We start from the raw sequence: 57671 nt of genomic DNA on the forward strand, positions 1-57671 counted from the left end.
CATAGCTCGCGCCACCGATCGGTGCGGTCGAGACCAGTCCGATCACCGACGAAATATTGATATACGACGCGCGTTCCCCCTCCGGCAGTCGTGTCGCGGCATAGGTGGCGAGGTGGAATCCCGCGACCAGGTTGACCTCGAGGAGCGCGGCGAACCCGGCTACCGTTTCGTCTTCGGCATGCGCAGGACCGGGCTTGCCCGCGTTGTTGACCAGCACATCGAGCCGTCCGGACTGCTCATAGCAGCGGTCGACCAGCATTCGGCGGTCCTCGTCGGATGTCACATCACAACGAACCGGAACGACCCGGGGATCATCCGCGGCCAGCACAGCCAATCGGTCGAGCCGGCGAGCCGCGGCGTACACGGTGGCCCCGGCACCGGCGAGAGCCCGCGCGAAGCCCATCCCGAGACCGGACGACGCGCCGGTGACGACAGCGACCCGGCCGGACAACCCGAACAGGTCGTCCAGCGTCGTTCCGGTGGCACCCATATCGTTTCGCATGTCAGTACACCGCGGTCCGGCCACCGTCGACCGGGATGATCGCACCGGTGGTGTAACCGGCGGCGGCGCTCGCGAGATGGGCGACCAGACCGGCGATTTCCGCTGGCCGGCCCAACCGGCCCGCGGGCAGGCGGTCGATGATCTTCCCGACGAACTCCTCGTCCCAGTTCTCGGCCATATCCGTGGCGAATCCGCCTGGCATCACGCAATTGACGCGTACAGTGGGCGCGTACTCCTGAGCGAACGCCATGGTCAAGGCATTGAGTCCGTTCTTGGCCGCGGCGTACATCGCCTCGGGCGGACTCGGCCGGACGGCCCCGATACTCGAGATATTGATGATCGACCCGCCACCGGCGGCGGCCATCCGGGCACCGGCAACCGCCATCAGGCGAAATGGGCCCTTCAGGTTGACCTCGATGGTCTTGTCCCACAACCCTTCCGAGACCGACAGCAGACTGTCGGCCAGCGGTGCGATGCCCGCATTGTTCACGACGATATCGAGACTCCCGAAATCGGCGATGATCCGATCCACGGCCGGTTCGATCGAATCCCACTTGCCGACATGCAATTCGAACGGGTGCGCGCTGCCCGGCCCGTCGCCGAGTGCGGCAACGGCCTGCTCGCACGCGCCACGTTTGCGGCTGGAGACAATCACCGTGCAGCCCGCGTCGCGCAGTTCGCGCGCGATGGCCAGTCCGAGGCCGCGGCTGGCACCGGTGACCAAGGCGACCTTTCCGGTCAATTCCGTTGTGCTCATGTGTGCTTCTTCAATTCGAGGCGGGCGATGGTACGCAGATGTACTTCGTTGGGACCGTCGGCGATCTGCAGCGCCCGAGTGATCGCATACAGGCGGGCCAGGACGGTGTCGTCGCTGACACCGGCGGCACCGTAGGTCTGCACCGCGCGGTCTACGACGGTGTGCGCCACTTCCATCGCCGCGACCTTGATGGCGGCGACTTCCGACCGGGCGGCCGCGTTGCCGTAGTTGTCGATGAGCCACGCCGACTTCAGGACGAGCAAGCGAATCTGGTCGATTTCGATGCGGCTGCGGGCAATCCACTCGCGCACGACCCCGCGATCGGCCAGTGGACCGCCGAAGGCGATGCGCTCCAGGGAGCGTTGGCACATCATGTCGAGCGCCCGCTCGGCCATGCCGATGGCGCGCATCGCGTAGTGCATCCGGCCCGGTCCCAACCGGCCCTGGGCGATGGCGAAACCGTCGCCTTCGGCGCCGAGCATGTTCTCGGCCGGGACGCGGACGTCGGTGAACTGGACTTCGCCGTGGCCGAGCCGGTCACGGAAGCCGAACATCGGAAGATCGCGCAGCACTTCGATTCCCGGGGTGTCACGGGGAACCAGAATCATGCTCTGCTGACGATATGTCGCTGCCCGCGGATCCGATTTGCCCATGAAGATGATGAGCTTGCAGTCCGGGTCGAGAATGCCGGAGGTGTACCACTTGCGGCCATTGAGCACGTACTCGTCGCCGTCGCGAACGATGGTGGAGGTGATGTTGGTGGCGTCGGAGCTGGCCACCGCGGGTTCGGTCATCGCGAATGCGGAGCGAATAGTGCAGTCCAACAATGGTTTCAGCCATTGCTGCCGCTGTTTCTCGGTCCCGTACATGGCCAGAATTTCCATATTGCCGGTGTCGGGAGCCGAGCAGTTGACGGCTTCGTTTCCGAGGATGGATCGACCGACTACCTCGGCCAGTGGCGCGTACTCCAGATTGGTGAGTCCGGCGCCGAGGCCGTCGTGGGTCATGAACAGGTTCCACAGACCCAATTCGCGGGCCTTGACCTGCATATCTCGCATGACTTGCGGCTGCTCATGCGGGTTGTCGTTCGCCGCGATCTGGGCGTCGAATACCTGCTCCGCGGGATAGACGTACTCGTCCATGAACGATTCGAGTCTGCCGAGCAGATCCTGCGTGCGGGGAGAATAGGAGAAATCCACGGTGCGGCTCCTGAACTGGTGCGGTCGACATCAACCGGCGAGTAGCGCGGTCCCGGTCTCGATCAGTCGGTTGATGGTGGCGGGCAGCTTTTCCTGGTCGGGGTCGTAGTGCCGGCCTTCCCGGTGCCGGCGCAGGTTGTGGCCCATGATCGCGGCCATCTTGAGGCGACCCAGCGCGTCGAACCACGTCATTTCGGTGAGCGCGGGCCCACCTCCGACGTACAGGTCGACCAGCTCTTGGGCTGAAGGCAGCCCGGGCACCGCCCGGCCGACGCCGGGAAAGTTGCTGCTGTCGGCGAAGACGAGGAACCAGCCCAATTCGACCCGAGGGTCGCCGGCGCTCCAGATCTCCCAATCGATCAACGCGGCCGGTTCGACGCCGTCGGAGATGATGTTGCCGAGGCGGTAGTCACCGTGCACCACTGTCGGTGTCGTCGGTTCGGGTGTGCTCCGGCCGAGTAACTCGAGCAGCCGGTCACCACCGGCGACGAGGTCGGGCGGGACCGCACCCAGGGTGCGTGCCCAGCGGGCGAGCTCGGCGTCCGGCGTGAGCGGGGCTTGCGCGCCGGGCACGGTGCTCGGATCTATCGTGTGCAGGCGCGGCAGAATTTCCGCGGCACGCCGCATCCTGGCCGCAGCCGAGCCAGGTTCGACGGCTGGATCGTCCAGTACCGGTTCCAATGCCTGCCCGGCCACGAATTCCATGGCGAACCAGGCCGGTTCGAGGTCGTCGACCGCGACGACGCCCGGCACGGGAACCGGCGTGTGCGCCAAGGCCTGCATGATCCGGGCCTGCCGCAGCATGTCGTGTCGGCCGATGGCCTGCTGTCCCTCAGGAACGGCCTTGACCACGAAGTCACCGCCGGTCGTTCGCACCCGGTAGGTCAAGCCGGAATGTCCGCCGAGTAGCGGCTCGAAGGTGATGACCGTCGCGTCGAGGTCCGCCTGCAGCCGGGCGCGGACGCGTTGCTCCACGGTGTTCGCCCCACCGCCACCCCCCACGGAATCGCTACGCGATGCTGAACTCATGGGCGTGGCTCCCTCGGTAGTCCGAGTACTCGCTCGGCGATGATGTTGTGTTGAATCTCGTCGGTTCCCCCGGCGATCCGGTAGCCGGGCGCGCCGAGAATGTGCTCGGCCCACGCGAAGGTTCCCCAGCGACCGGAGTCCACGGTGAGCTCTCGCCCGAGTAGCAGGCGCACTACCTCGGAGGTACGAGCCATCGTGTCGGTCGCCAACAGTTTGCCGATCGAGGCCTCCGGTCCCGGGTCCTGGCCCGCCACGACGGCGCCCGCCACCCGCATATTGCCGATTCGCTGTAGATAGCTGCGTATTACGAGGTCGGCGACCTTATCGCGTTCGATCTCGGACAGCTCCCGTCCGAGATGCTGGGCCAGCGCTACCGCCCGATCCGCGTTCGCCAGACCGAGGTTGCCGCCGTCGAGGCGTTCGGCGGCCAATACGGTGAGCGCTACCGGCCAGCCCTGCCCTACGGGTCCGAGCCGGTAGCTGTCGTCGAGTCGTACGCCGTCGAGGAAGACCTCGTTGAACGAACTGCCACCGGTCATCTGCCGGATCGGGCGAACGGTCACCCCGGGACTGGTCATCGGCACCAGGAAGACGGTGAGCCCGGCGTGTTTCGCTGCGGCGGTATCGGTTCGGCACACGGCGACGCCGATATCGGACACCCGCGCGCCCGAGGTCCACACCTTGTGGCCGTCGAGCGTCCAGGTGCCGTCGGCGGATCGGACGGCACGTGTCCGTACCGCTGCCAGATCGGAACCGGCCTCGGTTTCCGAGAACAATTGGCAGGCAATGATATCCGTGCGCAGCATGGCTCGGACGTAGCGCGACCGCTGCTCATCGGTGCCCCATTGCTCGACGGCGGGAGCGACCAGTTGTTGTGTCACCGAGAACATTTCGGTGCGTCGCGGCACATCGAAATCCGCTTCGGCGCGCCGGAAAGCAAGGACGTAGGACATCGGCAGACCGCGGCCACCGTAGCTCTCGGGCCAGTTCAGCGCGCCCCAGCCGGCGTCGAATTTGGCGCGCTCGTACTCGCGGATCCGGTCGGTGTGCGCGCGTTCCTCCTCGGCGTTCCAGCTCTCGAAAACGGCGACCGAATCCGAACCCGAACCCCAGATCGATTCCGCTCGGGGGACTGCCACACTGCGCAACCAGGCGACGGCCTCATCGGTGAAGCCGACGAGGTCGGGAAATGTTTGTGTGGTCACTGATTCACCTCGAAAGTGTCGTCATCTCACACCGAAAGCACGGTGCAGGCGCTGATTCCGGGCGCCCCGTACACATGCGTGAAGCCGACCCTCGGCGTGCCGGGCACCTGGCGATCCCCGGCTTCGCCGCGCAGTTGGGTGACTATCTCGTGCACTTGGCGGAGACCGGATGCGCCGATGGGTTCGCCATTGGCGATGCACCCACCGTCGGTATTGACCGGCAGTCGCCCGCCGATCTCGGTGTGGCCTGCCGCGATCATCGACTCCTGTTCGCCGTGCTCGCAGAAGCCGCATTCGGCCATATGCATGATCTCGGCCCCGCTCTCGGTGTCCTGCAATTGCGCGACGTCGACCTCCGTGGGGGAGATGCCCGCCAGTTCGAAGGCGGCCGCGGCCGCGTCGGCGCTCACGCTGGTCGGTTCGCCCCCGCCTTGGACGGCCGGGCTGAATACTTCGAAAGAGCCGAACCGCCGGGTGCGGTGGCTGATCGCGCGCAACCGGACCGGCCGAGCGCCGAGTCTCCGGACGGCGGCCTCGGTGGCGACGATGACGGCGGCCCCGCCCTCGCCCGGGGAGCAGAACATATATCGCGTCAATGGGTCATTCACCATATCGGCGGCGGCGATCTCATCGGCCGAGATCGCCGCACGTCGCCAGGCATTCGGATTCAGGCTGCCGTTTCGATACGCCTTTTCGGCAACCTTCGCCAAGGTCGGACCGGATATCCCGTATTCGCGCATATATCGGCCGATCTTGGCGCCGAAGAACTGCGTGGTGACCATGAGCCCGGCCGAGCCGTATCCCTCGGATAGTCCCCACTCGGCGGGTGTCGGATCGAAAGCTCCGCGCGGGTGTTTATCGAATCCGACCGCCAATGCGATTTCGGCGGTGCCCGAACGGACCGCATTGACCGCCGAGAACAATGCACTGCCACCGGTGGCGCAGCCATTCTTCACATTGCTGAAAGGTATTCCGGTGAAACCGAGTTCGGCGACAAGTGTGTCGGCGAGTCCCGAACCGTCGCTACCGCCGAAGGCAATCTCGATGTCGGTCCAGGTCACCCCAGCATCGTCGAGCGCGGCGGCGATCGCGCTGACCGCCATCTGACGGCCGGTGATGCCGGGCTGCCTGCCGAACTTCGACAGCCCGGCTCCGATGATCGAAACTGCTTGGGTCACTGCGCTTCTCTTTGCTGTGGAACGACCGCGAACCGGGGCACCGGTGCGGTGCCGACGAGGTGCACCGGTGCCCGCTCCAACTCGGTGAAGTCCTCGCATTCCAGGATTGCTTGAATGCGAATACCTTCCGGAAGTTCGACATAGCCCACCGCGAATGGGGAAAAGCCCTCGGCGGGCGGAATATACGGTGGTGACTTGGGTGGGAACCGTTGCACGGTGTAGGCCCACACCACTCCCCGCGTGCTCAATTCCATTGCGATGGCCGTCGGCTGGACACATCGTGCGCAGATGGTGGTGGCCGGATAAGCGACGGTATTACAGACCGTGCATCGGCTACCTTCGAGCACCGATGTTGTGTGGTCGCCCATGTCGATCTCCTCTTCGAGTCGTACGCTAGCGGCGTTTGGTCAGCGACCGACCCACTTCGGTTCGCGCTTCTCGAGAAATGCGTTCACACCCTCGCGTGCGTCCTCGGACTGCAGGGCATTGCCCACCGCGAGATGTTCCATCACCATGAGCGACTGGATGTCCGCGTCCAGACCGCGGTCGATGGTCATCTTCGTGAGCTTCATGGTGAACGGGCTCTTGTCCACGATCGGTGCGATGAACTCGGCGACCAGGTCGTCGAGCTTATCCGCGGGCGCGGCGGCGTTGATGAGATCGAAGTCCACGGCTTGCTTGCCGGACAGCAGCTTTCCGGTCAGCATCAATTCCTTGGTCTTGCGGATGCCGATCATGCGGGGCAACCGGTAGATCGGACCCGCGCCACCGAAAAGCGCACGCCGAATGTGGAAGTCACCGATCAGCGCGTCCTCGGATGCGACCGCGAAGTCGCAGGAGATCATCAGCTCGAAACCGCCGGCCGTCACATGCCCCTCGAGAACCGCCAGGGACGGCGTGTTCATCGAGTAGAGGCGATCGCACACCTTGGCCGAAAGTACCGCGACATCCATCGCGTTGGTACTGCCGACATAGTTGGCGAGCAGTTCGTCCAGGTCGAAGCCCGAGCAGAACGTATTGCCGCGGCCACGGAGCACCAGAATCTTGAGCTCCGGGTCCCGATCGACCTCGACGATGATTTCGTCGAGTCGGTGCAGGAGTTCGACGGTGACGGCGTTCTTCTTGTGCGGGCGGTTGAGCCACACGCGTGCGACGTCACCGTCCTTCTCCAACACGATGTGGTCGGTGTCCACCATCTCGAACCTCTTTCTTGAACTTGAACTGGATTCAATTCAGTTTTACCTAGCCGATCGCTCCGCGTCAACAGGGGAGCCGGCGCCGTTCGCTGCTTCAGATTCCGATGAGAGTGGCGATTCGCGCTCGGTGCGCACGTGAATCACCCTGTAGCGCTTCGTTTCCCATTGCCCTGCGGAAGTAGGAGTGCGCGGGGTGTTCCCAGGTGAAACCGACGCCACCGTGCAACTGGATCGCTTCTGCCGCCGCGTGCACCGCCGCATCGGTACATACGGCGCCGGCGACCGCCACAGCCAACGAGGCCGACCCCGGGTCCTGCGCGTATAGCGCCGCCGCATAGCGGCAGGCCGATCGAGCACGTTCGAGGACGACCAGCAAATCGGCCAGCCGATGTTTGACGGCCTGGAACGAGCCGATGGGGCGACCGAACTGGCGCCGAGTCCGCGCGTACTCCACGGTCATCTCGAGTAGGCGGTCGACAATGCCGGTGTTCTCGCATGCCAGCGCCAGCGTTGCCAGTTCGTCCAGCCGCGCGGCGGTCGCCGCGGTGGCATCGACGTCGGTAAGCGCGTTCGCCGGACTCTGATCGAAGGTGATATCTGCGCGACGGCGCGTGGGGTCGAGCACTCGACGCTCGGTTCGGGCAAGCGGTATGCCCGGCTGGGTGGCGAATAGGCGGCGACCGTCCGGGCATTGCGCCGAAACGACGGCCACATCGGCGTTGCCGCCACCTACCATGCTCGCCGTACCGTGCAATCGCCACCCGGCCCGCGTCGGCTCCGCATGCACATGGTCTGTGTCGGCAGACAGGGCGCTGACCGTCGCGAGCAGGCTGCCGTCCAGAACTCCGGCGAGTACGTCACCGTCCTGACCGGGATCCGCCGAGAGCAGTGCGTGGACACCGAGGACCGCCGAGGTGTACACCGGTTCGCACGCGAGCGCGCGACCGCATTCCTCGAGCACGATCCCCAGCTCGACCATGCCGTAGCCGAGCCCGCCACGGTCCTCGGGGACGGTCAATGTGGTCACCGACATGTCATCGACGAGCGATTTCCACAGCTGTGGCGAATAGCCGAGGTCGGTGGAAGCGACCGTTCGCACCTGCTCGATACCGCTATGTTCGGCGAGTATGCCACGGACGGCCGCACGCAGGTCAGAATGCTCCGGTCCGGGTGTCAGCGTAGGTGGGTCCGCGTGGGGCCATGGCACTTCTATCGCGAGTGAGGACATCCAACCTGCCTAAATTGAGTTCAGTTTGATGGTTCGAGAGTATCGCGCCGACGTCTGGACAAGAAGGAAGTTATTGAACTAAGTTCATTTCATGAGTTTGGCCATCGAGGGCTACTACGCAACCTTGGACAGTGGGCGATTGGACGACGCGGTGGCGTTACTCGCTGCAGACGTCGAGTTCGCGATGCTGTTGCCCACCGGAGTGAAACTCGGGCATGGCCGTGCGGCCATGCTCGATTACCTGCAGGGCCGACCGAAGGTGAACCGCAAGCATCGGCTGTTGCGGGTGGCTGCCGACAATGGTGTGGAGTTCGCGCACGGCGCCGTCACCGAGAACGACGTGACGACAACGGGTTTCTTCGTCGGCGCGATGCATATCGATGCCGACGGGCTGATCGACCGCTACCAGGTGTCATTCAGTACCGAATTCGCGCTGATACCAACAGATTTCGACTGTCGCGGGAGTGGCCGGATGACTACTACAGAACCACCCGTGCTGGCCAAATGGTTCGAATACATGGATTCGGACGACCCCGACCGCGTACTGGGCATGATCTCGGGCGACTTCGCGATGTCGGTGCAGTTCTCCAAAGGGGCGGGGCAGTCCGCCGAATTCGTGGGGGACCGCGACGGATTGGTCGGCTACTTGGCGCAGCGCGAGAAGAGCACGCTGGTCCATCACATCGACACCGGTGCGGTGGTGGGTGATTACGAGTTGGTACTCGGTCGGACAACCCGCGGCGGGGCGTTCGAGGCTTCCTTCAACGCCACCGCACAGCTCGACGCGGACGGCAAGGTGCGACGCCTTCTCATCGCTCGTACCCCCGAACTGTCCTTCGCGCGCTGAGTTCAGAAAACCGATCCGGACGACAAGCTGGAACTTTATCGACAGAGGTACATCTCGGCGAAGCAGCCGAGCGTGGCCTTCTCGAAATCTGGGAACCAGCTCAGCATCGGGCCGTTCACGGCGCGCGAATGACGGCCGAGGGCCACGAACTAGTTGTCGGCGCGGGGCCGCCCTGTCTTCCGCCAGGTCAATCGATACCGGCGATGCGGCGCCAGTGTGCGTGTGCGGCGGGTGTCGACTCCGCGCGCAGGTCGCGCAGTCGTTTGGCCGCGCGCTGTCCGCGCCAATCGGGGAGCAGGACCTCGGGGAGCCGTGGATCCGTATATGTCATGCGCCGAAGGGCGTCCGCGAGTTCCACATGGGCGAACAGCAACTCGTCGCCCGATCCGTAGTGGCACGAATCGAAGCGTTCGAGTAGTTCGTCGTAGGCGTTTTCGGCGGCGTTGAGATCCCATGATCGGCGCACGAGTTCTTCTTCGGAAATGCCTGCGAGAGAGGTTGTTCCGATGAACGACACGGTATTGGCGGTCAGGCCGAGGGAGTCGATCGCCTTCGCGGCTTCGGCTGCGCGTCCGGTGTGGGGGGTGACCCACACCCCGGGTGCCGGATTCCCGAATCCGGCCCAGCGCAACGCCGCGTATAGCTTCTTGCGCGTCGAGCGGTGCGATTCGGGGATGGGTACGTTGACGACGAGCCACTGGCCGTCCCATTGTGTGATGTCGACGTCGGTGGACAACACCCGCACATCACCCTCGCTGAACAGGCGATGCGCCTTGTCGGTGAGGGTCCACAGGGTCTCGCGCCCCTCACGTCGCGCCGCGATCAAACCCGCCGCCCCGGTCCGTGCGACCGCCTGCCTGCCAGCGTGCGACCCGAATCCCAGCCCGTTCAGCACATAGAGCAGCGCCGCGGTCCGGACCGGCTGTCCGCAGGGTTCGACCAGTTCACCGAGCACCGTGATGAGCACGGAACGGGCACTGGGGCTCGACGGAGTGTCCTTGGTGGACGTCGGCATCGGATCGGCGTCAGGCATATCCCCATCGTCGCGCACCTTGTCGATGCGGTGCCACCGTGCCCCGCTCGTCTCGGGCGCCGGCACGCTTTCCGCCGGTAACATGACGACCTGCTCACCAGGCCTCACCCCATTCCTGGAATACGGTCTCCGTATCACAGCCGGGGACCCGGGGCGCGACATAGGTTGCGGCAGGCGCGCCGGCGAACCGTGGTGCGGCCGCGGCCTGGTGCTGTCCGAAGGCCTCGACCACGGTACCCCGGGCCACGATCTGCGGGTGCTGCGGAACCTCCGTCAGCGACAGCACCGGTGTCACGCAAGCGTCGAGTGTGGCGAACGTCTGCTCCCACCCGTCGCGATCGCGGGTACGGAAGATTCGCGCGAAACGCTCTCGGACGCTGGGCCATTCACTTGTGTCGTACTGGTCGGGCAGCTCCGACGCGGTGAGACCGAGGCCCTCCAGCAACCGGGCGTAGAAGACGGGTTCGATGGCGCCGACCGCGATGTAGCGGCCGTCCGCGCATTTGTAGGTGTCGTAGAACGGGGCCCCGCTGTCGATGACGTTCGTGCCGCGCTCGGGCGACCAGAGATCGTTCTCGGTCAAGGTCCAGCACATCGACATCAGTGAGCTCACACCGTCGACCATCGCGATATCGACCACCTGCCCGGTGCCGGTCCGGGCGCGTGAGTGCAGGGCGGCGAGTATGCCCAGTACCGCCAGCATCGACCCGCCGCCCAGGTCGGCAACCAGATTGAGTGGCGCGAGCGGCCGTTCACCCTTGCGGCCTATGGCGTGGAGCGCGCCGCTGAGCGCGAGGTAATTGATGTCGTGCCCGGCCTGCGAGGCGAGCGGGCCGTCCTGCCCCCAGCCGGTGATCCGGGCGTAGATCAGCCGTGAGTTGCGCTCGGTGCAGACCTCGGGGCCGATCCCGAGCCGCTCGGCCACGCCGGGCCGGTAGCTCTCGATCACCACATCCGCCTTGTCGATCAGCTTCAACACCCGGGTCAAGTCGGAGGGTTCTTTGAGGTCGGCGCTCACCGAACGCCGGTTTCGCAGTACCGCATCCTTGTCCGCTGGCAGCAATTGCGTTACGCCACCTGGTCTTTCGATGCGGGCCACATCGGCACCGAGATCGGCGAGCAGCATCGCGGCATGCGGCGATGGGCCGATCCCGGCCAGCTCGACCACGCGCAATCCTGCGAGTACACGCTCCATCCGAATCCTCCTGAATTACCTACAACATTTGACATATACAGCTATGTTCTATCGAATAACGTATCATCTAAGCGGTTGCAGCGGCACTGACCGAGCGCACAGCCGTCTACGAAGCCGAGGTGCCGGATATGAGCGAACTGGATCCGACGGTCATGTCGGCGCTGCGAGCGGTTGCCGACGATCCGACGCCGTACGCCCAGGGATGGAAGGCCCAGCATGGGGGGCGTGCGATCGCGTCGTTTCCGATGAACTTCCCCGCCGAGATCATCCATGCCGCCGGCGCGCTGCCGGTGATCATCCAAGACGACCCAACGCCGATCACCGCGGGCCGCAGCCTGCTCGCCGAGTTCTATTGCGGCTACACCCGCAGCGTGGCCGACCAGGCGGCGCTGGGCCGGCTCGATGTCTTCGACGCGTTCGTCGCCGCGGATCACTGTGTGCAGTTACTCGGCGCGGTCGATGTGATCCGCTGGGTTCGCCCGGACAAGCCGGTGCACTTCGCGCAATTCACCAGCGCGATGGACGATGCGTGGACCAAACCCCGGGTGGAAGGGCGAATCGAGGAACTGAAACGGGAGATCGAAACGGTTCTCGGTGTCACCGTGACATCGGACGAACTGGCCGCGAGCATCCGTCTGTTCAACGAGAATCGCAGGCTGCTCCGGGCGCTCTACGACCTGCGCCGGTCCGGCCGTGCCCGGATCACCGCTGCTGACATGCAGGTGCTGGTCAAGTCCAGCATGGTGATGGATATAGCAGAGCACACCGCCCTGCTCGGCCGGGTGCTGGCGCCGTTCGATCCGTCCGCCGAACCTCGCGCCGATCTGGTGCGGCTGCATCTGTCGGGGCACTTCTGCCACGCTCCACGCACCGAGATTCTGGATGTGATCGAGGAATCGGGGGCGCTCGTTGTCGACGACGATCTATACACCGGATTTCGCTATATCTCGACCGATGTGCCCGAGTCGGGTGATCCGATCCAGGCCCTGTCGGAGTGGTACCTCGACCGCAACCGAACCGCGCCCTGTCCCACCCGGGTGACCACAGACGTCGACTGGGACACCTACCTGATCAACTCGCTTGGCAGGAGCCGTTGCGACGGTGTCGTCGTGCTGATGGCGAAATTCTGCGAGCCGCACATGCTCTATTACCCCGAATTGCGCAAAGCGCTGGATGCGCACGCAATTCCGTCACTACTTCTCGAGACCGAACACGAGGGTAATCCGGTCGAAACCCTGCGCACGCGGATCGAGACCTTCATCGAACGCATTCGTCGGCTGCCGGCAGTTGTCCGATCCTGAATCCGATTTACGCACGAAGGAGTTCCCCGTGGCGATCCAGCAATCGAGTACGGAAAAGGCCAATCGGCTGGCCAGCACCCGAGCAGGCGGCCGCATGGTGGCCGAATACTGGGATAACATCTTCACCGCCAAGGAGCGGGGTAAGCATGTCGTCTGGTACAACGGTGCCGCGATGAACCCGCTGTTCCAAGCGGCGGGATTGGAATGGTGTCACGGTGAGGCGTTCGCCGCCCGTTTGGCCGCGCAACACCTGGAAGGGCCCGCACAGGCCGCAGGTGCCGAATACGGGTACATCGGTGAGCTTTGTTCTTATGCGAGAACGCATCTCGGATGCGCCGTGCTGACACACCAGAGCGGCAGCAGGCAGTCGACCGGAGTAGTCGGAGTGGTCGACCAGCAGGAGTTGGCCGCCAAACTGCCAGCGCCTGACTTCTTCGTCAACGGCTATGCCGGCTGCAGTACCGGCCAGCAGTGGGATGCTATGACCTACCGGGTCTTCGACCGCAAACTTCCGCTGTTCAACGTCTCGATGCCGATGCTGTGGGGCAACAAGCCCGACGCAGGTTACATGCGGGGCGAAGAGTGGACCGAGGTGAGTCGGTATGTTGAGGGGCAACTGCGCGAGCTGATCGCGTTTCTCGAACATCAGACCGGGCGGCCATTCGACTGGGATGCGCTCAGCGAGAGCATGTTCTACATCAAGCGCGCCTCCGAACTGCGCCTGGAGGGTATGGCGCTGTGCACTCGGGCGCCCACTCCCGCGACCTACTGGGACTGGGTGGCGAGTATCGCACCGATCAACTTCCTGCCGGGCAACCAGGCGCTCGTCGATTACTTCGCCGGCGTGAAGGCGGAGATCGAGCAACGGGTCGCCGCCGGCGTGAGTGCGGTGCAGAACGAACGGTATCGCGTGTACTTCGACGGCATCATGAATTGGAACAAGCTCGGTTTCCTCACCCGTAAGTTTGCCGAGTACGACGTTGCGGTCGTCGCGGGACGCTATACCCATGAATCCTTTTGGCAAGAACCGCAACTCATCGATACCGACAATCCGTTGCTCGGAATGGCGCAACATTATTTGCTGTGCCCGCTCAATCACGGATTGAAGAATCTGCAGGAGCTGTTGCTGCGCCGCCTCGACGAATACGCGATCGATGGCATCGCGTTCCACTCGACACGGACATGCCGGGCGATGACCAATCCGCAGGCGATGTTGGCCCGGAGCGCAGAACACGAGCGCGGTGTGAAGTCGTTTTTCTTCGAGGGCGATGTCGCCGACGCGTCCTTCTACAACGATGAGCTCTTCGACAGCCGGCTCGAGGCCATGCTGGAGGCCATCGACGTACAGCGGATGAAATCAGTGGTGTAGGCGATGACTGTTGCGCGGAGAAACGCGTCATGAACGCCGGCGGCTGGTTCGTCATGGGGGTCGACCTCGGCTCGACCACGGCCAAAGCGGTCGTCGTCGATTCCGACGGCGCGCTGTGCGGGGCCGACGTCGTGCAGATGGGCGCGGTGAGCCCGGCGGCCGTCGCCCGCGCGATCGAGGGCGCCTTACGGGCCGCCGGTGTCACCGGCAGCGATATCCGCCGGACGATAAGTACCGGTTACGGGCGCAAACTGGTTCCGGGCGCCGACCGCAGCTTCACCGAGATCACCTGCCATGCCCGCGGCGCCGCGGCGTTGCGCCCGGGTGTACGGCTCGTGATCGACATCGGCGGTCAAGACAGCAAGGCCATCATCGTCGACGACGCCGGCCTGGTGGACAGGTTCGCCATGAACGACCGATGCGCGAGCGGGACCGGGCGGTTCTTCGATGTGCTCGCCCGGGCTCTGGAGGTGGATGTCGGTGCGGTGGGCGAGCTGGCCCTGTCCGGTTGCGACGACCTCGAGATCAGCAGTATGTGCGCGACATTCGCTGAGACCGAGGTTATTTCGCTACTGGCGCAGGGACGTGCGAAAGCCGATATCGCGGCGTCGGTACACAAGGCGGTCGCGGCCCGGACACTCGGGTTGGTGGCACAGGTGGGCAAAGCGTCGCCGGCGGTGATGACCGGTGGGGTAGCCAGGAACGCGGCCGCGCTGCACTACGTATCGCGAGCCCTGGGCGGGCCGGTCGAATTACTCGAGCAACCCCAGACCGCCGGCGCGTACGGGGCGGGCCTTCTCGCTCGCGATGAATACCTCGGTGCATCCAGATCGCCCGGCGACCGGGATACCGTGGCCGAAAAGCAATTGATGGCAACAACATCGGCCGCCACGCCGCATTGTGTCGACTGTGACGGCGAACTCGATCACGCACCGCACACGACCACCGGGCCGATCGCGCTCGAATTGCGAAGGAGTATCCGATGAGTGGCAGTACGGCCGAACCTCGCGTGCCGGACCCGGCCCAGTCGACGGTGTACGTCGTGGGCGGCACGAGTGGCGTCGGCCTGGAGGTCGCGCGCCGATTCGTGGCGGCTGGAACGCAGCGCATCGGTCTGGTGGGCCGCAATACCGAACGGGGGGAGCAGACAGCAGAGCAGATCCGATCCCTGGCGCCCGGTGTGTGGTGCATGTTCGTCGCCGCGGATGTGAACGATCCCCCCGAAGCCCGGCGGGCCGCCGAGGAGCTACGCGCCGGCCTGGGGGCGGCCGACATCCTGGTCAACAGCACGACAAGCGCGTTCACGCCGCGGCTGTTTCACGACACGCCCCCGGAAGAGGTACCCGCCATTCTGATGCAGCAGGCGCTCGGGCCGATCAATATGTGTCGTGCGGTGCTGCCGGAAATGCGCTCACAACGCAGTGGCGTGATCGTCAACGTGGCCTCCGATGCCGCGAAATGGCCGACGCCGGGCGAGGCTGTCATCGGCGCGGCGATGGCGGCCATCGTCACCTTCACCAAGACATTGGCGATGGAGGCCAAACGTGACGGTGTGCGGGTGAACGCCGTGACGCCGTCGCTGATCCGCGACACCGGTGCCTACGATCGCGTCATGGCCGAGCCCTTCAGTGCCAAACTCTTCGAAAAGGCCGCGCGTGCGGCATCACTCGGCGTGGCGGAGGCGATCGACGTCGCCGAGCTCATCGTCTTCCTGTGTAGTCCCCAGGCGCGCCGGATCACCGGTCAAGCGGTGAGCCCCAACGGCGGTATCTCGGCGGGATAGCGGCAATGCCACTCGGTTTGGGCTGTCGGGCCGGCGGTTGAGGATGTGGACGGTGATGGTGGTTCGGCAGCCTGGATTACCTGGTCACGGGCGGTATGCAGGGAAACCGTGGATTAGCGGAGCCCCCGCCGTCGCGACTTCCTCGACGGCGGTGCGCAGCCCGTGGGCCCCGGTAGCTATGGTCCGACCTTAAAAAATATTAGACAATTTTGTTGATACAAGATCCGAATCTGTACTACATTCAGTGTGACCGGCGCCATACTTTGAACGCGTCGGGTAGCCCCGCACCGGCGGCGCACGGATCCACAGCATCATTCAAAACCGCACAGCCAAAGGCGGATCGCACGATGACCCTCACACAATCCTTCTGGCCGGCCTCGACAAGCTCAGGTGTCCGCGACATCACGCTCGGCGATCTGCTCCGGCAGGCTGCGGCTGCGGTGCCCGACCGGGTGGCGCTGGTCGAGGGCGATACCGATCCTGCCAACCGGACCGAATGGACCTACCGCGAGCTTCTCGCCGAGGTCGAAGAGGTGGCTTGGGCGTTGCTTACCCACTTCGTACCTGGTGAGCGGATCGCGATATGGGCTCCCAACAGTGCGGAGTGGGTGATCCTGCAGCAGGCGATCGCGATGTCCGGGATGGTGGTGGTCGGCATCAACCCGGCCTACCGAGCGCACGAGTTGGAATACATCCTGCGCCAATCCGGCGCCACGGGACTCTTCTTCCGTGAGAGCTATCGCGGAGTGGAGCTCACGAGCGTCCTCGGCGAAATCGCCGGGGCGCTTCCCGAGCTCCGGAAGGTGGTGCCGACAAGCGGGTGGCGGGAGTTCCTCGCCACTGCGGACCGGACCGCGCAATTACCGGCGGTCTCGCCCACCGACCCGGTGCAGATTCAATACACCTCCGGCACGACCGGTTTCCCCAAAGGTGCTGTGCTGCACCACAAGGGAATTGTCAACGAGGCGACCTTCGTATTCGAGCGCGCCGGACAGGCCGGCCCGGTGGTCTGTGTCAATGCGATGCCGATGTACCACATCGGCGGCGGGGGAGTTACCGAACTCGGCACCTTCGCCGTGCACGGAACCTATGTGGTGATTCCGGGTTTCGACGCCGCGCTCATGCTCGAGATGCTCGAAACCTACCGGGGCACACACTCGTTGATGGTCCCGACCATGCTCATATCCCTGCTCGAGCATCCGGACTTCGAGACCCGCGACCTGTCGAGCGTACACACGGTCATGTCCGGCGCGTCGGCGGTGCCACAGGCGCTGGTCGAGCGCGTTATCGAGCGGCTCGACTGCCGATTCACCATCCTGTTCGGGCAGAGCGAGATGCACGGCGTGATCAGCCAGACCCGGATCACCGATGATCCGGTCGATCAGGCCACTACGGTGGGGCAGCCGCTCCCCGAACTCGAAGTCAAGATCATCGATCCGGTATACGGCACTATCGTCCCGATCGGTGAGCAAGGCGAAATCTGTTGTCGCGGTTACCAGAACATGCTCGGATATTCGGATATGCCGGACGAGACAGCCACGACCATCGATAGTGAGGGCTGGTTGCACATGGGTGACCTGGGAACCATGGACGATCGGGGCTTCCTGCGAATCACCGGCCGCCTGAAGGACATGATCATTCGGGGCGGCCTCAATATCTACCCGCGCGAAATCGAGGAACTGCTCTTCCGGCATCCCGCGGTGGCCGAGGTGATCGTCGTCGGCGTACCCGACGAGAAGTGGGGCGAACAGATTGCAGCGGTGCTGCGCGCCGAGGATCCCGCCAACCCACCCGACGTCGCAGCGCTCAAGGCCTGGTGTCGTGAACGAATCGCCGCCCACAAGACCCCGTCGCTGTGGTATTTCGCGACGGAACTGCCGATGACACCATCGGGAAAGATTCAGAAATTCCGCGTTCAGGACGATATCGCGTCGGGGCGACTCATTCCCGCGCCCGCGCTCGAGGAGTCGCCACGATAGGGGCCGGGCCCCGGTCCAGATAATCTCAACCCATCTATTTGATTATTCCATCGAATAGTTGGCCTGTTGTCTGTCTGTCGTGATGCCGGCTGGCACATAAGAGGGTGAAGAACATCGTGAAGACCGCGTCTGTCCTCGGCACGACATACTGTGCGGCAGTGGACCGCACGCTCGGCCAGCAGTTCGTCCGTTATCTGGCCGAACTGTATCGGTTCGACTGGACGCCGCATCCGCTCGATACGAGCGCGTCGAGCATTCCGACTATCGAGCCCTGGTGTCGAGTCGGCTTCGGTGCGAATAACCACTGGTGTGCGGTGCGCCCGTCGCGCCGGTGGCCACCCCGCTGCACTCGAACAAACTCGCCGAACACAGCAATGCGGTCCGACCGCGTCACCATCCGCGACATACCCCGAACGCATCGCCGCGCACGCGACCCATGGACCGGCCTACAGCGGCAAGCCCGCTCGCTCACCCGGCCACAGCAACGCCTGAAACGACCCCACCGCGCCCGGGCCGGTGATCATTTCGGGCGGGGTTTGCTGATGGCGTCTTTGGCGCGGTCCATCATGGCCGCGAATGGTCCGACGAGGAGATTCGCGCTCGCGGACTCGACACCGGGGTGCGGACGTGTCGGTGCCATGGCTTCGGCGAATTTCACCGCGTTGCGCAGACGCACCAGCTCGTCGGGTTCCAGCTGGGAACGCAACCTGTTGAACTCCTCGTGCTCCTCGTGTTCGGCGTGTGCGAGCACCCCGTCGCGCAGGGCCGCGAGCTTGGTGTTGAACTCGGGAGAATCGATGTCGACCGCTTCGATATCGGCGAGTTGGCGCTTGGCTTTGTTTTCTTCCTCGAGACGCGCCTCGATGATGTCGGCGCCGTCGTGGACTTCCCGCCGGAAGCGCGGGTGGATGACTTCTTCCTCGGCGGTTTCGTGGACCGCTAGCAATCGGCGCAGTTCGTAGAACTTCTGTTGCCGCTGTTCTGCCGTCGGGGCCTGCTCCACCTGGCCGAACAGTTCGCGGATGCGCACATGCTGCTCGATCAGGAACGTGACGACATCCTCGGTGGTATTGATCGACGTTGCTTCCACGATGGTCTCCTTTGGGCGAGTAGCACAGTCAGCGCGAATTGCGCTGGTGCGGCCTTACCCGCGGAAAGGAGCAGCAAACACCTCGCAAACTGGACAGACGAGCTGCGTCCGACTATCGCCGCAGGTCGGGGTCCGCCGGGCCTTTGTGAGGTCAGAAAATCAGCTCTTCTTGACCACGCTGGATTTGAGTTGCATGGGGCCGATGCCGTCGACCTTGCAGTCGATATCGTGGTCGCCGACACCGTTGACGAGCCGGATATTGCGGACCTTGGTGCCGGCCTTGATGCCGGTCGGGCTGCCCTTGACCTTTAGGGTTTTGATAACGGTCACGGTGTCGCTGTCGGCGAGGACATTGCCGACGGCGTCGGTGATGGCGGTCGATTCGCCGGGTGTGGTCGTGGCCTGCCATTCGTGGGCGCATTCGGGGCAGACCAGTAGCGCACCCATTTCGTAGGTGTATTGGCTCGAGCAGGCGGGACAGGGCGGTAGGGGCTCGGTCACCGAGTCGTCCTTTCGGGAATTGCTATGCGGCGGTGAGGAATTCGATGATCACGCGGTTGACTTCCTCGGGCCGCTCCAGGTAGCCGAAGTGTCCGCAGCGTTCGATCTCGACGTAACGCGCGCCGGGGATGGCGGCGGCCACCTCCCGGCCGAAGAGAACGGGTGTCATCTGGTCATCGGCGAATCCGACGACCAAGCTGGGGGCGGTGATGCGCGCGTAGTCAGGCAGGCGGTCGCGGGAGCGGTCCATGCCGATCTGGGCTCGCACTCCGGGAGTTGTTTTGCCGGTGGTGAATTCGAAGATGTCGAGCCATTGCTGGGCCTTGGCTTCATCCTCGAGGGTGTGCGGTGACAGGTTCAGGATCGCCTTCATGGCCGCCGCGTAGGGTGCGGGCAGTTGAATGTCGTTGTCGTACAAGGCTCGTTCGCCGAGATTGAGGGTGCGCGACAGGGGGTGCGGTCGCCCTGCGGCGCCGAGCATGACGGCCTTGGCGACCAGGTCGGGTCGCGCCAGCGCCAATTCCTGCACGACGCGCGCGCCCATGGAGTGGCCGACCACGTGCGCGCGTCCGCCACCGAGATGCTCGATCAACGCGGCGGTGTCGGCGACGAGATCGTCGATGCCGAAGCCGCCGGCGCATTCGTCGGAGGGCGCGATCCCGCGGTTGTCCAGCGTCGCGACCCGGAATCCGGCCTCGACCAGCGCGGGCACCTGATGGAGGCGCCAGACCCGGCCCGGACTGCCGGTCCCCATGACCAGCAGGACCAGCGGGCCTGTTCCGGTGACGTCATAGTTGAGCCGGATCCCGTTGAGGGTGGCGATGGGCATAATCCTTCTTCCGTCTGGTGACACATCGGGTGAGCCACGGTGTTGTGGCGCCGTAGGTTCAGCGGTGGCTGTGGGTGCCGAACGACGTGTCGGTACCGACGAAGGTCAGCGCGTGCGCACGACAGCGCGGGCACGCGGAATCGGCTGTCGCGACCGCAGAGGTTCGGCGCACAGTCCGCGCAGCGCAGGATCGGTCCGCGTAGTCGGCTGACCGGTGTTACCCGCATTCCGTTCACCTCCCTGATTGCTTGCGCAGATTAGCAAGTGTCTGAGGGTTGGGTTGAACAGGTTCAGGCGCGACCGTGGCGGCGTTCGTAGGCTTGGCGCTCGGCTTCGGCGCGTTGTTGTTTGGCGCCGGATTCGGCCAGGGCCGGGTCGAGGCCGTGTTTGATCAGACGGTGGCGCCGATAGACGTACATCAGTGCCAGGGTGAAATAGATCAGCGGCAGATACAGCAGCGCCATCATCGCCAAGCCCATCCATATCGGGCCCGGGATCAGCAGGAACAGGCACAGTACCGGGATCACCGGGATCAGGAAGCGCGTCAGGTAGCGGTGCACCGCACCGGGTCCGGTGAGGTCGTTGCGCACCCAGTCCGACATCGACGCGGGCAGGGTCGCCCCGCAGATGTAGCCGATCCGCTGATGGAAGGTGGGGGTGTCGCGCTCGGTCATCGGCTCAGCATTCTGGTCGTTGTGGGCAATCTCGCGGTCGTACGCATGTCCGCGTCGGCTGCACTGTTTGCTAAAGTTCGCAACCAGGATATCGGTTGCCCGAGCCGATGCCGTACATCGCACGAGTAGTGGGTTCACCAGGTGCCAGGATCGCATCCGTCGCTATATCGGATGGAGGCCAGGCAGGTCGGCGCGCCGGACTGAGGGTAGTGGCCAGGATCACCCGTCATACCCCCGGCGACTGATTGCATGATTTCTAAAATAGACACCTAGCTAGTCTCGTAAGGAGAAGACCTGTGACCGATCGCTTCGCGTCTACGTTGGTTCCGGCGGCACCGACCGATCATCCGGGCGTCACTGCCTGGGTCGGTGAGGTGGCCGAGCTGACCGCGCCGGATCACATTGTCTGGTGTGACGGCTCACCTGCCGAGTGGGATCGGTTGACCGCGGAACTGGTCGAGAAGGGCACCTTCGTTCCGCTGGAAGGGAAACCGAATTCGTTCTGGTCGGCGTCGGATCCGGAGGATGTCGCGCGCGTGGAAGACCGCACCTTCATCTGCTCGCAGGACCCCTCGGACGCGGGCCCGACGAACAACTGGGTGGACCCGGTCGATATGGACACGGTAATGACCGAGCACTACCGCGGCGCGATGGCCGGGCGGACCATGTACGTAATCGCCTTCTGCATGGGTCCTTTGGATGCGACGGAGCCCAAATACGGTGTGCAGATCACCGATTCGGCGTATGTCGCGGTGTCGATGCAGATCATGACACGCTCGGGCGCGCCGGTGTGGAACAAGCTCACCAGCGATACGGAATTCGTGCACTGCCTCCACTCCGTGGGTGCGCCACTGAGTCCCGGCCAGGCTGATGTTCCGTGGCCGTGCGATAAGACCAAGTACATCGCGCATTTCCCGGAGACCCGCACCATCTGGAGTTACGGCTCCGGTTACGGCGGTAACGCGCTGCTCGGTAAGAAGTGCTTCGCGCTGCGCATCGCCTCGGTGCTCGGCCGCGACGAGGGGTGGCTGGCCGAGCACATGCTGATCCTGAAACTCACCTCCCCGCAGGGCAAGACGCATTACATCGCGGCGGCGTTCCCGTCCTCGTGCGGCAAGACCAATCTCGCGATGCTCGAACCGGCGCTGCCGGGCTGGAAAGCCGAGACCATCGGCGACGATATCGCCTGGATGCGCTTCGGCGCGGACGGGCGCCTCTACGCGGTGAACCCGGAGGCTGGTTTCTTCGGTGTCGCACCGGGAACTGGCGCGAACACCAACCCCAACGCGATCGCCACTATCGACCTCGGTAACTCGATCTTCACCAATACCGCGCGCACCGATGACGGTGACGTGTGGTGGGAGGGGCTGACCGAGCAGCCGCCCGCGCATCTCACCGACTGGCGTGGTCAGAGCTGGACACCGGAATCGGGTAGCCCTGCGGCACATCCGAATTCGCGCTATTGCACACCGATCGAGCAGTGTCCGTCGGTGGCCCCGGAGTGGAGCGACCCTGCGGGTGTGCCGATTTCGGCGATCTTCTTCGGCGGCCGCCGCGCCAGCACAGTGCCACTCATCGCGGAGACCTTCGACTGGGCGCACGGGGTGTTCACCGCGTCGGTGCTGTCCTCGGAGACCACCGCCGCGGCGGCGGGCAAGGTCGGTGTCGTGCGGCGCGATCCGATGGCGATGCTGCCGTTCCTGGGCTATCACGTCGGGGACTACTTCGCGCACTGGCTGAAGCTGGGGGCCTCGGCCGATCCGGCAAAGCTGCCGAGGATCTTCCAGGTCAACTGGTTCCGGCGCAGCGCCGACGGCAAATTCCTCTGGCCGGGCTTCGGCGACAACGTCCGCGTGCTGAAGTGGGCGCTGGAACGCCTCGACGGCACCGCTACGGCCGAGTGGACACCGATCGGGCATGTACCGACCCCGGACGCGCTCGATCTCGATGGTCTCGGTGAGGGCTACCGCGCGCTGGTCGGTGACGCGCTCACCGTCGACACCGAAGAATGGGTGGCCGAAGCGCGGTCCATCGACGAGTGGTACGCGACCATCGGTGGTAATCGCCTACCCGAGGTGTTGCGTGAGCAGCAGGCCGCGTTGAAATTGCGCCTGCTCGGTGCCCGCTGATCATGCGAGCGCTGCTGCCGACTTGGTCGGAATGGAAACCGGCGGTCCGTGCCCCGGGTGCGGATCTGATGGCGGGTGTGATCGTCGCGTTGGTGGCGCTGCCGCTGGCGCTGGGTTTCGGGATCAGCTCGGGCTTGGGTGCGGCTGCGGGTCTTGCGACCGCGGTGGTCGCGGGCGCGCTGGCCGCGGTGTTCGGCGGTTCCCGATTCCAGGTATCCGGGCCGACCGGCGCCATGACCGTCGTGCTGGTGCCGATCGTGCACCAGCACGGCGCGACCGGAGTGCTCGCCGTCGGATTGGTGTCGGGTGTGGTATTGGTCGTACTCGCGGTGGCCGGTGTCGGTCGTGCGGTGCGCTATATGCCCGCACCGGTGATCGAGGGGTTCACTGCGGGGATCGCGGTTGTGATTGCGCTGCAACAGTTTCCGTCGGCATTGGGCATCGCGCATGCCGACGGGGACAAGGTGTGGCAGTCCGCGGCCGATGCCGTACGCCGCTTCGTCGACGAACCCAGCTACGCGACGCCGGTGACCGCGCTGCTGGTCGCCGGCGTCATCCTTATCGGTGGACGCTTCTTGCCGAAGCTGCCGTTCGCGCTGTTCGCGGTCGTCATCGCGACGATCATCACCACCGTGGTCGGGTTGGACCTCACACGAATCGGGTCGATCCCCTCGGGGCTGCCCGCACCGTCGCTGAGTTTCGTGCACCTGAACGAATTGGGGTCGTTGATCGGGTCCGCGCTCGCCGTGGCGGCGCTGGCCGCCCTGGAGTCGCTGCTGTCGGCGACCGCCGCCGACTCCATGTGTGTGGGCACCCGTCACAATCCGGATCGGGAGCTGTTCGGGCAAGGTCTGGCCAATATCGCGGCGCCGCTGTTCGGTGGTGTCCCCGCGACCGGCGCCATCGCACGCACTGCGGTCAATGTCCGCTCCGGTGGGCGCACGCGGCTGGCGGCGCTCACCCATGCGGTGCTGCTGGCCGCGATCATCTATCTGGCCGCGCCGCTGGTGGCCGATATTCCGGTGGCGGCGCTGGCGGGCGTGCTGCTCGCGACCACGGTGCGGATGGTGGAGACCGCATCGATGCGCGCGATCGCGCGTGCCTCGCGTGGTGACGCGATCATCATGATGGTCACCTTCGGTGTCACGGTCGCCTTGGATCTGGTGACCGCGGTCGCGGTCGGTGTCGGGTTCGCGGTCGCGCTGGCGTTGCGGTCGGTCGCGCGGGAGGCCCGTCTCGAGCAGGTGCCTCTGGATGAGAGCGACAATCTCGCCGAGGAACATGAGCTTTTGCGCGATCACATCGTCGCCTACCGGATCGACGGACCGCTGTTCTTCGCCGCCGCGCACCGGTTCCTGCTGGAGCTGGCCGAGGTCGCCGACGTCAAGGTCGTCATTCTGCGCATGTCGAAAGTGACCGCCCTCGACACCACCGGTGCGCTGGTGCTCGGGGACGCCATCACCAAACTCGAACACCGCCACATCACCGTGTTGCTGTCCGGATTACGGGCCGATCACCGGCGTCGACTGACCGCCATCGGCGCGATACCCGCCGGGGGCGAAGATAGCATCTTCGCCAATACCCGCGAGGCTATCGATCATGCTCGCCGGTATGTGCCGGTGTCGCACACGACCGCCGTGGTCTGATGGCCGCAGGTATGCACCTCAGAAATCCTGCAATCAGAGGGTAGGTTTCACCGGGCTCATGCCGAAGCGTCCGAATCAGCCGGTGGACTCGACCACGAGGCCGGGTTCGGACAGCTCCTCGAGCAACTCGGCCTGCCCGGCGACAACTCCGGTAAGAATCGCCCGTGCCACCGCCAGCAGCTCCGCGACCCGTGGCGAAGTCAACGCATACGACACCGAAAGCCCCTCACGGCGCGCGGTCACCAGACCTGTACGCCGCAGAATGGCCAGCTGCTGCGACAGATTCGCCGGTTCGATACCGACCTCCGGCAACATCTCCGACACCGCGTAATCGCGTTCACTGAGCAGCTCTAACACCCGAATACGCGCGGGATGACCCAACGTCTTGAAGAAGTCGGCCTTCATCCGATAGAGCGGTTGGCGCGCATCCGCCATGATGTCCTCCACCCTCCGAATAACCACCTACATTGAGATTACTTTCTAATCTTAGCAACTCGCGGAATACGAATCGGTCGAGCATCGGCCAGCGCTCTACTGCCGTCGCGAAGGCCGTGGCCGGGTCCACCACGGGACCGATGAAGGCATGCATCTGCCAGAATTCTCCTGGTTCGTCGTCGCGAGCCTAGGAGTCGTAGCCGAGATCCTCGACGCGCCGCCACAGGCTCGCCCCGGCCGGATCCTGGATCACATCACCCAGCCGCACGTCTCTGACAGCCACCTATTCGCTACGCGTATCGGGAAGTCTGGCACACCCCAATTCGGTCAACGACTGAGCGGCTCCTGACGTCCAGACGCTGGCCACGTAGTCTCGACGCAGGCGCCGAAGCCCTCGCCGGACTCGCGCCAGGCGTAAGTCGTTGTGTGGCAGCAGATTACGGACGAGGGTGCGGAACGAGCCGGCCAAAGTCGCCCATCATGCGGCCTGGGACGACACGCCGAGCCGCGGAAATGTCCGAGCAGGGGTGCCACTATTCTGCGGTCGGATAGCCAATGAAAACCATTAGCAATCTATCGACAATTCACACGATCGGGTAGTCGGAACTACGTCGGCGCATTCAACGAGACCGCCGCGTTGCCATATTCGGACCTCGCTTTTCGATTTGCGCCCGTGGCGAGTGACTCGAACACGCGCGTTTGCGTCTCGGCCGCTGGAGTGATTCGGGCATCACGAATTATGGAATCACGAGTATGCTGGCAACGCACTGGTTTCCGCAGGAGGGAATTTACCGCTACCTACGACGACTGGGGTGTGGGTGATGAGCGTTGCATCGACCACCGTGGAAAAGCTAGGGGCTACGGCGTCGGCGACTGTCCACGTGGTCGAGGCTGCCGGTGGGGCGGCGGTCGGGGCGGTGGCCGGCGCAGCGCGCGGCACGGTCGAGGGCGCTGTGTCCGGCGCTCGCAGCGGGATCGATGTACCGACCGCGACTGTGCTCGGCGCCGTTGCGGCGGGTGTGACAGGGCTGCTCGAATGGCCACTAGCTGTGGCCGCGGGCGGGATGGCTGGTACGGCGTACTTGCTGCGGCGCGCGAGAACCGGATCCGGCAAGCAAGACGCCGCCGAGAGGCCGCAGCCGCAGCGTACAGGTACTCGGCCGAAGAAATCCGCCGCCGCTTCTCAGCGGGCGCGAACCCGCGCGGAGTGATGGTGTCGCTACAGGGTCTGGCCACTGCGCCGATCCGGCTGCCCCTGGCAGCCACCGCAGCCACGCTGGGATTGCTCCGGCGTCCGTTCGCGCTCGCGGCTCGACTGCGGGACCCAGCAGTCGCCGAAATGGCCGCCGAACTCACCGAGGGCGTCGGCCGGGAACTGAGCGCCCTCGTCGATCCGCGACGGATGCGCATGCAGCGGCGGACCACGGTGCATGCCAACCGTATTCACGCCGAAGTTCGCGGCTTGCAGTCGGCACAGAACGCTCGGGTCGCCGAGTTGGTGCGCAAGCACCTCGAGCAGGAACCGGACGTGTGCTGGTTCCACATCAATGCCGCCACTGGACGGGTCATGGTGGCCGCGGACCCGCAACGCCTGTCTGCGGCACAGCTGGAAACGATTCTGGAACGCGTCGAAGATCTCGCCGGAACCGGCGCGGCCCCATGGAACCGCCGGTTCGAGCACCCCTCCGATCGCGAGCCGGTACTGACCTCGGCGCTGCAGCTGGCCGGCGATGTCATCGGCATCGGTGCGGCTCTCACCCGACAGGTGGTCCCGGTGCCTCCGCCAGCGCACGTGCTCCGGGGGGCGGTCGCATTGGTGGACGGACAGCCGCGGTTGCGCGGTGCACTGGAAGCTCAGCTCGGCCGCCACCGCGCCGACACGGTGATCGTGATCGGAAACGCCCTGAGCCAGGCCATGGACTCCCAACTGACCGCCCTATGCGCCGATGCGATGCAGCGGGCGGTGCGGCTGGTCGAGACCGCCGCTCGCTTCGCGCAGTGGCGGCGCTGGGAACAGCTGATCGCTGTCCCGGACCTGCCCGACGTCGACGGATACGACCCGCCCGAACCGCGGCCGATACCGCTGCCGCATGGACCGATCGAGCGCTGCACCAGCCAGGTCAGCAGCGCGGCAGCACTGGCTTCGGCGGCGACGCTGAGCGGCGGCCGCGGCGTCGCCGACGCCGCCGACGCCGTGGCGGCCGGCGTGCCGAAGGCGGCGCGAGCCGGTCGGGAGACCTTCGCCGGTGCCCTGTCGACCCTCATGGCCGCGCGCGGGGTGTTGACCCTCGACCCGCTCATGTGGCGGCGCCTGGACCGTGTCACCGCGGTGGTCATCGACCGGGACGCCGTGCGCGGTCAGCAGGCCGTGGTACTCGACGCCGAATCCCGCGACGACAGCTGGCCGTTCGAACACGTATGGGGCGCCGCCCAGCGGCTGCTCTGGCGCAACGGTGAGAAACTGCCTATCCCGCCACCCCCTCGGCACCAGCGTGACGATCTGTACTTGAGCGTCGGTGCCCACAACGACCGGTATCCACCCGGTACCGACCCCGATCCCCCCGGCCCAGGAGACGATGTCGGTGGCCCGCGCTGGTACCTGCTGCACGAGAACCGACGTGTGGTCGGGCGGGTGCTGATCGGTAGCGAGCCACATCCCGGTGCCGCCGGGCTGCTGGCCACCGCCCGGCGGGCCGGGCTGCGGGTGGTACTCATCGGTGACGAGAGCACCGGCGAATTACGGCGCAGTGCCGACGAATTCGTGCGCGCGGGCGGTTCGGTGTCCCGGCTGGTACGGCGACTGCAGCAGCAAGGACATGTGGTGGCGGTCGTGAGTGGCGACGCACATCGCGCCCTCAGGGCCGCCGATCTGGGAATCGGTATCGCCACCGTGAGCCCCGGCGCCCCGGCTCGGATCCCGTGGCAGGCCGATGTGTTGTGCCCGGATCTGAGTTCGGTACGACAGATCATCGCCGCCAGCGGCCCAGCACGCTACGTCAGTGAGCGCGGCCGGGTCCTGACACTGTCGGCGGCCACACTCAGCGGTCTGCTACTCGCCTCCGGTCCCGCTGAGGCCAGGGCGATGCGCGCCACCAGCCCGGTCGCGGCGGCCACCCTGATGGGGTGGGCCACAGGCCTGAACTCCGGGCGCCGGGCCGCCCGCATGGCAGGACCGGCCGACGTGCGGCTGGTGCCGTGGCATGCGCTGGAACCGGACGAGGTGCTGGCCCGACTGCCTGCACCGCACCGGCCGCCACCGCTGCCTCGCTCGCACGTCACCACCGCCGCCAGCCGCATGTCACAGGTATTGGCCACGCCTGCAAAGACTCTCACCGATCTGGTCGCGGATGTGCGCCGCGAGCTGGCCGATCCGATGACACCGCTGCTGGGTGTCGGCGCGGTCGCCTCCGCGCTACTGGGCTCGCCCACGGACGCGGTGCTTGTCGCCATGGTGCTGGGGCTCAACGCCACAGCCTCGGCCCTGCAGCGCCGCCGCGCCCGGCTGTCGCTGCGCAAACTGCTGCTCGGCGAGCGATTGACCGCTCGACGACTCATCGAAGACGGCGAAATCGAAACTCCCGCAGACGATCTGCTGCCCGGTGACGTGATCGCGCTCGCCACCGGCGAGGTAGTCCCAGCCGATGCGCGGCTGCTGGAGACAGACGGACTGGAGGTGGACGAATCCGGCCTCACCGGCGAGTCGGTAACCGTGGAAAAGCAAACCCCCGCTACACCCGGCGCCGCGCTGGCAGAACGCACCAGCATGGTGTTCGAGGGCAGTATCGTCGTGAGCGGCGAGGCGCGTGCGGTCGTGGTCGCGGTCGAAAACGGAACCGAGGCCGGCCGTGCTCTCGCCGCCGCCGGGCTGCCCCCCAGCGGCGGCGTGCAGGAGCAGCTACACAGCCTGACCGGACGTGTGCTGCCATTCACCCTCGGCGGCGGAACCGCTGTCACCGTCACCAGTTTCCTGCGCGGACTGGCGCTGCGCCCTGCCCTTGCCGACGGCCTCGCCGTCGCCGTCGCCGCCGTCCCCGAGGGACTGCCACTGGTGGCGACGGTCGCCCAACTAGCCGCCACCCGCCGCTTGTCCCGACGCGGCGTGCTGGTCCGCTCCAGCCGCACCATCGAGGCGCTCGGCCGCATCGACACCATGTGCTTCGACAAAACCGGCACCCTCACCGAGGGCCGGTTGCGGCTCGTCGCCCTTGCCGGGCTCGACCAGCAGTGGGACAGTGATCATTTCGCGAGTACGCCACAGTCGCGGGTACTGCTGCGCGCCGCCGCCCGCGCCTGCCCCGACCCTGAAGAAACCCCACTGGTACACGCCACCGACCAAGCCGTCGTCGAGGCAGCACACACCCACCTGGGCCAAAGACCACCCCACACCTGGGATCCCATCGACGAAGTACCGTTCGAGAGCTTCCGCGGCTACTCCGCGACCGTGGGCAACACCGGCCGCCACATCCGGCTCGCCGTCAAAGGCGCGCCGGAAGTGCTCCTGCCACATTGTGACCAGATCCTGCGCATCGATGACGAAGATCGCCATCAGGTTTCGCCGTTCACGCGCGAGTGCCGCACCGCCGCGGAGACAGCGGTGCGGCGGCTGGCCGCGCAGGGGCTGCGGGTCCTGGTGGTCGCACGGCGCGATTTCGCCACCGCCCCCGACGACGTCACCGAAGAGATCGAGCAACTCACCCTTCTCGGCTTCCTCGGCATTGCCGACAGCCCCCGCCCACAGGCCCTGGAACTGCTCGCCGAACTGGCCCGCAACGACATCAGCGTGCGGATGATCACCGGCGATCACCCGATCACCGCGCGCGCGGTCGCCCAACAACTCAACATCCGTGCCGACACGGTGGCCACCGGCGCCGACCTGGACGCACTCGACGAGGACAGCCAAGCCGAACTGATCGAGCAAGCAACGGTTTTCGCGCGGGTATCGCCCGAACACAAAGTGCGCATCGTCTCCGCACTCCAGCGGCGCGGACACACCGTGGCGATGGCAGGCGACGGTAGCAACGACGCGGCCGCCATCCGCACCGCCGACGTCGGTATCGGACTGGCTGCCCGAGGATCGGTCTCCGCGCGAGAGGCCGCCGACCTGATCCTCACCGAGGGCGTCGACCTCAATGTCCTACAGGAGGCACTGGCCGAGGGCCGCGGCATGTGGCAGCGGGTACGCGACGCGATCGGCGTTCTGGTCGGCGGTAACGCCGGCGAGGTAGCGTTCACCGTCCTCGGCACACTACTGTCCGGTCAAGCCCCGATCGGCACCCGCCAATTCCTAGTGGTCAACCTGCTCACCGACCTCGGCCCCGCAATGGCGATCACGCTGGCAGACATCCAGCCCGCCGACGACACGGACACGACCGGCACAACACTCGGGCCACCACCGGGCATCGGCACCGACTTCCTCCAAGCCGTCGCCGTACGCGGCACCTGCACCACCATCGGCGCCGGTGCGGCCTGGCTACTCGGCCGCGCCAGCGGCCGGCGCCGCCGCGCCGAAACGATGGCCCTGGCCGCCCTGGTCGGCACACAGCTCGGACAGACCCTAGTGATCGGCCGACACAGCGCCTTGGTCTGGACCACCGTGGCAGGCAGCTCCCTACTCCTCGCCACAATCATCATGACCCCCGGAGTGAACCGGTTCTTCGGTTGCGTACCTCTCGGGCCGATAGCCTGGTCGATCGTGATCGGCTGCGCCGCAACCGGAACCACCGCGGCCCTCATCACCGGCCACGCACTATCCCAACCGCGCTCAGGCCAGAACACGTGATACCGGCGGGGCCCGCCTAACCGACGCTTCTGTGGAGAAGAGGACGGCCTGCGCACGGTCGGCTACTCCAAGAAACGCCGCGTCAATCCACGGGTTGCGGCTTAGAACGCCGAAAACCTCCTCGCCACCACGGCTTCGGTGGCCCGGTTGCGATGTCGGTCTGTAACCACCGGTCGGTGGATTTCGATCCCTCGATCACACATCGGTACTGGGGATCCAGCGACTGAGCTTCTCGAAGGCGGGGCAAATGTGGAACATTCTTTCTATGGCTTAAGTGGTCAGGGTCCCCATAGCGCGGTCGATAAGTGTGGCGAGGGGAATAGTGCCATTACAAGCCGTCCAGGCGTCTGTCGCTGCATCCTTGCATGCGAGGGCCGAGGCGACGAGCGCGCGAGCGCGGGGATCCTCAACGGCCGTTGGGTCGATGCCAAGTCGGTGGGAGACCTCCGGCACGAGAAAGTCGTGCCAAGTCTGTTGCTTCTCCCACTGTCGGGCTTTCAAGGATGGGGTCTCGCAGAGCATACGTACATAAGCCAATGCCTTCTCGGGTTCGTCGGCATTGAACTCGGTCAGAACGTCGAAGGCGCGGCGCAGCGACTCCCAGAGGCGCTCGTCGGCGGGGCGCTCGGCAAAGCGCCTCGCGATATCTCGGCCGAGATCTTCGAGATCGCCGAGGACGACATCTTCCTTCGTCCCGAAATACCGAAAGAAGGTGGCACGCGACAAGCCCGCCTCGGAGGCGATCTGATCGACGGTTGTCTGATCGAAGCCCTGCGCGGCGAACAGGCGGAAAGCCACCGAACTCACCTCGGCCTGCATTGCCTGTCGTGTCCGAGCGCGGAGTGTTGAGGGCGCCGCGTGGCGGGTGGGAGCTGTCGATGTGTCATTCATTACAAGAAGTCTACACTTGCAGGCTCATATTGAGACTAAGTCTCATAATGATCTAGAGTTGCGTTTGAATACTTCGTATCAACTACTGGAGCATCCCTTGAGCAAGATCTGGTTCGTCACCGGTTCGTCCCGTGGCTTCGGCCGCCACTTCGTCGATGCGGCCCTGTCCCGCGGTGACAAGGTTGCGGCTACCGCCCGTAACACCGAAACCTTGTCCGATCTGGTCGCCGCGTACGGCGACGCGATCCTGCCGCTCACGTTGGACGTGACCGACAAAGCGGCAGTCACTGCGGCTGTCCGGCAGGCTCATGATCACTTCGGGCGCTTGGACGTAGTCGTCAATAACGCCGGATATGGCCTTTTCGGCGCTGTCGAGGAAATCGGCGAGAAGGAGATCCGCGATCAACTCGAAACGAACTTCTTCGGCGCACTGTGGGTGACCCAGGCGGTCCTGCCGTACTTGCGTGACCAGGGTGAGGGCCACATCGTGCAGATTTCCACCGTCGGCGGGGTAGCCTCATTTCCCACGTTGGGTGGCTACAACGCCTCGAAGTGGGCGCTGGAGGGTCTGAGCGATGCCCTCGCTCAGGAGGTCGCCCCATTCGGGATCAAAGTCACCATCGTCGAGCCCGCCGGCTTTGCCACGGACTGGGCGGGATCGTCCGCAGTCCAGGCCGAACCGCTCTCGGCGTATGACGGTGCACGCGAGGCCGTCGCTGCGGCGTTCGCCGGCGGAACGATCGGCGACCCCACTGCCGCGGGCCCTGCACTGCTGAAAATCGTAGACGCAGAGAACCCTCCGCTGCGGGTCTTCTTCGGCACCGTCCCCCTCCAGATTGTCCCGCAGATCTACAGTGAACGACTCAAGACGTGGGACGAGTGGGCCGAAGTGTCGGTCGAGGCCGAAGGCGCCCCCGCCTGAACCTGTAGATCGCTAGGTAGACGAGCTAGCGACAAGGCTGATGCAGAGAGGTGTTGAACGCACCTTCCTATCGGTGGGCCGAGCCGGTTCTAGGGATCGTCGCAACACCCCTTGATCTGAGGGGATGCGATGGAATTCGAGATCCGGGCGGTCCGGGCGCCGCAAGGACGGAAGTAGCTGGTTCGTGAGCGGCAGCATACTTCGAGCTCACGCGTCAGGGTTACAGCAGTCGGGAAGCATGTCGGATCGTCGGGATCAACCCTCGAACCGGCAAGTACTGGCGTAATGCCTTCATTCGCCGGGTCCGAGTAAGAAGCCGAAACCTCCTGTCCGTCAGGAGGTTTCGGCTTCAGCTCATTCGGGGCGGTAGCTGACCGAAACGAGCGCATCCATATCGCCGACCGGTTGCTCGAACGCGCCGGTATTTCGGTCTGCTGTGAGCACGCTGAGGAAGGGTGGCCCGGCGCGGCCGATGCGGCGGTGTCCGATTGATCGTTCAGTCGGTGTGGGGCAGGTCGATGATCGCGATGGTTCCGGTCGGGAGGTTCTGGTCGATCGAACCGCCATGTCTTCCCGATCGCGGCACCGCTGGGATCGTGTGGGCCGGTCTGGGTGATTCAGCCGACCGGGAGTTTCACTACCGGATCGGGACCCAGGTCGGTGACGTATACGTTGCCCGCCGGGTCGACCGCCACATCCTGGGGATTCTTCAGGCCGGTGAACGGCAGCGGGGTCGGCGTCGACGCGCCCGCCGCCAACCGCACCACCCATTTGTTACCCCAGTCGACGACGTACACGTCTCCCGCCATGTCGACTGCCACGCCCTGGGGATCTTTGAGCCCGGTAAACGGCAGCGTGGTCGGTGCCGACGCGCCCGCCGCCAACCGCACCACCCGCTCGGTACCCAATTCGGTCACGTATACGTTGCCCGCTGGGTCGACCGCCACACCGTGGGGATCTTGGAGCCCGGTAAACGGCAGGGTCGTCGGCGCCGACGCGCCCGCCGCCAACTTCACCACCCGATCATTACCCTGGTCGGCGACATATATGGCTCCGGCGGTGTCGACGGCCACGCCCTGGGGATTCTTCAGGCCGGTGAACGGCAGCGGGGTCGGCATCGACGCGCCCGCGGCCAACCTCATCACCCGATTGTTGCTCGTGTCGGTGACGTATATGGTGCCCGCCGTGTCGACAGCCACACCTTGGGGATTCTTCAGGCCGGTGAACGGCAGCGGGGTCGGGTCCGACGCGCCCGCCGCCAACTTCACCACCCGATCGTTACCCATGTCGGTGACGTATACGGTGCCCGCCGTGTCGACCCCCACACCGGTGGGCAGGCTGACGCCGGTGAACGGCAGCGGAGTCTGTGGCGAGTAGGCCGGGGCGATAGATGTGGGGGAGTTGCCACCGCCGCCTGATTCCCGTTGGACGCCGATGATCACCGCGACGGCGGCCACCACCGCAACTGTGACCGCGGCAGCGAGCAGTCCAGCGGTCTTGGACGACAATCTGATTCGCCGCCCACGGCGGGCCGATACGCCCTCGCTGGTGCTGACCGCGGAATCGCCCACTGCGGCGCGGGCCGCCGCGGCCAGTTCGCGCACGGTCTGGTATCGATCGTCGGGGTTTTTGGCCATTCCCTTGGCGATGACGGCATCGAAGGCAGTCGGTACATCGGGTGTCGTGGTGCTGGGTCGCGGCGGCGGGGTGCGCAGGTGATGGGCGATCACACCCTCTATACCCGATGTGCTCGCAAACGGTGGCCGACCGGTCAGGCACTCATCCAGCACGCACGCCAACGCATATACGTCCATTCGGGCATCGGTCTTGACCTCCGCGCTAATCGCCTCCGGCGCCATATAGGCGAAGGTGCCGAGGGTCTCGCCGGTCTTGGTCAGCGTACGGTCGTCGGCGGCGTGGGCGATCCCGAAGTCGATCAAGTAGGCGAAATCATCGGCGCACAGCAGGATGTTGGACGGTTTGACGTCGCGGTGCGCCAGTCCGGCGTCGTGAGCCGCCTGCAGCGCGCCGGCCACCTGAGCGATGATCGCCACTGCCCGCTGCGGCGACAAGGCCCCTTCTCGCATGAGCACCGTGCGCAGGTCGGTGCCCTCGATCAGGCGCATATTCAGATAGAGCCGACCGTCGATGTCGCCGAAGTCGTGGATGGGGATCACATGCGGCTCGGTCAACTGTGCCACCGTCCGGCACTCCCGGCGGAACCGCTCGCGCAGCTCTTCGTCATCGGCGAAGCGCTCAGGCAACACTTTTAGCGCAACCACCCGGTCGGTCAGCGAATCATGTGCCCGCCATACTTGGCCCATGCCGCCCTGACCAAGCAGCGACAACAGCCGGTAGCGACCGAACGCCACCGCTGGCCCCGACGCCCGGACGGTGTCCCCGCCACCCATTGGTGTGTCATCCATTGTGCCGTCCCGTGACCACTTGTCTGGCTAACGGCCGTACTCAACCCGCACCCGCGAGCAGATAGCCCCCACACTAGTTGATTCAGCCAGGCCAGATGCTCAATAGTCGGGCGCTATCGTCGGTGCATCCGAGGTCGCTCGACAGCTGTGCAGTACCCGGCAGCAGATGGCTACACCCTGGGTCGACAGCGAACCGCCACAGCTCGAACCGACTGGTCTCGCGCCCTACGATCCGCAGTTGCCGCGGATGCTCGACGAGCAAGTTTATCTTCGCTGCGCGCTGTCGACCGCGGAGCAGCCATTCGCTGTCCTCGTCGCTCCACCATGCCGAGTCAGTTATCCAGGTCGACAGAGGCTGCCCAAAAGACACCGACGTTGGTGTGGTATCAGCAACCCACGGAACATATCGTTGAGCAGGAAGACCTGCTCACCTTCATCGACCACCTCCTCCACCGCCAACGGCAGCAAACCCGAAAACGCCGCGGTGGCAGGCACATTCAAATGGGACGCGCGATAATCCGCAGCGCACCCGCGGGCCGCCTGTCGGGTGTCTCATTCGGCAGTGCCCGGCTTGATCGCGGTGATGTAGCGGATCCACGGGTGCAGATCTCCCGAGGCGACTTGCTCGAATCCCGCTGCGGCTACGGCTGGTTCGAGCAGGTGGATGGGGTTGTGTTCCATGGCCGGGCCGGTCAGTATGCCGACGACGTGTCGGGCCACGTGGTTCGCCGGTGGCCGGAATTCACCGATCAGCAGTCGTCCGCCGGGACGCAGTACGCGCCGCATCTCCGCGAGGGCGGTGGGGCGCAGATCCTCGGGGAGGTGGTGCAGCATCAGGCAATTGGCCACCACGTCGAACGAATTACCATGGGCGGTCAGCGATTCGGCGACCCCGACGGTGTAGGTGCAGTTCGGTTCCTTGGTGGTCTTGCGGGCACGGTCGAGAACCGCGGCGGACGGGTCGATGCCGAGAACTGTCCCGGAGCCTATGGCAGCGGCCAAGCGACGGCTCAAATGGCCAGTGCCGCAGCCGATATCGAGGACCCGATCACCGGGTTCGGCGCCGCTCAGCTCGGCGAGGCGGCGGTAGACGCGGTCGCGGCGGCCGCCGAAGAACACCGCGCCGAACACGTCGTAACCGCCGCCGTGATCGATGGTGAGCCCCGTGGTGCCTTGGTCGGGATTGTGATGCAGCAGATGTCCGAGACCCACTGATTCACTCCTTAACTTAAGTTAGTTCGTGGTCGAGGTTGACCAGTGGCTTGCACGACGGAGCTCAGGGCACCTCGTCGTCGCGGTTCCGCTGTTGCGAGGCGGTGCCGGCATCCTTCGGGCGCTGATGCGCAGTGCCGCAGGACTCGGCGTCCGTGGCGACATGCGCATCGGCGACCGCAAGGTCAGCATGCTCGCACGATCCTATGGCGCGGCGGATCCGATCGCGCCCACGGCGGCGCTGGCTGTATCAGTTTGGTGAACTTCCATCGAAGGGTTCCACCTATTAGAATATCACTCTAGTATGACGTTACGGTCAGGAAATACCCTGGCGGGATCGGAGACATGGTATGCGTGCAGCGGTGTATCACGGGGCGCGGGACGTTCGGATCGAGAAGGTCGAGGATCCCCGGATCGAGCACGCCAGTGATGTCATCGTCAAGACGATCACCACATCGATGTGCGGTTCCGATCTGTACACCTACGGGGGCGAGGCGGATCCGCTGGTGGCCCTCGGCCGTACGACGCTCGGTCACGAGATTTGCGCGGAAGTCGTCGAGGTCGGAGACGGAGTCCGGCGCTTCGCTGTCGGCGACCGGGTGACCTTTCCCTATTCGGTCAGTTGTGGTACTTGCTTTTTGTGTCGCGTTGGTCAGACAGCTCATTGCGAGACATCAAAGGGGGCGATATTCAGGGCTGGTGTCGCATTCGGCGATCTCGGCGGCAGTCAGGCGGAATTCGTTCGCGTCCCGCTGGCCGACGACAGTCTCGAGCATGTCCCGGACCACATCGACGACGTCAGCGCACTGTTCCTGTCCTGTAATCTGCCGGCTGCGATCATCGCGGTCGATGCGGCGAGTATCGAGGCGACGGACGCTGTCGCGGTGATCGGATGTGGCCCGACCGGGCTGTTGGCACTCGCCCTGGCACGGCAGCGGACCCGCAGGCCGATTCTGGCGTTCGATACCGTGCCGAGCCGGCTTGCCGCGGCAGCGGATCGTGGTGCGCAGGCGGTCGACGCCAGTGGCTCCGACGCACTGCCCGCGGTAGCCGAGGCGACCGCGGGCCGAGGCGTCGACAAGGTAATCGAGTTCGCCGGCCGTGGCCCCGCATTCAATTTCGCTCTGTCGATCGCTCGCCCCGGAGCCATCATCAGTGGTGGCGGGGTCTACCTGGAGGTGGAGCACCCGGTGTCGCTGTTTGACATGTACCGCAAGAACCTACAGATTCGGTTGAATGGCTCCGCGAATGCCAAGGCAGCCCAATGGAAAGCCATGCAGTTGATCAGTAGCGGCGTCATCAACCCGACCTCGGTGATCTCACACGAAGTGACACTGGATGAATTGCCCAGCGCAGCCGCGGCGTTCGCCGACCGCGAGAACGGTTTCTTGAAGATGGTAATCCGCCCCTGACAGGTAATGGTCCAATACAGATATAAGGGTAACGATATGTTGGTTGACCGGCTGAAGCTTCGGCAAATCGTTTTCGCGGTGACTATTGCCAATTATGGTAGTATTGTTCGCGCAGCGGAAGCCTTGCACGTCACGCAGCCGGTTGTCACGCGTGGGCTGCGCGATCTCGAATGTGTGCTCGGTGTCGAGCTGTTCCATCGCGGACCGCGCGGGATGTCTCCGACAGTTTTTGGAGAAATATTTCTCGAGCACGGGCGATCCATCTTGTCTCACGTGCGGCAGGCTGATCAGCATTTGCACGAACTGGCTGACGCAACTGCGGGACGGGTGACCGTTGGGACGCATTTGGCCGGCTCGAATATTCTTCTTCCGAAGGCAATTCATGCACTGAAGGAGAAACATCCGGGTATCACTGTCATCGTGCGGGAGATGACACCCGATCTGATGCGCTCGGCGCTCCTCTCGGGGGAGGTCGACATCACGATTGGTCGCATCACGACTGGATTGGCCCCGACCGGTCTGCGACAACTCGGGCTGTATCCCGAGCCTATCCGCGCCGTCGCTCGCAAAGGGCATCCCCTGGTCGCAGGCGGAAACCCGACCTTCGACGACCTTTTCGATTACCCGTGGATCATCCCACTTGATCAGACGATGCTGCGCCGAGAGCTCGAGATGCTGTTCGCTTCGCGAGGATTCAAACTTCCGGAGAATCGCATCGAGTGCACGTCGATTCTCACTCTGCACAATCTCCTCGTCTCGTCCGATGCTGTCGCTGCTCTGCCCTTCCTCATCGCCGAGAGCGATTCAGCCTTGGAGATCCTGCCCATCCAGCTACCGAACATCACCAGCACGGTTGGTCTCACCGTTTCCGAGAATCGCCATCCGAGTCGGGGCGTTCGGCTTTTGATGGAACTGCTGCTCTCGACTGCCGAGGAGCTTCGAGGCAGGCTGAATTCGTATTCCAAAATGATGGTATTTTCGACCTAGTCATCGGGTCGAGCGGATATCGCGCGCCGTTGTTCGGCATCACGCTACGGCAATTTAGGCTGTTATTTTCTGCGTCGGAATCGAAACGCGGAATTCTTATTCCACAGAAGAGGGAAGCACAGATGGAACATGGTCGCCTGTACTGGCCGAAACCGGAGGAACTCGACGAATCGCGCCGGGCCTTCTACGAAAGGATCCTCCGCGTGCCGACGGGTCCCGGCCCCGCCACTTTCCGAGTGACGGATGCGGATGGCCGCCTGGAGGGTCCATTCAATGCCATGCTCTTGAATCCTGTAGTGGGTCACGGAATTCAAGAACTCGGGGACGCTGTCCGCAACGGCACGAATCTCACTGCCCGACAACGGGAGATCGCCGTTTTGACGGTCGCGGCGCTGCACCGATCCGAGTACGAATGGTATGCGCACGAGCGCGTCGGGCTGGCTATCGGGCTTACTCAGGACGAGATCGACGCCATCCGCATAGACCAGAGCGTGCCGACATTCTCGGATGACGAGGCAATGGTGTACACGATCACAGCGCGTTTGGTGAAAGAGCAGGACATCGAAGGCGAGCTCTTTGGAAGCGCTGTGGAAATACTCGGGATCGAAACGCTGTCCGACGTGGTTGTACTGACCGGTTACCGAGAAATGCTCAGCCTTGTGCTGCGCGTTTGGCGTGCCCCGTTGCCCGAAGGGATCAGCCCGGCGTTCGCCGGCGACCACGAGTGATCGGCGAACTCTCCCCGGTCCGCTGGCCGGAGACCCGACGGCGGACCCGGGACCTCTACCCGAAGCGTGGGCTTGTGGTGGCATCGGGGAGGGTTACCTGCGGTGACCCGGGTTGAGATCATGTCTCACGTGGATTCAGCCTCGGGCAACTTGTACAACTCGTAACTCCGCGTCTCGGGAAGTGCGAGGGCGCACAGCATGCTGACGACAGCCAGGCCCGCCAGCAAAATACTGAAAACGAACCCGCCGAAAGCGGCGGTAATCGCAACGGCGAGGATCGGCACAATACCGCCGCCGATAATCGTGGCAAAATTGTAACTCAAGCCCGCGGCGGTGTAGCGGTAGCGCGTGTCGAACAGTTCCGACATATAGGCGCTCATCGGGCCCAATCCATATCCATTGATGAACATCGTCACGGCGATCCCGACGCCGAACAAGAACAATGACCCACTGTCCAAGATCGGAAATAACACCGGCGCCCATACGATTCCGAGAGCGGTCGCCACAAGCACCACCCGGCGCCGACCGAATCGATCCGAGATCGCGCCGCCGACGAGAATTCCTAGCACGCTGCACAAGCCACCCAGGGTGCTCATCGACAGAACGACTGTCCGCCCGAGGCCCAAGGTAGACGTTCCGTAATTTGTGAAATATGTCGCACCGGTGTATCCGAAGGCCGCGACGATGATCATCGTTCCACTAGCGAAAAGAATCCGCAGTGGTTGCCGTTTCAATGCCTCGACGAACGGAACCCGGGTCGATGGACTTCGAGCCATCTCCAATTCGAATACTGGCGTCTCAGTCATTCTCAACCGGATCCATAGACCGACACCGATGAGCGCAAAGCTGGCAAGGAACGGTAGGCGCCAACCCCACCCTACGAATGCGTCATCGCTCATTCCGATGCCGGCGACCAGAAAAGTCGCGGGGGCGAGGGCAAGCGCGAGTCCGCCGCCCAGCGAGGCAAACATCGCCCAGAATCCACGCTTTGCCGCGGGGGCGTTCTCCGCGGCGAACAGTGCGGCACCTGCCCACTCTCCTCCTGCCGCCAGCCCCTGCACAATGCGCAGGACCACCAGCAACACCGGTGCCGCTACGCCGATTTCGTTCGCGGTCGGGATCAGGCCGACCAGCACGGTCGACAGGCCCATCATGAGCAGCGAGGCGATCAGCGTTTTCTTGCGACCGAGCCGATCACCGAAGTGCCCGAACACGATTGCACCGATCGGCCGGGCAACGAACGCGACGCCGAGCGTGGCGAACGAGGCGACTGTGGCGGCTGCAGTTCCCAGCGCGGGGAAGAAAACCTTGCCGAATACGAGCGCCGCCGCGAACCCGTAGATGAAGAAGTCATACCACTCGATCATGCTGCCCACACTGCTCGCCGCCGCGACGCGCCACATCGACTCGGGCATCGTCGGTGTGTCTGCGGCCGTCGGTATGGGGCCATCCGTGAAGCCGGACTGTCGCGCCGGCCCGCGCCCTGATGGATCTGCGTCGCCGAGAGCGGGACGGTTCGACGTCATACGATTTTCTCCTGTCGTTTTCGGGCGCGGTTTACACGATTCCGTAGCGACTGGGTGCAATCAACCGATTCGGATCGATCGTCGATTTGATTGCACTACAGATATCTTTGAATACTTCTCGACGCTGCATTTCGTCACCGTGCAGGTGAATGGGCATGCGCGACACCGGCCAGCCTTCCGCCGCATAGGCGTCGGCGAGCGCACTGACGCAAGCTACGGCACGGCTCCGTTCCTCCGGGTTCGCGGAGTCGAACAAGACCATGTGCAGCGCACGCGCGAGGCGGCCCGCGCAAATGTACTCGACGACGAAATCGAAGCCGTGCTCGTTGAGAATCCGGCGCGACAACGCCTGATGCTCCGCGGCGACGCTGCCGATCAGCGGTGTCCCGGGCGTCATCGAGGCGAGTCCGCCGCCACGCCAGTTGCGGATCTCGAGCTCGGAGGCAGTGGGCCTGCCCGTATACGTGTCGAGGTGGATGCGCAGTTTCGGATCATTCGAGATGGTCTCATGATCCAGATAGGTGGCCTTTCCACCGGCCAGGAAGTGTTCGCGCACGCGGGTCAACTGCGCCTCGGCGGCGTCTTCATCGGCCGCGTAAACCGCACCCGTCACAGTCCAAGCGCCCCAGTTGTGTCGCCGACGCAGTTCGGCGCGCGCCGCGTTGTCGAGTGACGACGCCCCTCCGGCGAGGTCCTCGGGGAATCGCATCTCGGTGCCGAGCGAGTACAGGTCGCTGGTGACCTTGATCGCGGTAGGAACGGCATTGCTGAGCTTCAACGGACGAACCAGCTCGATGATCTCGGCCAGATCCTCGTCTTCGGGATAGCTGAACCCGAAGGCGCGAACCACGGGAGGCCGCTGGAGAAGCCAGATGCCCATTTTTGTGACAATGCCGAGGTTCGACTGGACGAATAGTCCGTCGAGTACCGGCCCGAGGCCGTACTTCGAGAGGTGCCACGACTTGGCACCGGAAACGGACCCGTCGCCGGTGCGCAGGATGCGGCCATCGGGAAGGACGACCTCGAAGCCGCAACTGCTACCGAAGTGATCTCCGGCCGGGGTGTAGCCTGCACCCTTGTCGAGGGTATTGCCGAGGGGACCGCCCAACGGTGGACCACTCGTCGTGTCGAGCATGAGCCGATCGCCGCGCTGGACCAGTTCGTCGTGCAGTTGCTGATAGGTCACGCCAGGCTCGACGACGACGTAGTTGAGCACGTCGTCGACGTGGAGTATCCGATTCATCCGCTGCCCGAGGTCGACTATGACCTGACCATGCCGCGCCGCCGCGGCCGACCCCATGCCAATGTTCTGACCGGTGCTTATAGGGCAGAGCTCGATCTTGTGGCGAGCGGCCAGGCGGACCAGGGTCTGGACATCGCCGGTGGATCCGGGGAAGGTGACCAGGACCGGCGGAATGTCGGGGCCCGGAAGTCCGTGAGCGCCGTACCTGGCCAACGTCTCTTCGTCGCGAGTCGTGGCGTCCCGGCCGAGCTCACGCCGTACGTCTGCTTCGAACCGCTCCAGGCTGGTGTCGATTACAATGCTCATCAGGTTCGATTGCCCTTCTCCGCAGTCTGGCCGCCCGATCGAGGTGGCGGCCGGTTACTTTGTGGGTATATCCGTCCCACGTGTGCCGGTCGGCTTGAATTGGCTAGTCGCGCTCGCCCGGTCAGGTACCGAGCGGTCCGGAGCCGTCAGATCCATCCCACTCGTCGACGTACAACTTGTGCCGACCGGGGATCACCTTGGACAGCTCCTCGCGGCTGAACGCGACGCCACCGACGACGGTGTGCCGGACCTTCGCCAAGTCCTTCAGGTTCTGCTCCGGCGATCCATCGATCAGGACGATGTCGGCACGCTTGCCTGTCTCGAGGCTGCCGATTTCCTTCTGACGCCCGACAATGGCCGCACCGCCGCGGGTAGCCGCCTCGAGTGCGTCGAGCGGCGACGCACCACCAAAGGTATGGAGCAGGTGAGCTTCGAGGACCATCGTGCCGAGCGTGTCAGTGCCCAACCCGATCCGTACGCCCGCCTCGACGGCGTTGGAAATCGTCTCGCGGTGTACTTCCCACAGGGCGGCGTATCGCGGCTGCCAAGCTCGGCCCCAGTAGGTGCGGCTGTTCTCGTAGTAGCCGGACAGCGTCGGGACCATCGAGATGTTGCGCTCGACCATGGCTTTTGCTTGATCAGGCTGCAGGTAGATTCCATGTTCGATGGTGTCTACACCGGCTTCGATGCACCACTCGATTGTGCGGGTTCCGATGGCATGTGCGGCGATCGGGAGGCCGCACTCATGTGCCGTCTCCACCGCGATATCGATCGCTTCTCGGCTGTACCAGTTGGTGCTCAGCTCTTTGCCGGGCGGATTGGGGAGGTCCTCGTTGCTGGCGATGATCTTGATCAGGTCGGCGCCTTCATGCGCCTGTCTGCGGATCGCGACCACTAGATCCTGGATTCCGTTCACCCGTTCTGCGACGAAATCAGCATGCCCGTAGGGCATTCCGAGCGCGGCACCGGACACGGTCGCGGTCGGCCCGACGATCATTCCCGAGTCGATGGCGTCGCGGACATGCAGTCGGGAGTGATCGTCGTGACCGAGGTCCCGCACACTCGTTACGCCCTCGCGCAGCATATTGAACGCGGTTCGCGTCGACCTCAGAGCATCCAGTGCCGGTGGACCGAGGATCTCGGGTCCAACTGTGCCGCCGCAACGTCGATAGTGAAAATGCATGTGGGCGTTGACGAGACCGGGGAGGGCCACCAAGCCGTTAGCGTCGATAACGGTGACACCGGGCCGCGCACGATAGTCCTCCGAGGGACCGATTCCGACGATCGTGTCGCCCGAAATTCGGATGAAGCCGTTGCGGATAACGGTGTTCGTATCATCGAGAGTGACGATACGTGCACCCGTGATTACCAGCTCTCGGTCGGGGGTGCTCTCGTGCGGAGTCAGCATGACTAGAGAATCTCGTAGTTTTCGAAATAGCACCAATGCCGATCTGCGCCTACCTATGCCAAATCGTCGTCGTCGCGGGGTTGAGTACCTCTGACTCGCCGCTGAACTGGGACGATGGCCGACCTCGCTCGCCGGTATGCCCATAAAGGCATATGCCTGGGACGAATCCTATTGGACGGATGGAAAAGCGTGGGTCTAGCATCGGCACCAAAGGTCCCGGTTATTCGGAGTTCTCCCAGGAATGCTCGCCGTGTCCTCCGTATTAGCCCTGACCACCTGGGCGCCGATATGTGCCCGCGAGGCCCACAAGTCTCGTAGAGGAGTGGACACCGAAGGAGTTTGTAAATGTCCATGCACCTGACCCTCGACCGCGAGCGTTGCACCAGTTGCGGCTACTGCCTCATCGCCGCACCTGAGGTTTTCGACCTGGACGACGACGCCAAAGCCGTGCTGCTGCAGACAGACCCACCCGAGGACTTGCGCTTCGCGGTTGAACAAGCCATCAATGACTGCCCGGCTGATGTTATCGCCATGTGCAGCTGAGAATTACTGCCGGCAGCTAACCGGGCTTGTCGACTGTTCGACCACGCCGGAGAGCATCGGGGCAACGCTGCGTGCTGTTCGAATCGCAGGTTCCCGAATTTACGCATCAGGCATGCGAAGTAAATCGCAAATCCCGCAAGACCCAGGAGCGTGATATGAGTAGCAACATCGACGTGGATTTCGACCACCACGCGGCGGATATGGGTGAGCACAACATTTGGGAAACCTATGCGGAGCTGCGTTCTCGCTGCCCGGTAGCGCATTCGAAATCGCATGGCGGATTCTGGATCCTTACGCGATACAACGACGTTATTGCAGCGGCGCGCGACCATAAAACATTTTCCTCCGCAAACGGGGTTAGAGTTCCTGAGGTAGGTCACTCGATTCCGATCGATTTCGATCCTCCCATACACACCGCCTATCGCTCGCTCTTCACCGCGGCCTTCACTCCGGAGAAAATCACGGGACTGGGGCCGCTGGTCCGCAAGACGATCAAGCAACTTCTCGGTGACCTTGCCGCAGCGAAGTCGGCCGACTTCGTAGAGACTGTCGCCGCGCCACTGCCGCTGCGGGTACTCTCCGAACTCATCGGTTACTCTGAAACCACTGTTTCCCAGTTCCGTGAACTGACCCAGGCATCCTTCGACGAGGCCGCTAAACGGCCTCTTCACGAAGCCCGAAATCCACTCCGCGACCTTATGGCCGAGGAAATCGCAGAACGCCGATCCAACCCGAAGCCCGACTACATCACAACACTTCTGAGCGCAGAAATCGACGGTCGACCGATAACCGATGACGAACTCATCAGTACTCTGACCACATTTGCTATCGCCGGCCACGAGACGACCGTCAATGCGCTCTGCAATGTCGCTTATCTCCTCGGCTCGTCGCCTGATCTCCAAGAGCAGATTCGAAATGATCCCGCCATCATTCCGCGTTTTGTCGAAGAGTCGCTGCGGCAGCACAGCCCTGCCCATTTATTCGCCCGGACAACCACGCGTGCAGTCCAAGTTCGCGACGTCATCATCCCGGCTGGTGAGCCGGTGTTGCTTGCCTACGGATCCGCCAACCGAGACGAAGAAAAATACCCAGGGGGCGCCGAGGCCGACGTCTCCCGAGGTGCGCGCGGACACCTCGCCTTCGGCGCCGGCATACATCAGTGCGTCGGTGCACCCATTGCCCGCACCGAACTGCGCATACTTCTCGAAGAATTGCGTGAGCTGCCGCGAATAAGGCTAGGCGGTGAGCCGGAGTACACCGGTCTCGAAGGCGGGGCAAATTTGGGCTTCCGCCGGTTGCCTGTGCGACTGGGTGACTGACACTCACCTCAACCTCCTACCCGCGGAATATGGAGTGCCGAATTAGCCGGATCGCTCGGAAGCCCCCGAGACAGCATCTCGTCGCAACCGTCGCTGCAATACGAACTCGAAGTCTACTGAGAGAAAGCGTGATCTAGATGTCCCTTGTGCACCAGGTTCAGTTGGCCGGTCTGTTCCGGAAGAATCTCGAACAGTGTGCGGTCAAGCCCGGAGAGACCGTGGCTCTGCTGACCAACCTTGATACTCCCCGTGATTATGTCGCTGCGGCGTCGCATGCGTTGAAGGAACTCGGGGCTTTCGCCTTCGAGCTCGGATTCAGCTCATTGCCCGACCCCAGCCGCGTGGCCGCCGACGGCATCACGGGCGCGGAAGGGATCATGTCGGCGCTCAGGCAGAGTCAGTTGGTGGTCACGTTCCACCCGCCGAACTTCGCCAGTTGGTCGCGTCAGCTGCGTGACGCCGGCGTGCGGATTCAGACCATCATGGATGGTCCGGTGGAGTTGGAAAAGCTGCTTTCCCCGCCGGGATTGAAGCCGGCTGTGCTGCAGGCCGCGGAGCTGTGGTCAGGTGCTCGTGAGATCACGTTGCTCAACCAGGCGGGCACGGAGCTGACCTGGACGCGTGGTGAGCTCAGGGTGAAGTCGCAGTACGGCTTCGCCGAAGAGCCGGGCCGGATGGATTTGTGGGGTGCGGGTCACATCACGAACTGCCCGGATGAGGGCAGCGCCAACGGGACAGTGGTGATCCAGCCCGGTGACATGTGGATTCTGCCCTTCGCGCGGATCGTGGAATCGGAGATCCGCTTGGAGGTCCGCGACGGTTTCATTCGCAAGGTCGAAGGCAGCGCCGATGCGCGCGAGTTCAGGCACTGGCTCGACCGCAACAAGGTCTCCGAGGACGACATGGACCCCTACGCCATCTCGCATCTCGGTTTCGGCCTGCACCCGAACGCGCACCGCGACTACATCTTCCACGTCAATGCGCAGCTGAACCGGCTCACCGCGGCCGCGCGTGTCTACGCGGGCAACTTCCTGTTCTCCACCGGCCCCAATACCGAACACGGCGGCACGCGGTCGACCAAGGGACACATCGACATTCCCATGTCGGACTGCACCGTGCTGCTCGACGGCAAAGCCATACTCGAGGAGGGCAAGTTCACCGACGAGCGGTTGGTCGTCGAGCCGACGATCTGACCCGGTCGAGGCAGGCACAGCTGCCGTGGCCGGCCGACGAATGCCTGAGCCGGCCACAACGAACCTCGAGAAGACTACAAGTGCAAGCGCCCGAGTGGACCGTGTCGGGGCCACAGCCATCGGTCGCGAGCTCGTGACCGTCCACGGTGGCCAGGCGGCCACGACAGAGAAGAGATGCGACATGTGCAGCGAGAACCTGCAGGAATTCATCGACCGAACAACCGATCTGGTAAGCCACCTGTACAACGACGTCAAGCCCATGCACTCCTCGCGAGCGGTGCGGGCCGACCCGGTACCGCTGGTGTTTTCGAACTGGCGCGATGAGCAGACGGCGGCCGCGGAGACAGCAGTTCTCCTGCATCAGTCACACAACATGCCATCGCTGTTCGTCAAAGGCTCGGGTGCATTCGCCCTACTGAACTCGATCGCGATCAACAGTTTCAAGAACTACTCGGTTGATCGGGCCAAGCAGTTCATCGCCTGCACGCCCAGCGGCCACCTCATCGGCGACAGCATCCTCTACCGACACGGCGAGGAGAGTTTTGAGCTCGTGAGCGGTGCGCCGGTGCACAATTGGGTGGAATATCAGGCGAAACAGGGTGGCTACGACGTCGAACTCTTCCGCGATGAATCCACCAACAACAACCCGCGCGGTACCCGCGTCAGGTACCGGTTCGAGTTGGCCGGGCCAAATGCCGAGGCGATCTTCGATCGTGCAGTCCACGGAAAGACCCCGGAAATCCCGTTCTTCCGCCACCAGCTCGTGCGCATAGGCAAACACGACGTCATGGCACTGCGGCACGGCATGACAGGTTCTTTCGCGGTTGAACTTTCCGGGCCTTTCGCCGAAGAAGAGTCGGTTCGCTCGCTCGTTCTGGAAGCCGGCAAAGACTTCGGTTTGAAACAGATGGGGATGACGGCCTACTACAGTAACCTGACCAGCGGCTGGATGCCGTATCCCGTACCTGGGATACTCACCGACCCGGAGCTGAAGGATTACCGCCGGACATTGCCTGCTAATACCTACGAGACGAACTTCGAGCTGGGTGGTAGCTTCGTCGGATCGAATATCGAGGATTACTATGCGACGCCGTACGATTTCGGCTACGGGAACGTGATCAAGTTCGATCACGACTTTCACGGAAGAGAAGTACTCGCTGGCCTCCCCGAGGGGGCCAAGCGGACCAAGGTGACGCTGGTATGGGATCGGGAGGACATCGCACGGGTTTTGCGGTCTCAGTTCGGATCGGAACCGCGATACAAGGCCTTCGCGTTCCCCATCGTGAACTACGCCTGGAGCCAGCACGACGAAATTCGCTCCCCCCGGGGAGACCTGATCGGCCTGTCGCGCCACGCGGCCTACCAGAATCCGCTGGGTGACATCCTCTCGCTCGCGGTAATAAACCATGGACACGCGGAGATCGGCTCCGAAGTCGTCATCACCTGGGGCGAGCCCAATGGAGGTTCCCGTAAGCCCCAGGTCGAGCGGCATGAGCAGACTGCCATCCGGGCAAGGATCGCACCCGCGCCGTACGACAGAGACGCGCAGCGGATTTCGTCGACCCATCACCCCAGGGCCAGCCGGTCGGTGAGCTGAACGGCGTTGTGTCGGTGGGGGAGCGATGTATGCGGAGGATGAATCACCTCCGGATGTCCATTTCTCGGCGGGAGCAGGGTTGGCCGGGCAGATAGCTGCGTCGCGATTGGTTACGCCGCGTCGTAGAAGGTCGGGGTGCACGATGTCGGGGGAGAACTCTGTTGTGCGCCATCACGGTCCGCTCATCATCACCTGTCGCGAACGGATGACAGTTCTGCTCGGTGATAAAGCCATGGGTGGCGAAGCGAGAATGGAACAACGCTGGGGTGTCGGGGAATTGTGCTCGTACGGAGGTGAACTCGTCGATCATGAGGGCGGCGTCGAGGTCGCGGGCTCGCGAGCACGGCGGACGCCGGTCGGGCCTAATCCGAAAATGACGGTGATCGGGCAGGCGCGGGTAGCTGTCGGTGGAGCCGACTTGGTTGTACCTGGGTAAGTCGTCGAGCTTGCCCCGGCCTCATTCCAGACCCCGGTCGTGTGCTTGGCCGCTACGCTGCCATCAGTTCCCGCACCCGCTCGCGCAGCCACGCGTGGGCGGGGTCGGCGTCGTGGCGCGGATGCCAGGCCATGGCGAACGACAGCGACGGCAAATCCACCGGCAGGTCGAATACTACGAGCCCGACCCGCTCGGCGACGTGGCTCACTCGGGCCGGGATCTGGCCGACGAGATCGCTGCCGAGCAGCAGGAACAGCGCGGCCGGGGAGGTACCGGTGATCGCCGCCACATTGCGGCGCAATCCCTGCTGCTCGAGCGCCGCATCGATGGGGCCGTAGCCGCGGCCGCGGCGTGACACGACCAGGTGCCGCGCCTGCGCGTATCGGCGTACGGTGATGTGCCGGGGCCGCAGCAGCGGATGACCGGGCCGGACCAGGCCGACCATCCGGTCTTTGTAGAGCGGCTCGCGGTGGATCTCCGGCGCGCGGCTGTCGATCAAGCCCACTTCGAGGTCGGCCTCCCCTTCGCGCAGCATGGGGAGGTCGACGTGACTTTCCGGCAGGAATCGCAGGCGCACGCCTGGCGCGTCCGCAGCCGCGCATGCCAGCAGTGCCGGACCGTAGGCGGCGATCACCAGATCGGGCGCGAGCATCGTCATGGTGCGCGCCACGCTGCGGATGTCGACGTTCGTTGACGAGAACAGCGCCCGTGCCCGCTCTACTACGTCACGCACCTCGGCCTCGATGGCCAGCGCATGTGGGGTGGGCACCATGTTCCGGCCGGCACGCACCAGGATCGGATCGCCCAGTGCGCGCCGGATCCGTCCGAGCGCTCGGCTCACAGCGGGTTCGGACAGATGCAAGCGGTCGGCGGCACCGGTCACGCTGCGTTCGGTCAGCAGGGCGTCAAGGGCTTCCAGCAGGTTCAAATCCAGGCCACGCGGGCCAGTCGATTGCGTTTCACGCATGTATTTCTTTCCGATATTGCATTTGAGTAATTTCGTAGTTCACCCTAGCGTCGAATCCGCTGTGACCGTGGCAGTTCCACGTCGAATCCGCAGCCCAGCAAATACCCGGATGGCCCCACCGACTGCCGCGACACATCCGAGTTGGATTCGCCCGCAAAGGATTTCATCAATGACTCCGACCGTGACGCCCGCTGCGACGCACTCGGACGCGGACCACGCCGTCTCGCGTCTCCTACTGTTCACCCTGTGCGCGTGTGTGATGGCCGCCCAGAGCATGGTGGCCGCAATCAATCTCGCCATTCCGAAACTCGCCGTCTCAGCGCTGCAGCCCACCGCGGAGCAGCTGCTATGGACCGTGGACGCCTACGTCATCGTGTTCGCCGGGCTGCTCATTCCGGCCGGAGCGCTCGGTGACCGGTACGGCCGTAGGGGCGCGCTACTGTGCGGACTCGGTCTGTTCTCAATCGGCGCTATCACCAGCGCGCTCGCCCCGCACGCCGCGGTGCTGATCGTGGGACGCGCGCTCTCGGGAGCTGGCGCTGCACTGATCATGCCCGCCACCATGTCGATCCTGGTGCAGTTGTCGGGCACGCCGCAGGCGCGCGCGAAAGCCCTGGCTGCGTGGACGCTGTCGGTGGGTCTCGGTGGCGCACTGGGCAATATCGGCAGCGGCCTGCTGCAGCAGTACCTGCCGTGGCAGGCACTGTTCTGGGCGATCGCACCGATCACCGCGGCGCTGACCGTGCTGGTGTGGCGGGTGACTCCGCGCACACCCCGCCGCGCGGCGAGCCCGGACCCGATCGGTACGGTGCTGCTCACCGCCGGGTCGACCGCGATCCTGTACGGCATCATCGAGGGCCCGGGCCATGGCTGGACCTCACCAACGGTTCTTGCCGGCTTCGCGACCGGCACGTTACTGCTCGCGGCAATGGTGATCCATTCCCTGCGCGTGCCGCATCCGCTGGTCGATCCGGGCCTGTTCCGCTCCCACACATTGCGCATCGCCCTGTTGGGCACGGCAGCAAGCTTTTTCGGATTATTCGCGTTGTTCTTCGTGAACGCCCAATACCTGCAGAACGTCAAGGGCTTCTCGGCGGCGGCCGCCGGGCTCGCGGTACTTCCAGTAACTGTCGGCATGATCCTCGTGCCGCGTCTGGCGGTGCGTATCGACGCCCGCTTCGGTCCGCGTCTGCCCGCAACCGGTGGGCTCGCGTTGCTCGGAATCGGCTTGCTGGCGTCGGCCAGCGCGTCGGCCGCCACACCGTATCCGGTGTACGCACTGTATCTGCTCGTCCTGTCGGCTGGCTTCGGACTGTGCGCCCCGGTGCTGACCAGCGGCGTCGTGGCGGGGCTGCCCCGTGAGCAGTCGGGCCTCGGTGCCGGGTTGAACACCGCCGCACGGGAATTCGGTGCCGCGCTCGGCGTCGCGGTCATCGGCGTCGCGTTGGGCGCCCACGCCGGCCGCGGGTTGGATGCTGTCGCGTTCACCGACGGCATGGGCCAGGGGCTCGGCCTCATCGGCGCGGTCGTGCTGCTGGCCGCCGCTGTCGTCGCCATCGGCTTGCACCCCTCGAGAACACGCGGAAGCGCGGGCCACTACCGGCTTTGTGCAGCAGGTACTCAACCCCCAGCCGCTCCAACACCGTAAGCACCTCACTCAGGGCAGCCAGGCACCCGAGCCACAGAGAACGCAGCTGTGTCTCCCGCGCAGTGTGGTGTGGGCCGAAACCGAACGATGCCGACCCACACCGACCCTTGCGTCAGGCCGAGGGCAGCCCACCGAGGGCCGCGATGAACCGCTCGCTGATCTCCACCTGTCGCGCCGGATCGAACGTATCGCGCATCAGCACGCCCATCACCTGCATGCCCATCAACGAGGTCAGCAGGGCGTCGGTCTCGAGTGCGGTATCGACGTCGGCATCGATCTCGCCGGCGGTCCGGGCGTCGTCGAGGAAGCCGGCGATGCGGGTGCGCCACGCGTCCATCACGTCGGTGTTGAGTTGCGCCATCGGCGGGTCGTACATGGCGCGCTGCCACATGGTGGTGGCGAGTCGCGCTTCGAGGAGTGTCTCGGCGGTCAGGGGCATGATCTCGCGGCAGAAGATCCGCAGGCCCGCGAGGCCGCGGGCGTCGCCGATCAGGTGGGCCACTCGCTCGTTCGTGGCCTGAGAGATGTGTGCGAACGCGAACCGCAGCAGGTCGTCCTTGCCCGCGAAGTAGGTGGCCAGGGCGCCGTTGGCGTAGCCCGCTTCCTCGGCGATCGTCCGCATGCTGACCGCGGACAGCCCACGAGTCGCGATCAACCGCCATACGACGGCGGCGATCTCACGGCGGCGCTCGTCGTGATCGACGATCTTGGGCACAGCGGGCTACCTCCCAGGTTGATCGCGGGACGAGTAAACGCTACCCACTCGTCCCGCGACGACGCACCCGGGCTACCGGTGTCAGCGCTGGTACACCTTGGTCCCCCGGAACCAGGTCTGCTCGACGACGGTGGCGTGAATGGTGTCAGCGGGCACCTCGAACAGATTGCGGTCCAGGACCACGTAGTCGGCGGACTTCGTCGGCGCGATGGTCCCGGCGACGTGATCGAGCCCCATTGCCTGCGCCGGACGGATGGTAAGCGCGGCCAATGCCTCTGCAACGGACAGCCGCTGCGCCGGGTTGAGTGCCGGCTCGCCCTCGGAAGCGCCGGGCGCCTGCCGCGTGATCAGCGCCTCCATGCCCGTCCACGGATCGGGCGTGGGAAGGGCACACGGCCAGTCGGATCCGGCCGAGACGTTGACACCGAGCGCCAGCAGATCCTTCAACGGCCACGACGTGTCGACGAGATGCCCGGGGACCTGCTTGACGATGGACTCCAGGATCACGCCGGGGTACCAAATGTAGGGCGACGCGTCGGCGACGACACCCAGACGCGCGAAACGTTCGAGGTCCTCCGCCCGGACGAACGTGGTATGCGCGATCTGGAATCGAGGGCCGTCGCCGTGGCGCTCCCGGATGATCTCGACGGCGTCGAGTGCGAGTTTCGTCGACGCGTCGCCGGCCGCGTGGATCTTTGCGCCACGACCGGCCGTCACGACCTCTTCGAGCGTCGCCACCAACTCGTCGAGTGTGTAGAGGCACTCGCCGAACTCCTCGCCGCTACAGCACCCCGTGGACAGATACGGGGACAGCATCGCCGAGGTCCGGGTCACCGGAACACCGTCGAGCACTACCTTGACGAAGCTGACGTCGACAAGTTCGGAACGATACTCCTCGGCGACGGTGGCGAGTTCGATTCCGGTGACGCCGGGACCGAGGAACGGCCGCATCGGTGTCGACGTCGAAACCCGCAGTGTCAGTTCGTTCGCCTGCTCCAGGGAACGCAGTGCCTCGAGTTGGGGGTGCATCGTGGCCGCCTCCTGGGCGGTGGTGATACCGAATTGATTGCACAGTGTGGCCGCCGTCGCTACCGCGGTCCGCATGCGGGCGGCCGGATCGGCGACGCTGTTGGCGAACGCCGTCTCCGCGACCTGGGAGGCCAGCTCCCACAGGACACCGGTCAAATTGCCCTCCGCGTCGCGAACATAGGTGCCGCCATCGGGATCCGGCGTCTCGTGGCTGACGCCCATCGCGGCGAGTGCGGCCGAGTTCACCCACCGGTTGTGCATGGAGTCGTCGCGGAGCAGGACCGGCCGGCCGCCGGCCGCGGCGTCGAGGCGGGCGAGCGCGTCCGTGGTCGCGACGTTGTCCCTGACGGTGCTGCCGACGATGCCGCCGACGACCCACTCGTCGGGGCCGAGCGTGCTCGCCCAATCTGTGATGGCGGCATAGATGTCGTCGGCGGTGGCGGTGGGAGCGATCGGGAGCTCGAACGCGGCCTGACCGCCTCCGAGAGCGAGATGGATGTGGACGTCGCAGAGGCCCGGAATGACCATTGCCCCGGCGGCGTCGATGATCTCGGTGTCTGGACCCGCATGGGCCATGACCTCCTCGGTGGCGCCGACCGCGACGAAGACGCCGCCGGACACGGCGAGTGCATCGGCCCATTCGTTGTCCGGGTCGCAGGTGTAGATACGGGCATTGATCAGGATCGAGTCTGCAGAGGGCATTTCGAATCTCCTTGGAATTGAATCAGCTGGGGCGTTGACGATGTGAAGATCTGTGCGTTGCGATCACAGGTCGTGATCCAGAGCATGGTCAGGGCGAACACGCATTCCGCGAACGCCAAGCCGAGCGATGCGCTCATCGCGGGATCCGACGAGGACATCGAGACGTCGACGAGACCGACCGCGTGAGCGTGTGTGCCGTGCACGTGGTTCCCGGTGAGGTGTGCGCCGATCATGACGCTCGACATCGCGGCGGTCAGCGCCCACGCCGGGGGAGCGGCGCTGCGGGAACTCATGCGCACCAGGTGGACACCGCAGGCGACGCACGCCGCGGCCATCGCCACGACGACGGCCTGCCGGGCCACGCCGATGTCGTGGATCATCGTGAGGTGCGCCGCGGCCGACACCGCGGACAAACCCAGCGCGAACAGTGCCGCGAGCCGGTGGCCTGCGTGCGGTGCCCGGTGGTCAGCCGTTGCCGTGACCATGGCAGTGGCTCGCGCTGGTCGGCGGGATATTCATAACCGGGCAGCGGTCGCTGAAGTTGTACGGTTTCAAGGTGAATCCCGCGTAGTCGGTGGGCATGATCGGCCAGTCCTCGGTCCGTGGGAAGTGGGTGATGCCGAAGGTGTGCCACAGCACGATGTCCTGCCCGTCGACGTCCCGGTCGGCGCAGAGATAGGCGGGCAGCCCGCTGACTCCCGAGCTCTGGTTCACGAAATCGCCTGCGGCGTAACGCTCGTGCACGTCGTACCGACTGACCCACACCTGGTTCGTGGTGAACGCCGCGCGGGTGGCGATCGAAGAGGCCGGGTCGGCGAGCAGTGTCGGATTCTGCTGTGCGTGCAGCGCGTAGGACGGATGATGGCCCATCCGTCCGGTCTTCTCGGTGTTGACGATATGCCACGTGCGGCCGGACTCGGCGTTCGCGCGGCGCACTCCCTCGGACTCGCGGGTGATCCTGGTTTTGCGGGTGGTGAAGGCGTTGCCCCACGGATTCCCCTCGCCCATCGGCACACTCACGGCGTCCACCTCCTCGACGGCGTTGGCGATGCCGTCGACCATCATGTCCAGTCGGGCGCTGAACAGGTGCTGGTGGTAGGGGAGTCCGAGGCCCGGCGCGACGAGGCTCTGGTAGTCCGAACCTTCCTCCGGGTACGCCGCGGTGAACGCCATCCCGGTCAGCTTCGCCTCGAGCTCGATGGTGCCGTCGAGGTAGAGGTACCAGTAGAACCCGTAGTCGTAGTTGCCGACCGTGGTGAAGAAGCTGATCACCAGGCGACGTTGACGCCGGACCTCACTGGTGCCGGTGAAGATGTCGGTGTGCTTCCACAGCGTGCCGTAGTCCTCCTCGTGCATGCAGATCGCGTTGGTGATGGTGCGGGGGCTGCCCTGCTCGTCGGCGAGAACCGCGTCGAAGTAGTGGATCTCGCCGAGGCAGTCGCAACCGAGTCGCAGCGAGTTCGCGTAGCGTCCGTACACGTATTCACCGGTGTCGAAGTAGTTCTGCCAGTAGCGGTTCGGTGAGGGATCGCCGTACGGAACCACCATCTCGTTGATGGATGCGCGGTAGAGGACGCTGCGCTCCTGGTACTCGAGATTGCGCAGGACGAGCCCCTCGCGGGCGTCGAAGGAGATGTCCAGCGACCAGTTGGTCCAGTCGATGTGCTCACCCGTTACCGTGAAGCTCGGGCCCTGCGGCTGGGTGATCTCGATCGGCTTCAGTGTGTCCAGGGGTGGTCCGGCGACCTCCGGGGTGTCGAAGTTCGCCGATTCGGTGGGCACCTCGAACGAGCGGTAATCGATGATGTCGACGATCTCCCGGTTGATGGTGTCGACGTAGGCGCACAGTCCGTCGACGGGGTGCGCCCACGGCAGATCCTGCTCGTGGTCTTGGACGAAGGCAAAGGACCGGATAATGCGGCGGCCCTTCTCATTCGGGTTGTCGTAGGTGCCTGCGGAGAGTGGAACCGAGACGGTCTTCGCGGGATCGACGCCACGCCTGCGCAGCGCCTCGACCCACTGCGGGTCGCTCGCGAGGAACTCGGCGACGATCCCGAACTCCTCGTCGAGAATCGGCAGTTGCCCGACCTCCTGATCGACGGGTGCGCTGGACGTCACCGAGCGCTGCGGCAGCGAGACGACGTTGTCGGTGGCGGCGCCGGTCGCCAGGTCCAGCAACATCACCCGGACGCGTCGCTCGGGCGCTGGGGCGTCGCCCTTCGCGTGAGCGAGCACGTCGGTCTTGTCGGGCTCCTCGAGGCCGACGTAGACGAAGCGGGTGGAAGTGGTGACGAGAGCTGCGGCGACGAGGACCTCCCTCGCCAGGACGATCTCCTCCGCGGTGAGACTTCCGAGCACGTTGCTAGTGGTGTCGGGCGGGGTCGTGGCGGTCATGGCGCTCCTCGAAGTGTTGTCCGCGCTCAGTGCGATGCACCCGAGCGGAAGCTCTACGGTAGTAGAAAAAAACTAGACCGTGGACGCTTCGGCTGAATTACACGATGTAACAAATTCGTTTCTCTCGAAGCCACGATCATGATGCGACAGCCCGTCATCGTGCACGCTCGCTGCCACTGATCGTGCGTGGGGTCTTCTGCAGTCAGCGCGCGGCCTTGTCGGGCCCAGCGACACCCGCCATCGCCCGATCGACCGCGCAACGACTTTCCAGCAGGCGGGTGAGTCGAACGAGTCGGCGTCGTGATTCGACCAATCGCCCAGCGTCCAGATGAATGACAGTGCGAAGTTCGCGGAACGGGCCAGTCGCCGTGATGTTGATAGAAGGTCAGTGGACAAAAGTAAAGGCACGTATGGCTTTTGGCCCGAACTGGAACTCGCGGAATGGCAGGAATTCGGGTGCCTGTTCGCGCACTCATGATCCGCGCACAGCGACGACGTCGGTGAGGTGGAATTCTCGACGACCGCGTGCGATGCGAATGGCTGCAACGCGGTCGACAGCGCGCAGCGAAGATAAAATCAATTGCGGTCCTCTCCCTGCCTGAGCAAACCGGTAGGGCAAGCTGCCATCAAGATATCGACTATCGACGCGTTGACGCAGCGGATCGTGGGCCTGTGCACTAATTGGAAAGCTGGTGATCCGGAACTACCGCCACTGGTCAGGGCGGAGCAGCTGATGGGGAGTGTGTCCTACTCCTTCCAGTTGGCCCGAGAAGCGATCGACCTGCTCTACTTGGGAAGCGGCGCCTCGGTGATTCGAGAGCAAAATCCGATCCAGCGCTTTCAACGTGATATTCAAGCCTTCACCCAGCACGTTCTTGTGCATCCGGATACCCAGTTCGAGAATCTTGGTCGCCAACACTGCGGATTGCCACCTTTCGGTGGCGCAGCGCGTACGGTGCGCTCAACGCCGAACAGTGGCAGCTGAGCCCAGGGCGCTGCGCGCGGCCAGTAAAGCGAGCGATCCCGCACAACCGCAAAGGAATTCAGCCTTATGAACAAATTCGATGGCGCGATCTACCGGCCGCCCGACCCTGGCTACGAAGTAGCGCGTGGTTACCTGCTCGGCGGTGGCTGGGGACTCAACGCCGTCAAGCTGGGACCGGCCTGCTACAGCGTGCGCGCG

General features: G+C 64.5%; 48 protein-coding genes and 1 pseudogene (2 of these 49 cut by a window edge). 22 read left to right on the plus strand and 27 right to left on the minus strand.

The window, feature by feature from the left end:
* The 9 genes from ACW2Q0_RS18520 to ACW2Q0_RS18560 form a co-directional block, all read right to left on the minus strand.
* Positions 1-502, minus strand: partial view of an SDR family NAD(P)-dependent oxidoreductase gene (locus tag ACW2Q0_RS18520; protein ID WP_457191737.1) — the 5' portion only. 287 nt of this gene lie to the left of the window's left edge; 502 of the gene's 789 nt are visible here — the first part of the coding sequence; the start codon lies at positions 500-502; its stop codon lies off the left edge, out of view.
* A 1-nt stretch (position 503) separates the two neighbouring features.
* On the minus strand, positions 504-1259 hold the full coding sequence (locus ACW2Q0_RS18525; RefSeq protein ID WP_457191739.1) for an SDR family NAD(P)-dependent oxidoreductase: 756 nt from the start codon (positions 1257-1259) through the stop codon (positions 504-506).
* Positions 1256-2458 (minus strand): acyl-CoA dehydrogenase family protein, encoded by a 1203-nt coding sequence (locus ACW2Q0_RS18530; protein ID WP_457191741.1) that lies wholly within the window; start codon positions 2456-2458, stop codon positions 1256-1258. The genes ACW2Q0_RS18525 and ACW2Q0_RS18530 overlap by 4 nt, the downstream gene beginning before the upstream one ends.
* 30 nt (positions 2459-2488) lie before the next feature.
* On the minus strand, positions 2489-3487 hold the full coding sequence (locus ACW2Q0_RS18535) for a phosphotransferase family protein (protein ID WP_457191743.1): 999 nt from the start codon (positions 3485-3487) through the stop codon (positions 2489-2491).
* On the minus strand, positions 3484-4692 hold the full coding sequence (locus ACW2Q0_RS18540; RefSeq protein WP_457191745.1) for an acyl-CoA dehydrogenase family protein: 1209 nt from the start codon (positions 4690-4692) through the stop codon (positions 3484-3486). Before ACW2Q0_RS18540 ends, ACW2Q0_RS18535 begins: the two co-directional genes overlap by 4 nt.
* Before the next feature lie 26 nt (positions 4693-4718).
* Positions 4719-5870, minus strand: a complete 1152-nt coding sequence (locus ACW2Q0_RS18545; protein WP_457191747.1) for a thiolase family protein — start codon at positions 5868-5870, stop codon at positions 4719-4721.
* Positions 5867-6238: a Zn-ribbon domain-containing OB-fold protein gene (locus tag ACW2Q0_RS18550; protein ID WP_457191749.1), complete on the minus strand. Its 372-nt coding sequence runs from the start codon at positions 6236-6238 to the stop codon at positions 5867-5869. Before ACW2Q0_RS18550 ends, ACW2Q0_RS18545 begins: the two co-directional genes overlap by 4 nt.
* Positions 6239-6277: 39 nt before the next feature.
* Positions 6278-7066, minus strand: coding sequence for an enoyl-CoA hydratase/isomerase family protein (locus tag ACW2Q0_RS18555; RefSeq protein ID WP_457191751.1), 789 nt, complete (start codon positions 7064-7066; stop codon positions 6278-6280).
* Between the two features lie 94 nt (positions 7067-7160).
* Positions 7161-8294, minus strand: a complete 1134-nt coding sequence (locus ACW2Q0_RS18560; RefSeq protein WP_457191753.1) for an acyl-CoA dehydrogenase family protein — start codon at positions 8292-8294, stop codon at positions 7161-7163.
* Between the two features lie 91 nt (positions 8295-8385).
* Here ACW2Q0_RS18560 and ACW2Q0_RS18565 point away from each other — a divergent pair.
* Both ACW2Q0_RS18565 and ACW2Q0_RS18570 read left to right on the plus strand, forming a co-directional pair.
* A pseudogene (locus ACW2Q0_RS18565) lies at positions 8386-8733 on the plus strand (nuclear transport factor 2 family protein); the annotation flags it as partial.
* 33 nt (positions 8734-8766) lie between these two features.
* Entirely contained in the window at positions 8767-9141 is a 375-nt protein-coding gene (locus ACW2Q0_RS18570; protein ID WP_457191833.1) for a hypothetical protein, read from the plus strand.
* A gap of 187 nt (positions 9142-9328) precedes the next feature.
* Here the strand turns inward: ACW2Q0_RS18570 and ACW2Q0_RS18575 are convergent, their stop codons facing one another.
* A complete protein-coding gene (locus ACW2Q0_RS18575; RefSeq protein WP_457191755.1) occupies positions 9329-10174 on the minus strand; it encodes a PaaX family transcriptional regulator in 846 nt (281 codons plus the stop codon).
* A gap of 94 nt (positions 10175-10268) precedes the next feature.
* Positions 10269-11369, minus strand: a complete 1101-nt coding sequence (locus ACW2Q0_RS18580) for a CaiB/BaiF CoA transferase family protein (RefSeq protein ID WP_457191757.1) — start codon at positions 11367-11369, stop codon at positions 10269-10271.
* Between the two features lie 128 nt (positions 11370-11497).
* Here ACW2Q0_RS18580 and ACW2Q0_RS18585 point away from each other — a divergent pair, with 128 nt between their 5' ends.
* The 5 genes from ACW2Q0_RS18585 to ACW2Q0_RS18605 all read left to right on the plus strand — a co-directional run bounded on the left by ACW2Q0_RS18585 (position 11498) and on the right by ACW2Q0_RS18605 (position 17801).
* Positions 11498-12670, plus strand: a complete 1173-nt coding sequence (locus ACW2Q0_RS18585) for a 2-hydroxyacyl-CoA dehydratase subunit D (protein ID WP_457191759.1) — start codon at positions 11498-11500, stop codon at positions 12668-12670.
* A 94-nt stretch (positions 12671-12764) separates the two neighbouring features.
* On the plus strand, positions 12765-14039 hold the full coding sequence (locus ACW2Q0_RS18590) for a 2-hydroxyacyl-CoA dehydratase subunit D (protein ID WP_457191835.1): 1275 nt from the start codon (positions 12765-12767) through the stop codon (positions 14037-14039).
* Between the two features lie 29 nt (positions 14040-14068).
* A complete protein-coding gene (locus tag ACW2Q0_RS18595; RefSeq protein ID WP_457191761.1) occupies positions 14069-15025 on the plus strand; it encodes an acyl-CoA dehydratase activase in 957 nt (318 codons plus the stop codon).
* Complete coding sequence (locus tag ACW2Q0_RS18600; RefSeq protein ID WP_457191763.1) at positions 15022-15822, plus strand: SDR family NAD(P)-dependent oxidoreductase; 801 nt, start codon at positions 15022-15024, stop codon at positions 15820-15822. The genes ACW2Q0_RS18595 and ACW2Q0_RS18600 overlap by 4 nt, the downstream gene beginning before the upstream one ends.
* 347 nt (positions 15823-16169) lie before the next feature.
* Positions 16170-17801 (plus strand): AMP-binding protein, encoded by a 1632-nt coding sequence (locus ACW2Q0_RS18605; RefSeq protein WP_457191765.1) that lies wholly within the window; start codon positions 16170-16172, stop codon positions 17799-17801.
* A 520-nt stretch (positions 17802-18321) separates the two neighbouring features.
* Here ACW2Q0_RS18605 and ACW2Q0_RS18610 read toward each other — a convergent pair.
* The 4 genes from ACW2Q0_RS18610 to ACW2Q0_RS18625 form a co-directional block, all read right to left on the minus strand.
* The gene (locus tag ACW2Q0_RS18610) at positions 18322-18891 is read right to left on the minus strand and encodes a hemerythrin domain-containing protein (RefSeq protein WP_457191767.1); all 570 of its coding nucleotides are present in this window, start codon (positions 18889-18891) and stop codon (positions 18322-18324) included.
* A 159-nt stretch (positions 18892-19050) separates the two neighbouring features.
* Positions 19051-19392, minus strand: a complete 342-nt coding sequence (locus ACW2Q0_RS18615; protein WP_457191769.1) for a zinc ribbon domain-containing protein YjdM — start codon at positions 19390-19392, stop codon at positions 19051-19053.
* A gap of 22 nt (positions 19393-19414) precedes the next feature.
* Positions 19415-20221, minus strand: coding sequence for an alpha/beta fold hydrolase (locus tag ACW2Q0_RS18620; protein ID WP_457191771.1), 807 nt, complete (start codon positions 20219-20221; stop codon positions 19415-19417).
* Between the two features lie 290 nt (positions 20222-20511).
* Positions 20512-20895, minus strand: coding sequence for a DUF5313 family protein (locus ACW2Q0_RS18625; RefSeq protein ID WP_457191773.1), 384 nt, complete (start codon positions 20893-20895; stop codon positions 20512-20514).
* Positions 20896-21191: 296 nt separating this feature from the next.
* Between ACW2Q0_RS18625 and ACW2Q0_RS18630 the strand changes: the two genes are divergently transcribed.
* Positions 21192-23024 carry a phosphoenolpyruvate carboxykinase (GTP) gene (locus ACW2Q0_RS18630; protein ID WP_457191775.1) on the plus strand — a complete coding sequence of 611 codons (1833 nt, stop codon included), beginning with the start codon at positions 21192-21194 and terminating at the stop codon, positions 23022-23024.
* Between the two features lie 2 nt (positions 23025-23026).
* A complete protein-coding gene (locus tag ACW2Q0_RS18635; protein ID WP_457191777.1) occupies positions 23027-24670 on the plus strand; it encodes a SulP family inorganic anion transporter in 1644 nt (547 codons plus the stop codon).
* A 75-nt stretch (positions 24671-24745) separates the two neighbouring features.
* Here ACW2Q0_RS18635 and ACW2Q0_RS18640 read toward each other — a convergent pair whose 3' ends face one another.
* Complete coding sequence (locus ACW2Q0_RS18640) at positions 24746-25108, minus strand: ArsR/SmtB family transcription factor (RefSeq protein WP_457191837.1); 363 nt, start codon at positions 25106-25108, stop codon at positions 24746-24748.
* 818 nt (positions 25109-25926) lie between these two features.
* Here ACW2Q0_RS18640 and ACW2Q0_RS18645 point away from each other — a divergent pair.
* Complete coding sequence (locus ACW2Q0_RS18645; RefSeq protein WP_457191779.1) at positions 25927-26316, plus strand: hypothetical protein; 390 nt, start codon at positions 25927-25929, stop codon at positions 26314-26316.
* Positions 26317-26318: 2 nt separating this feature from the next.
* Positions 26319-30884 carry an HAD-IC family P-type ATPase gene (locus tag ACW2Q0_RS18650; RefSeq protein ID WP_457191781.1) on the plus strand — a complete coding sequence of 1522 codons (4566 nt, stop codon included), beginning with the start codon at positions 26319-26321 and terminating at the stop codon, positions 30882-30884.
* A gap of 270 nt (positions 30885-31154) precedes the next feature.
* On the opposite strand, the gene ACW2Q0_RS18655 is transcribed toward ACW2Q0_RS18650, so the two are convergent.
* A complete protein-coding gene (locus tag ACW2Q0_RS18655; RefSeq protein ID WP_457191783.1) occupies positions 31155-31703 on the minus strand; it encodes a TetR family transcriptional regulator in 549 nt (182 codons plus the stop codon).
* Between the two features lie 178 nt (positions 31704-31881).
* Here ACW2Q0_RS18655 and ACW2Q0_RS18660 point away from each other — a divergent pair, with 178 nt between their 5' ends.
* Complete coding sequence (locus ACW2Q0_RS18660) at positions 31882-32697, plus strand: SDR family oxidoreductase (RefSeq protein WP_457191839.1); 816 nt, start codon at positions 31882-31884, stop codon at positions 32695-32697.
* A 617-nt stretch (positions 32698-33314) separates the two neighbouring features.
* Here the strand turns inward: ACW2Q0_RS18660 and ACW2Q0_RS18665 are convergent.
* Together ACW2Q0_RS18665 and ACW2Q0_RS18670 are read right to left on the minus strand one after the other, a co-directional pair.
* Positions 33315-35123, minus strand: a complete 1809-nt coding sequence (locus tag ACW2Q0_RS18665) for a serine/threonine-protein kinase PknD (protein WP_457191785.1) — start codon at positions 35121-35123, stop codon at positions 33315-33317.
* 552 nt (positions 35124-35675) lie between these two features.
* A complete protein-coding gene (locus tag ACW2Q0_RS18670; protein ID WP_457191787.1) occupies positions 35676-36335 on the minus strand; it encodes a class I SAM-dependent methyltransferase in 660 nt (219 codons plus the stop codon).
* Between the two features lie 350 nt (positions 36336-36685).
* Between ACW2Q0_RS18670 and ACW2Q0_RS18675 the strand changes: the two genes are divergently transcribed.
* The 3 genes from ACW2Q0_RS18675 to ACW2Q0_RS18685 all read left to right on the plus strand — a co-directional run bounded on the left by ACW2Q0_RS18675 (position 36686) and on the right by ACW2Q0_RS18685 (position 39462).
* Positions 36686-37747, plus strand: coding sequence for an alcohol dehydrogenase catalytic domain-containing protein (locus ACW2Q0_RS18675; protein ID WP_457191789.1), 1062 nt, complete (start codon positions 36686-36688; stop codon positions 37745-37747).
* Positions 37748-37783: 36 nt separating this feature from the next.
* The gene (locus ACW2Q0_RS18680; protein ID WP_457191791.1) at positions 37784-38734 is read left to right on the plus strand and encodes a LysR substrate-binding domain-containing protein; all 951 of its coding nucleotides are present in this window, start codon (positions 37784-37786) and stop codon (positions 38732-38734) included.
* 122 nt (positions 38735-38856) lie between these two features.
* Positions 38857-39462: a carboxymuconolactone decarboxylase family protein gene (locus tag ACW2Q0_RS18685; RefSeq protein ID WP_457191793.1), complete on the plus strand. Its 606-nt coding sequence runs from the start codon at positions 38857-38859 to the stop codon at positions 39460-39462.
* Between the two features lie 125 nt (positions 39463-39587).
* On the opposite strand, the gene ACW2Q0_RS18690 is transcribed toward ACW2Q0_RS18685, so the two are convergent.
* The 3 genes from ACW2Q0_RS18690 to ACW2Q0_RS18700 all read right to left on the minus strand — a co-directional run bounded on the left by ACW2Q0_RS18690 (position 39588) and on the right by ACW2Q0_RS18700 (position 43945).
* A complete protein-coding gene (locus ACW2Q0_RS18690) occupies positions 39588-40988 on the minus strand; it encodes an MFS transporter (protein WP_457191795.1) in 1401 nt (466 codons plus the stop codon).
* 31 nt (positions 40989-41019) lie between these two features.
* Complete coding sequence (locus tag ACW2Q0_RS18695; RefSeq protein ID WP_457191797.1) at positions 41020-42537, minus strand: FAD-binding oxidoreductase; 1518 nt, start codon at positions 42535-42537, stop codon at positions 41020-41022.
* 121 nt (positions 42538-42658) lie between these two features.
* A complete protein-coding gene (locus tag ACW2Q0_RS18700) occupies positions 42659-43945 on the minus strand; it encodes an amidohydrolase family protein (RefSeq protein WP_457191799.1) in 1287 nt (428 codons plus the stop codon).
* A gap of 345 nt (positions 43946-44290) precedes the next feature.
* Here ACW2Q0_RS18700 and ACW2Q0_RS18705 point away from each other — a divergent pair, with 345 nt between their 5' ends.
* The 4 genes from ACW2Q0_RS18705 to ACW2Q0_RS18720 all read left to right on the plus strand — a co-directional run bounded on the left by ACW2Q0_RS18705 (position 44291) and on the right by ACW2Q0_RS18720 (position 48597).
* Complete coding sequence (locus ACW2Q0_RS18705) at positions 44291-44488, plus strand: ferredoxin (protein WP_457191801.1); 198 nt, start codon at positions 44291-44293, stop codon at positions 44486-44488.
* 71 nt (positions 44489-44559) lie between these two features.
* Positions 44560-45807 carry a cytochrome P450 gene (locus tag ACW2Q0_RS18710; protein ID WP_457191803.1) on the plus strand — a complete coding sequence of 416 codons (1248 nt, stop codon included), beginning with the start codon at positions 44560-44562 and terminating at the stop codon, positions 45805-45807.
* Positions 45808-45944: 137 nt separating this feature from the next.
* Positions 45945-47000 carry a hypothetical protein gene (locus ACW2Q0_RS18715; RefSeq protein WP_457191805.1) on the plus strand — a complete coding sequence of 352 codons (1056 nt, stop codon included), beginning with the start codon at positions 45945-45947 and terminating at the stop codon, positions 46998-47000.
* Positions 47001-47181: 181 nt separating this feature from the next.
* Positions 47182-48597, plus strand: a complete 1416-nt coding sequence (locus ACW2Q0_RS18720) for a hypothetical protein (RefSeq protein ID WP_457191807.1) — start codon at positions 47182-47184, stop codon at positions 48595-48597.
* Between the two features lie 488 nt (positions 48598-49085).
* On the opposite strand, the gene ACW2Q0_RS18725 is transcribed toward ACW2Q0_RS18720, so the two are convergent.
* Entirely contained in the window at positions 49086-50000 is a 915-nt protein-coding gene (locus ACW2Q0_RS18725) for a LysR family transcriptional regulator (protein ID WP_457191809.1), read from the minus strand.
* Between the two features lie 169 nt (positions 50001-50169).
* Here ACW2Q0_RS18725 and ACW2Q0_RS18730 point away from each other — a divergent pair, with 169 nt between their 5' ends.
* Entirely contained in the window at positions 50170-51648 is a 1479-nt protein-coding gene (locus tag ACW2Q0_RS18730) for an MFS transporter (protein ID WP_457191811.1), read from the plus strand.
* A 112-nt stretch (positions 51649-51760) separates the two neighbouring features.
* Here ACW2Q0_RS18730 and ACW2Q0_RS18735 read toward each other — a convergent pair whose 3' ends face one another.
* From ACW2Q0_RS18735 to ACW2Q0_RS18750, 4 genes are all read right to left on the minus strand, one after another.
* Complete coding sequence (locus tag ACW2Q0_RS18735) at positions 51761-52363, minus strand: TetR/AcrR family transcriptional regulator (protein ID WP_457191813.1); 603 nt, start codon at positions 52361-52363, stop codon at positions 51761-51763.
* A gap of 81 nt (positions 52364-52444) precedes the next feature.
* Positions 52445-54094: an amidohydrolase gene (locus ACW2Q0_RS18740; RefSeq protein ID WP_457191815.1), complete on the minus strand. Its 1650-nt coding sequence runs from the start codon at positions 54092-54094 to the stop codon at positions 52445-52447.
* Positions 54070-54579, minus strand: coding sequence for a hypothetical protein (locus tag ACW2Q0_RS18745; protein ID WP_457191817.1), 510 nt, complete (start codon positions 54577-54579; stop codon positions 54070-54072). Before ACW2Q0_RS18745 ends, ACW2Q0_RS18740 begins: the two co-directional genes overlap by 25 nt.
* A complete protein-coding gene (locus ACW2Q0_RS18750) occupies positions 54560-56488 on the minus strand; it encodes a primary-amine oxidase (protein WP_457191819.1) in 1929 nt (642 codons plus the stop codon). The genes ACW2Q0_RS18745 and ACW2Q0_RS18750 overlap by 20 nt, the downstream gene beginning before the upstream one ends.
* Positions 56489-57068: 580 nt before the next feature.
* Here ACW2Q0_RS18750 and ACW2Q0_RS18755 point away from each other — a divergent pair.
* On the plus strand, positions 57069-57473 hold the full coding sequence (locus ACW2Q0_RS18755) for a hypothetical protein (RefSeq protein ID WP_457191821.1): 405 nt from the start codon (positions 57069-57071) through the stop codon (positions 57471-57473).
* A gap of 66 nt (positions 57474-57539) precedes the next feature.
* Positions 57540-57671, plus strand: the 5' end (the start) of a protein-coding gene (locus ACW2Q0_RS18760) for a hypothetical protein (RefSeq protein WP_457191823.1). The gene runs 264 nt beyond the window's last position; the window shows 132 of its 396 coding nt (coding positions 1-132); the start codon lies at positions 57540-57542; its stop codon lies off the right edge, out of view.

Source organism: Nocardia citri (assembly GCF_054065835.1).

Bases quoted from the DNA above. Each gene is read 5' to 3' on its own strand.
- ACW2Q0_RS18525 (WP_457191739.1), bottom strand. From the start codon at position 1,259: ATGAGCACAACGGAATTGACCGGAAAGGTCGCCTTGGTCACCGGTGCC.
- ACW2Q0_RS18535 (WP_457191743.1), bottom strand. From the start codon at position 3,487: ATGAGTTCAGCATCGCGTAGCGATTCCGTGGGGGGTGGCGGTGGGGCG.
- ACW2Q0_RS18550 (WP_457191749.1), bottom strand. From the start codon at position 6,238: ATGGGCGACCACACAACATCGGTGCTCGAAGGTAGCCGATGCACGGTC.
- ACW2Q0_RS18555 (WP_457191751.1), bottom strand. From the start codon at position 7,066: ATGGTGGACACCGACCACATCGTGTTGGAGAAGGACGGTGACGTCGCA.
- ACW2Q0_RS18560 (WP_457191753.1), bottom strand. From the start codon at position 8,294: ATGTCCTCACTCGCGATAGAAGTGCCATGGCCCCACGCGGACCCACCT.
- ACW2Q0_RS18570 (WP_457191833.1), top strand. From the start codon at position 8,767: ATGACTACTACAGAACCACCCGTGCTGGCCAAATGGTTCGAATACATG.
- ACW2Q0_RS18575 (WP_457191755.1), bottom strand. From the start codon at position 10,174: ATGCCTGACGCCGATCCGATGCCGACGTCCACCAAGGACACTCCGTCG.
- ACW2Q0_RS18580 (WP_457191757.1), bottom strand. From the start codon at position 11,369: ATGGAGCGTGTACTCGCAGGATTGCGCGTGGTCGAGCTGGCCGGGATC.
- ACW2Q0_RS18585 (WP_457191759.1), top strand. From the start codon at position 11,498: ATGAGCGAACTGGATCCGACGGTCATGTCGGCGCTGCGAGCGGTTGCC.
- ACW2Q0_RS18590 (WP_457191835.1), top strand. From the start codon at position 12,765: ATGGTGGCCGAATACTGGGATAACATCTTCACCGCCAAGGAGCGGGGT.
- ACW2Q0_RS18595 (WP_457191761.1), top strand. From the start codon at position 14,069: ATGAACGCCGGCGGCTGGTTCGTCATGGGGGTCGACCTCGGCTCGACC.
- ACW2Q0_RS18600 (WP_457191763.1), top strand. From the start codon at position 15,022: ATGAGTGGCAGTACGGCCGAACCTCGCGTGCCGGACCCGGCCCAGTCG.
- ACW2Q0_RS18605 (WP_457191765.1), top strand. From the start codon at position 16,170: ATGACCCTCACACAATCCTTCTGGCCGGCCTCGACAAGCTCAGGTGTC.
- ACW2Q0_RS18620 (WP_457191771.1), bottom strand. From the start codon at position 20,221: ATGCCCATCGCCACCCTCAACGGGATCCGGCTCAACTATGACGTCACC.
- ACW2Q0_RS18625 (WP_457191773.1), bottom strand. From the start codon at position 20,895: ATGACCGAGCGCGACACCCCCACCTTCCATCAGCGGATCGGCTACATC.
- ACW2Q0_RS18635 (WP_457191777.1), top strand. From the start codon at position 23,027: ATGCGAGCGCTGCTGCCGACTTGGTCGGAATGGAAACCGGCGGTCCGT.
- ACW2Q0_RS18645 (WP_457191779.1), top strand. From the start codon at position 25,927: ATGAGCGTTGCATCGACCACCGTGGAAAAGCTAGGGGCTACGGCGTCG.
- ACW2Q0_RS18655 (WP_457191783.1), bottom strand. From the start codon at position 31,703: ATGCAGGCCGAGGTGAGTTCGGTGGCTTTCCGCCTGTTCGCCGCGCAG.
- ACW2Q0_RS18665 (WP_457191785.1), bottom strand. From the start codon at position 35,123: ATGGATGACACACCAATGGGTGGCGGGGACACCGTCCGGGCGTCGGGG.
- ACW2Q0_RS18675 (WP_457191789.1), top strand. From the start codon at position 36,686: ATGCGTGCAGCGGTGTATCACGGGGCGCGGGACGTTCGGATCGAGAAG.
- ACW2Q0_RS18680 (WP_457191791.1), top strand. From the start codon at position 37,784: ATGTTGGTTGACCGGCTGAAGCTTCGGCAAATCGTTTTCGCGGTGACT.
- ACW2Q0_RS18685 (WP_457191793.1), top strand. From the start codon at position 38,857: ATGGAACATGGTCGCCTGTACTGGCCGAAACCGGAGGAACTCGACGAA.
- ACW2Q0_RS18690 (WP_457191795.1), bottom strand. From the start codon at position 40,988: ATGACGTCGAACCGTCCCGCTCTCGGCGACGCAGATCCATCAGGGCGC.
- ACW2Q0_RS18695 (WP_457191797.1), bottom strand. From the start codon at position 42,537: ATGAGCATTGTAATCGACACCAGCCTGGAGCGGTTCGAAGCAGACGTA.
- ACW2Q0_RS18700 (WP_457191799.1), bottom strand. From the start codon at position 43,945: ATGCTGACTCCGCACGAGAGCACCCCCGACCGAGAGCTGGTAATCACG.
- ACW2Q0_RS18705 (WP_457191801.1), top strand. From the start codon at position 44,291: ATGTCCATGCACCTGACCCTCGACCGCGAGCGTTGCACCAGTTGCGGC.
- ACW2Q0_RS18715 (WP_457191805.1), top strand. From the start codon at position 45,945: ATGTCCCTTGTGCACCAGGTTCAGTTGGCCGGTCTGTTCCGGAAGAAT.
- ACW2Q0_RS18720 (WP_457191807.1), top strand. From the start codon at position 47,182: ATGTGCAGCGAGAACCTGCAGGAATTCATCGACCGAACAACCGATCTG.
- ACW2Q0_RS18725 (WP_457191809.1), bottom strand. From the start codon at position 50,000: ATGCGTGAAACGCAATCGACTGGCCCGCGTGGCCTGGATTTGAACCTG.
- ACW2Q0_RS18730 (WP_457191811.1), top strand. From the start codon at position 50,170: ATGACTCCGACCGTGACGCCCGCTGCGACGCACTCGGACGCGGACCAC.
- ACW2Q0_RS18740 (WP_457191815.1), bottom strand. From the start codon at position 54,094: ATGCCCTCTGCAGACTCGATCCTGATCAATGCCCGTATCTACACCTGC.
- ACW2Q0_RS18745 (WP_457191817.1), bottom strand. From the start codon at position 54,579: ATGGTCACGGCAACGGCTGACCACCGGGCACCGCACGCAGGCCACCGG.
- ACW2Q0_RS18750 (WP_457191819.1), bottom strand. From the start codon at position 56,488: ATGACCGCCACGACCCCGCCCGACACCACTAGCAACGTGCTCGGAAGT.